Genomic DNA, 42,587 nt, shown 5'->3' on the forward strand with positions numbered 1-42,587 from the left:
GCCACGTCTTCCTGCGCGCCGGGATCATCGCCCTCCAGCACGAATACCGGCAGGGGCGCGCCGTATTGACCGGGGCTCCAGTCCGCGAAAAGGTGAACGTCCGTCTAATGAGCGGGCGCAACATGCGCCAGCGTCTGCGCCGGCCGCAAGAGCGGCCGCAGGCGCGCGTCCAGCTCGTTCAGGCCGGCCAGGAAGTGCAGCACGCGTTCGTCGATGCGCAGCCGCGCGGTGCTGAGGTCGGCGGTGTCGTCGACGTCCAGCAGCCGCCACCGGCGCAGGGGACGCTGCGGCGACAGCGCGCTCCAGTGAGGGCCTTCCAGCGCGCCCAGCGCCAGCGAGAAGCTGGCGTGGCGCAGGCCGCCGCCGCGGCCGTGCGCCAGGGCGCACAGCTCCGCCAGGCCGGCGTCCATGTCGACGCCCGCGCACAGCAGCAGCAGGTCGCGCTCGAATGCAGACAGGCCGAACGCCGCGCTCAACTGGTCGATGGCGCCGTCTCCGTCCAGCGCGGCGCGGGCCTGCGCGAGCTGCTGCGCCTCCTGGCGCGCCGGACGGCCGCCGGGCTTTTCCAGGCGCGCGCGCAGCCGCGCGAACTCCGCGGCCAGCAGCTGCTGGTTCGCGTCGGTCCAGGGCAGGGGCGCGCGCGCGTTCATGGCAGCTCGATCAGGCGGTTCAGGTAACGGGCCGGGACCGCTTCGCGGTCGACCAGCGGGCTTTCGATGCCGTCCACGCGCAGGCGCGCGAGGAATGCGGCGCCCGCCGCCGGCGCGTCGCGCCAGATGAACGCCAGCTGGCTGGCGGGCGCCGTGTAGGGTTCGGCTGGCAGTTCGCGGTCGCCCAGCAGCAGGCTGGCGGATTGGCCCGCCAGCAGCGGCGGGGATACGCCCAGTTCGAGACGCACCGCGCCGGCGGCGCGCGTGGCGGACGCGGGCGGCAGCACGGGTTCGGGCGCCAGCACCAGGGCCAGCTGGTTGCTGTCGCGCTTGCGTCCCGTATCGGCCGCCTGCACGGTGGCATGCACCCGATACACGCCGACGGGCAGGTCCGTCGGCATGGTCAGGCGCAGCCACGCGTCCGTGCCGGCTTCGACCGGCACGCTGCGCTCGGCCTGCAGCGCGGAGTGCCGCAGCACGACCTGGCGCGCCAGGCCGTCCAGGTGGTGGCCCTGCAGCGTAACGGCGCCGCCGGCCACCGCCACCGGCTGTTTGCCGGCCGGTTGCACCGACAGCAGGGTGGGCAGCGGCGGCGTCAGGCCGGGGAACACCAGCACGCCGCGGTCGCGCGGGCTGCCGGGTATCGCTTCGCCGCGCGTCAGCACGGGCAGCGCGCCGCGCGCGGGGCGCCGCGATTCGATCAGCACGACCGACACCTGGAAGGCCGCCGTCGGACGATAGTTGGCCTTCAGCGCGGACCACAGGCGCGACATTTCTTCGGCGCCCAGCGCCGACGGGGTGACTTTCAGCAGCTCGATCTGGCTGGCCAGGTCCGCGCCGCGCAGGCTCTGGTAGACCGTGGGCAGGATGGCCCCGTCGACCACGTCCGGGTCCAGCGCGCGGCGCACGGCTTCGCGCGGCAGGACGGCCGATTCGTGCAGCAGCTGCAGCGCATAGCCCAGCAGGACCTCGGCCTGCAGCTCCGCGCGGCCGTAGGCGGTCAGCAGATAGTGCAGGTCCAGCGCGAGCGGCGGGTTGGAGATGCGATCGCCCGCCGCGCCGCGCGATGGCAGGTCCGCATTGCGCCAGGCCGCGTTGTGCGTGACCTGATGCAGGAAGAGGTTGAGCTGCGGGTCTTCCTGGTTGTCCAGCGACACGGCATCCGGCGCCAGCGCCGACACCTTCACGCCGGCGCCCAGCGCATCCGTCACAGCATGGTCGATCATGCCCGAGTCGAGCAGATCCTTGAGGACGGCCGTGACCGCCGCGATGGCCAGCGCGTTGCTCATGGCAGCCCCGACCGCCTGGCGGCGAGATAGGCGCGCAGCGACAGCGCGGCCGAGCGTGCGGGCGGCGTGGCGCGCGGAACCGGCGCGGGCGGCACAACCTCGAGGCGGTCGATGGTGATGTGCACGTCGGGCAGGGCGTTGCGCTCCGCCAGGGGCCGGCGGGCGGGCGTGTCCCACGAGCGGGGCTGCGCGTCGGGCGGCGCGTGCGTGGCCCTTGCCGCGCGCTCGCCGCGATCTGCTTGCGTGGCCACGGACTCCGGCATCGTCGTCGCAGGCTCGACGACTTGCGTCTGCAGCGCGCGCAAGGCGGCCTGCGCGCCGACATGCGCAACGGGCGTGTCCGCCTGGAAGGCAAGCGGCTCGGCGCGCGGTGGGACCGTGCGCGGTAGCAGTCCTTCCCGCAGGGCCGGGGCCGGCGTGGAAGGCAGCTGCGACTCCTCGCGTTGTCGCGCCGCGCGTTGCGCAGGGGCAGGGGAGGCAGCCGCCGCGTCTGCATCGCGTTCCTGGCTGCGGGCCATCGCCTGGCCTCGCGGCGCCAGGCTGGATTGCGCGCGTGCCCACCGGTCCAGCGCTTCCAGGCCCGCCGCCGGCGCCGGGGCGCCCACGCCGGCGCGCGAAGTCGCATCGGCAGGGCTGAGTTCCAGCGGCGTGTCGTGGTTCGCGAACCCGCCCTGCGCGAGCGCCTGCGGCGACGGCGCGGCGCTGCGCAGGCGCGGGGCCAGGCCCAGGCTGCGGTCGGCAAGCTGGCGCAGGAATCCGCTCATGGCGCGGGCTCCCTGTCCGTCAGGTCCAGGTAGGCGGCGCGCCGGCCCGGTCCCAGCGCCAGCACCTGCGTTTCGGTCCAGCCGTAGGCGCGGGCCAGGCGATGTACGTCCAGCAGCAGGCCCCGGGCGCGCGCACTGATGTCATCCCACAGGCAGGCGTCGGCGTCCAGCGCGACCATCCAGGCGTGCGCGCAGTCGACGCAGCGCAGCGACAGTTCGATGTTCGCTGCGGGGTCCAGCGCTTCCATGCGCGACTCGATGTCGTCCAGCGCCGCGCCCTGCGGCAGGACCGCGTGGTCCGCGACGCCCTGGCGGCAGGCGCGCAGCAGGATGGCAAGGGCTTGCGCGCTGTCGGCGGCGTGGGCCGCCAGCGCCTGGTCGCGGCTGCTGGGCAGGCGCCAGTTTGCGCCGTGGGCCTCGAACGCGGGGGCCAAGGAGGCGTCGTCGGGCGGCGCGGGCAGGGCGTCGAGCAGCGCCGCGAGGTCGACATCGAACGCCATGGCCGAACCGCAGGCGGGGCAGTCGGCGCAGGCGGCGAACCGCTGGCCGAACGTGGCGCGGCGCAGGCGCAGCAGCGCCAGCGTGCGCCATCCCACGGGCCGCGCCGCGAGTGCCTGCGGGGCCGTGTCCGGCATCGCCATGGCGAGGGCGCGCAGGCCGCGGTCTATCGGGTGGCTGTCACGGCCCGCTTCCCACAGCGCGAGAATCTGCGATTCGATCAGGGCGTCCATCGAGGCGCTCCATCAGGCCGGCTCGACGAAACTGGGCTCGGAAGGCTCGGCGACCTCGTAGTCGCGTTCCCATCCTTCGTTTTCAAGCTTGATGTTCTGGATCGCGACCGCGTTGGCGTTGGCGTCCAGGTCGGGCACGGCCTGGTACTCCGACACCCAGCAGCGGAACACCTTGTAGGCCAGCACGAGCTGCCCCGCCTCGTTGTAGACCTCGATGATGATGTCCTTGCGGAAGTCTTTCAGCGACACCTCGCTGCCCAGGCCCGACCCGAAGTTCCACACCTTGTTGGCCCACTGCTCGAACTCGCGGTCGTGCGTGACGCCGCGCTCCAGCGTGACGGCTTCGTACTTGTTGCGGCCGGGAGACTTGCGGCCGCTGGACGGGTCGCCGCCTTCGCGGTGCTCCACCACTTCGGTGGTGCGCTTGAGCGCGGACACCTTGCTCACGCCAGCCACGTAGCGGCCGTCCCATTTCACGCGGAATTTGAAGTTCTTGTACGGATCGAAGCGCTGCGGATTGACGGTGAACTGCGCCATGGCGATCTCCTGGTAACCGTGGTCGGCGAGTCCCGGGCCGGGGCGGCCCGGGACGGCGCCGGGCTCAAGCCTGAATCTGGCCGGCCAGTTGCTGGATGCTGATGACGACGAACTCGGCGGGCTTGAGGGGCGCGAATCCCACCAGGATGTTGACGACGCCGCGGTTGATGTCGTCCTGCGTGGTGGTCTCGCGGTCGCACTTGACGAGGTAGGCCTCGCGCGGCGAGCTGCCCTGGAATGCGCCCTGGCGGAACAGGGTGTTCATGAACGCGCCGATGTTCAGCCGTATCTGCGCCCAGAGCGGCTCGTCGTTGGGTTCGAACACCACCCACTGCGTGCCGCGGTAGAGCGATTCCTCCAGGTAGAGGGCCAGACGGCGCACCGGCACGTACTTGTACTCGGACGTGAGCTGGTCCGCGCCCCGCAGCGTCCTGGCGCCCCAGCTCACCGCGCCGTAGACCGGGAACGTGCGCAGGCAGTTGACGCCCAGCGGATTCAGGCTGCCGTTCTCGCCGTCGGTGAGCGTGGCGGCCAGCGAGATGACGCCGGTCAGGTTGGCGTCGGTGCCCGCCGGCGCCTTCCAGACGCCGCGGTTGCCGTCGGTGCGGGCATACAGCCCCGCCACCGTGCCGCAAGGCGGGGCCAGGCGCGGCTTGCCGTTCTTGAGCGGATCGGACACGTAGGTCCAGGGGTAGTACACCGCGGCATGGTCGGACTTGGGCAGCGCGGCGCCGGTCGCCACCGCCACCATCGATGCGGGATCGGCCGCCGTGGGCGGCGCGTCGACGATCATGAAGGCGCGCCGCTCCTCGCAGTAGGACACGGCGTCGGCCAGCACGCCGCTGTGGGTGATGGCCGGCAGGCACAGCAGGTTGAAGATGTCGGCGTCTTCCAGCGCGTACAGGCCCTGGCGCAGCGCGCGGTTGCCGATGAACGCCGCGTACACGTCGTCCGGGCCGTAGGGCGTTTCGGTGCCGCCTTCGAGCAGGGCGTCGACGGGCGGTGGCGAGACCACGGCGCCGGCAAGCAGGTGCAGCGAGCCGGCCAGGTCATTGGCCGGCGCCGCCGCCACCGAGATCGTCGAGCCCAGTCCGCGCGAGCCGCTCGCCAGCACCAGCGTGCTGCCTTGCGCGCGGGCGGTGAAGTCGCGAAACGCCGGCGTGCCCGGCCGCAGCGCGCGCACGGCCGCCTGCAGGCGCGCGGCCACGTCTTCCAGCTTGGCCGCCAGCGAGCCGCCCGCGGCTGCCGCATCGCCCACGCTGACCAGGTCCGGACCCAGGCCGTCCAGCGTGATGCGCAGGCTGTTGTGCGTCGCGTCGGGCAGCGCGTCCAGGTCGGTCGCGCCGAAGGCGTCGCTGGTCAGCGTGGCGGGATCGGGCGTGGGCGCGGGCCTGATGATGGCCGCGCCATCCGTTTCCGTGCCGCCCGCCAGCGACCCCAGCATCAGCACGCCGGCCGCGTTGTTGCGCGTGCCGGGCAGCACGCGGACGCTGGCGCTTTCGCCGCCCGCGCCCGAGGTCAGCACGATGGTGCTGCCGCTGCGTGCCGCCGTGAAGTTGGCCAGCGCCGGCCGGCCCTGGGCCTGCGCCCGCACTTTGGCCTGGATCGCCGCGCACAGCGACGTCAGGCGCTGCGTCGCCGTCCCGCCCGAGATGTCCGCGGGCAGCGCGATGCTGACGCCCACGGGTTCCAGCCCGTTCACCGCCACGCGGAAATCGGTGTGGGTGGCGGCCAGCAGCGTCTGCACGTCGCCCAGCGCGCCGCTGACGCTGGTGCCCGCGGGCAGCGCGTCCAGCGCGCCCTGCGACAGCGGGCGCTCCAGCGTGACCAGTTGCGAGACGCCGCGCACCAGGTCCAGCAGGTAGCGCGCGTCGCGCGAGTTCATGGACACGTTGGCGTAGCTTTCGGCCCGGCCGTCGCTGCCGCGGATGAACTGGATGTTGAAGGTGCTGGATGGCACGGCGGTGGCGTAGTCGACGCGGACCTGGATGCTGTTGCCCGACAGGCCCGGATCCAGCGCCGCCACCGCCAGCACGTCCACGGCCGTCGCGCTGCGCAGCATGCGCTGCGCGGGAGAAGCTTCCTTGACCACCCGCACGACCCACGCGTCCGTGCCGCCGTTCATGAAGAACTGGCGCACCGCGTAGCCAAGCTCGGCGTCGTCGGACAGTCCGCCGAACGCGCGCTCGTAGTCGGAAAAGCTGAAGATCCGCACCGCCTTGTTGACGGGGCCGCGAGGGGCCGCGCCCAGGAACGCCGCGACCGAGGTCGAGACGCCGGCGATGGTGCGCACGCCGCTGGGAATTTCCTGGATATACACCCCGGGATGGGTCAGGGTAAGGGCCATGAGCTGCTCCTTCACACGACTTCTTGGATGAAGTGTTCTTGCCGTAGGAGAGTCTTACTGCGCCGCCAGCGCGCCGCACGGGATGGGGCAGGGGCTGGCGATTCGCGCGAGGCTGCGCGTCGTGTGGCGGGCGTTGCGCCGCTCTAGTTGGATTGCAGCGGAAAGGCAATCGGGCAAAAGCAGCAAGCCCTGGTAGGAACGAGTTATAGAAGTTCTGCCGGAAGCGATCAATAGCTTTTCGACGGCATTAACGTTCTGTTGCTTATTCAGGGCGTGGTCAGCTTGGGACATACTGCGGATTGAACAGCGGGCCCCGCTGGCGTATAACCCGTAGCGGCGGCGTCCCGGAATGATCCGGACGGCGGAGCGTCGCGGCCGGCTGCCCGGGCGGCCCGAGTCCTCAAGGAGCGTGACATGATTGGCTTGTCCCGATTGCTGCGTTTGCATGACTCGTCTTCGCGCCTGTCCACGCATGCAGTGGCGTCTCGACGACCCTCGCGCCTGGCCCGCGCCATGGTGCACGCCGCGGCGGCGAGCGGCCTCGCGTTCGGCGCCGCGCAGGTCCACGCCCAGGCTCAGAATCCGCCCGTCGCGGGCTCTGCCGTGCAGCCCGACGCCGCGCAGGCCGATGGCGCGGTGCGCGCCCTGCAATGGCCGCGCAGCTTCACCGCGCCCGACGGCACAAAGGTCGAGCTCTACCAGCCGCAGATCGACACCTGGACGGCAGACCGCATCACCGGCCGCATGGCGGTGGCGGTCGGCGCGGCCAAGGGCAATCCGACCTACGGCGTGGCGGACTTCTCCGCGCGGGCCGAGGTCAACAAGCCGGCCGGACTGGTGCACCTGTCGGACATCCGGGTCGAGCGCGTGCAGGTGCCCACGGCGCCGCAGCAGGCCGACCGGCTGCGCAGCCAGCTCGAAGCGCGCCTGCCCGCGAAGGGCGTGGTCACGCCGCTGGACTCGCTGCAACTGAGCTACGCGCTGTCGCAGGACAATCCCGCCACGAAGACGGTGCCGGTCGACAACGCGCCGCCGCGCATCATCTACCGGACCGTGCCGGCCGTGCTGGTGCTGGTGGACGGACCGCCCGCGTGGGCCGCGCTGCCGCAGGGCTGGCGCCGCGTGGTCAACACCCGCGCACTGATGCTGGGCGACAGCGCCGGCCGCCTGTACCTGCAGGCGGCCGGGCATTGGTACGAGGCCGGCGGCATCAATGGCCCCTGGAAGACCATAGCGCAGCCGTCGTCCGCGCTGCTTGCCGCCGCGGAGGCGGCGCGGCGCCAGGCCGCCCCGGACCCCCTGATGCCCCACGGCGGCAAGCCGCCGCAGCGGGCGCCGGACATCGAAGTGTCCACCGTCCCGGCCGAACTGCTCATCACCATCGGGCAGGCCGAACTGCGGCCGGTGACGGGCACCTCGCTGCTGTCGGTGACCAACGCCGATCACGCCGTGTTCATGAACCCGGGCGACAACCGCTACTACCTCCTCGTGTCCGGCCGTTGGTTCCGCGCCGCCAGGCTCGAAGGCCCGTGGGCCTATGTGCCGGGCAGGGACCTGCCGCGCGATTTCGCGAGGATTCCGCCGCGCGATCCGCAGGGCGGCGTGCTGGTGTCGGTGCCGGGCACGCCCCAGGCCAGGGAGGCCGTCATCGCGTCCACCATTCCGCAGACCGCGACCGTGTCGCGCAAGGGGGCGACGCTGCAGGTCGTGTATGCCGGGGGCGCACCGATGATGCGGCCCATCGAGGGCACCTCGCTGCGTTACGCAGCCAATTCCCAGGTGCCGGTGATCCAGGCCGAGGGGCGCTATTACGCCCTGTCGCACGCCGTGTGGTTCGTGTCGGAGTCGCCCACTGGTCCGTGGCGCGTTACCGACCATGTGCCGGCCGCCATCTACGCGATTCCCGCCAATTCGCCCCTGCATTACGTGACCTACGTGCAGGTCTACGGCTCGACCCCGCAGAGCGTGGTGTTCGGCTATACGCCCGGCTACATGGGCGTGGTGGTCGCGCCCGACGGCACGGTCGTCTATGGCACGGGCTATGCGTATCCGCCGGTGATCGTGCAGGATACCTGGGTGGGCTACCCGCCCAGCTACGGCTACAACGCAGCCTTCGATTCCGCGGCGGGCTTTGCCTTCGGATTTGCCGCCGCCGAGGCCTGGGGCGGCGCGGCGCCGTATTGGGGCCCCTACTGGGGCGCGCCGTACTGGGGTGGCGTCGATGTGAACCACGTGGACGTCTACGGCGCCTGGGGCGGCTCCGGCACGGTCACGCATGCGGCCGGCTGGAACGGCTGGACGGGCACCGAATGGCAGGGCACCCACGCCGAAGGCTACAACCCGCAGACTGGCGCCGCCTTTGAAGGCACGCGCGGCGCGGCCTACAACGAGTACACGGGCAACGCGGCCGCGGGACGGCGCGGCGCCTACACCGATCCGGTCACGGGCGCGTCTGGCGCGGGCCGCGCGGGCGTGGTCGAGAACGACGATGGCCAATGGGCCGCGGGGCGGCAGGATGTGCGCACCAATCCGAACACGGGCCGCACCACCGCGTCGTCCGCGACAGCGACGGGCACGGCGGGGCAGGGGCCGGACAGCGTGGACCGGCGCGGCGCCAGCTACAACCGCAACACGGACAGCGGCGTGGCCTGGAACAACGGCAACGTGTACGCCGACCATAACGGCAATGTCTACCAGCACAACGACAATGGCTGGCAGCAGCACACGTCGTCGGGCTGGCAGCCGGTCCAGCCGAACACGCAGTCGACCGGAAACTACCTGAACTCCCAGCGCCAGGCGCGCGACTATTCAAACGATCGCATGGGCGGGACGGAAGGCGGCTGGCAGGGCCGAAGCATGGAAGGCGGCTGGCAAGGCCGCAGCATGGAGGGCGGCTGGCAGGGCCGGGACATGGGCGGCCGCAGCTTCGGCGGCGGTGGTTTTGGCGGATTCAGGGGCGGGGGTTTCCGGCGCTGACGGCAGGGCGTCCCGGGCAGGCATCCAGTTATAAAATAATGCCGAGGCCTGCATCGGGGCCTGCCGCTGGGAATTTCCATGTCCAAAGTCAATCACACGGATACCGTTCGCGAAGTCCTGATCGCCAAGCTCACGTACGGCGAATACATGCCTGGCCACACCTTCAAGCTGCGCGAGCTGATGGAGGACGAGGCCTTCCAGGGCATGAGCCAGACTCCGATCCGCGAAGCCCTGCTGCAGCTGGTGGCCAAGGACATCCTGATCGGCCAGCGCGGGTTCAGCGTGCGGGTACCCATTCCGTCCGTCGAGCACCTGACAGAGGTGCGCGCCATCCGCACCAAGCTGGAGGTCATGGCGGCGCTGCAGACGGTCGACGACTGGGCGCCGAAGCAGATCGCCCAACTGGAAAAGCTGCACCAGGCCTTCGTCAAGGCCAAGTCCCGCGGCGACGTGCGCAACCAGCTCAAGCAGAATGCGCTGTTCCACATGGCCTTGTGCCGCATGGAAGAAAAGTCCTACCTGAAGACGATGATCCAGACGCTGTGGGCCATCACGGGCCCCAGTGTCGGCTTCCTGTACGAAAAGGGCGCGCCCTCCGTCTTCAGCGGCACGCATCCGCACGAAGACATCCTTGAAGCCTTGCGGACCGGCGACGCCCTGTTGCTCGAGACCGCGCTGATCCGCGACCTCTCCAGCTCGGGCACGAAGATCATGGAGGTGCTGCGCCAGAAGCTCAGCCCGGAAGCGCTGACGGTGCAGCCTTTCAAGAAGATGGAGCTGGTCCGCGAGCGCCAGCGCGCGGGCCGTCAACTGCAGCAGGTTGAATAGCGGCAAGCGGCAGGCGACGCGCGGCCAGCGCCGCCGCCAGCCGCGCCCGCGCTATTGATTGGTGGGGATGTTGGCTGCCTTGATGGCCTGGCCCATGAACTCGCGCCCTTCGATCAGCATTTTGCGATACTCCGCGCCGTTCACCGCCACGGGCTCCATGCCGCCCAGGACAAACACCTTGGACGTTTCGGGCGACTTGAGCGCCTGCATGGCGACCTGTTCGAGCCTGTCGCGCACGCCCTTGTCCACGCCCTTCGGAAAGGCGAGCCCCAGCCACGAATCCACTTCCACGTCGTAGCCCTGTTCCTTCATGGTGGGGATGTCGGGCATTTCGGTCCAGCGCATGGGGCTGGCGCTGGCCAGCATGCGCATCTTGCCGGAATTGACGTGGGGAATGATGTCGGACGGGTTCTGAACGATGACGTCGACCTGGCCGCCCAGCAGGGCCGATACGGTTTCGGCGCCCGACTTGTAGCTGACCTGCTCGAACTTGCCGCCCGTCTTGCGGCCCAGCTCATACATCGCGATATTGTTGGGCGCCGACGGCGCGCCGAAGAACACGCCCTTGCCTTGCCTGCTGGCTTTCACCAGGTCGTCCAGCGTCTTGTACGGCGAATCCGCGCGCACGGCCACGCCGTACTTGAAGCGTCCCACGCCCGCGACGAAGTCGAAGCTGTCGGCCGTGTAGTCCACCTTCATCAGGTGCGGGGTGATGGAGATGGTGGAGTAGGTCACGATGCCGAAGGTGTAGCCGTCCGCCTTCTGCTTGGCCAGCTGCGACACGCCCAGCGTTCCCTGCGCGCCCGCGCGGTTCTGGACGACGACGGGCTTGTTCAGGATGGATTCCATGCCCCTGGCCAGGCCCCGCGCCGCGACGTCGGTGTTGCCGCCCGCGCCGTAGTTCACATACATGTTCAGCTCCCGCTCGGGATAGTTGGCGGCCTGCTGCGCGTGGGCGGCAAGCGGCGCCAATGCGGCGGATGCCGCGGCGGTGAGCGCAAGGATGATGCGTTTCGTAGTCATGGTTGTCTCCTCATTGGTCGGGGCGTCCGTTCATGAAGACGCCGCCGTTGATATCCAGGCATGAGCCCGTCGTTCAGGGCGCGTCGGCGCAGGCAACCTCTTCGGGTTGTCCTGTTCACCGGGCGGGGATGGCCCCTGCGATGCGCGCGTTGATCGCAGCGCCGTCCCGCCTCGCGCGCGCCGGTTCAGTTCAGCATCGGGATGTTCATTTCTTTGATGAACGCGCCCATGCTCACGTAGCCATCGCGCAGCTTCTGGTGGAAGGCGGGGCCATCGACCAGGTTCACGTACATGTGCTGGGTCTTCATGAATTCCACGTACTGGGGGTTCTGCAGCACCTTCAGCGTCGCCGCCTGCAGCTTGTTGCGCACGTCCTCCGGGATGCCCTTGGGGGCGGCCAGTCCCAGGCTGCTGTAGACCTGCACGTCATAGCCTTGCTCGCGCGCGGTGGGCACGCTTTCCTGGCCCATGATGCGCTGTCCGGTCATGGACGCGATCAGCCGCACCTGGCCTGACTGCACCAGCGGCAGGATGTCCTGCGGATTCTGCAGCGCCGATTCCACGTGATTGCCGGCCGCGGCGGTGGCGGCCTCCAGTCCGGACTTGTAGTTGACCTCCTCGAACTTGCCGCCGGTGGTCTTCTTGAGCGTCGCGTAGGGGATGTTGTTGGGCGCGCCCGTCACGCCATAGGTGATTCCCTGAGGCTGCTTGCTGGCGGCGATGTAGTCGTCCATGTTCTTGATGCCGGACTGGCTGGGCACCACCAGGCCATACGAGAACGTGCCGATCTCCCCGAAGTAGGTGAAGTCGTCGACCGTGAACGGCGGCTTGGACATGCGCTGCGCGGTATAGGTCAGCGCGTTGTAGCCGGCGACCCCGAGCGAATAGCCGTCCGGCCTGGCCTTGGCCAGCTGGCCCATCTGCAGCGTGCCCTGGGCGCCCGGCCGGTTCAGGACCACGATGGTCTGACCCAACTCCTTTTCCAGAAAGGTCGCGAACTTGCGCGCCATGACATCCGTCGCGCCGCCCGCGCCGTACGGCACGCTCAGCTCGATGGGACGGCTGGGGTAGGTGTCCTGGGCCTGCGCCTGCATGGCGGCGCAGGAAAGCATGGCCACCGCAATGGCTGGGCCCATGGCTTTGAGTTTCATGCTTGTCTCCTTTTTTGTAGTCGTGCGGGGTAGGCCCCGAATGCGTCACTGCATGAACAGGCCTCCGTTGACGTCCAGCACCGCGCCGGATACGAAATCGCCCGACGGCGCGCAGAAGAACGCGATGGCGCGGGCAACTTCCTGGGCGGTTCCCATGCGCCGCAGCGGCGTATTGCCGTTGAGCCGTTCGGTGACCTCCGCGCCGGCGGTCGCGGTCATGGGCGATGCAATGCGCCCCGGCGTCACCGCGTTGCAGGTGATGCCATGCGGACCGAGCTCGTCGGCCGCGTAGCGGGTCAGGCCCAGCACCGCGGTCTTGGTGCAGACATAGGCGACGCCGGGCACGGTGGAACGTGTGCGCGCGGCCTGCGAGGACAGGTTGACGATCCTGCCCCATTCCTGGGCCATCATGTCCGGCGCCGTCTTCTGGATCAGCGTCAGCAGCGAGGTCAGGTTGATGTCCAGGACCTTCTGCCATTCCTGCGGGGATACGGCCAGGATGCCGCGGCCTTTGCCGTCCGGCGTCTTCGGGGATATGCCGGCGTTATTGATGAGGATGGATACGCCGCCCCATTTTTGGCGCACGGCCGACAGCGCGCGGTCCACCTGGGCGGCATCGGCGACATCCACGATCTGCGTCAGCACGCGGTCCGTGTCGCCGGCCAATTCCGCCGGAAAGGAGCCGGCCACGTCCCAAAGCACCAGCCGCAAACCCGCGGCGTGCAGCTCCCTGGCCGTCGCGGCGCCGATGCCGCCGGCGGCGCCCGTCACCAGCGCAACGTTCAATCTGTCTTGACCCATCATGACTCCTGGATTCGGCCCGCCGGCGCGCGGGCGGCGGGCGTTGGAACGGCGGTGAGCGCATCGGGGCGCGCGGCGGCGCCCCGATGCATCAGCTCATGAAGAAGCCGCCGTTGATGTCGATGACCGCGCCGTTGGTGAAGCCGGCGTGTTCGCTGCACAGGTAGGCGATCCCGCTGGCCACCTCGATGGGGTCGCCGATGCGGCGCACGGGAATCTGCGCCGCATAGCCGTCGTTGACGCCGGGCGCCGCGTTCTCGGTCATCGCGGACAGGATGCGGCCGGGCGCCACCGCGTTGCAGGTGATGCCGTGCGGTCCCATTTCCGCCGCCGTGGCGCGCGTCAGGCCCAGCACCGACGATTTGCTCATCATGTACAGGGGCCCGGACACGATGGATTTACTGCGGCCCGCCAGCGACGCGACGTTGACGATCCGGCCCCAGCGCTTTTGCATCATGCCGGGCAGCACCAGCTGCGTCATCTGCATCAGCGCAAGCGAATTGACGCGCATGATCTCGAAGAACTGCTCTTCCGTGGCGTCCAGCATGCCCTGCGGCTTGCCATCGGCGCCCTTGATGGTGATGCCGGCGTTGTTGACCAGGATGTCGATGCCGCCATGCCGGGCCAGGATGATTTCGGTCTCCCGGCGCATGTCGGCGGGGTTCTTCAGGTCCAGGATCACGGCATGGGCGCGTTCACGCAGCGGGGCGTCGATCCGCGCGAGATCCGTGGGATTGCGGTCGGTGAAATAGACGGTGTGCCCCGCCTTGAGCAGCTCGACCCCGGCGGCGAAGCCGATGCCGCTGGCGGCGCCTGTGACCAATGCGACTTTTGTCATGCTTTGTCCTCACACATTGGGAGCGGGCCGTCAGACGGCGGCTTCGGGGTTGTAGAAGGTGATCGGCGGATAGGCCTGGTCCGTGCAGATCACTTCGATCAGGCTGCCCTGGTCGCTTTGGGCGGCCTGCTGCAGGGCTTCGCGGATCTTTGCGGGGTCGGTCACGCGCACGCCGTTCAGTCCGGCCGCGCGCGCCACGGCCGCGTGGTCCACGGGGGCGAAATGCACCGCGCTCGTGTGGGAGCCGTACTTCAGGCATTCGGCGTGCTTCTGGTAGCCGAGGATGCCGTTGTTGATCAGGATGGTGACCACCTTGATGCCCATGCGCGCGGCGGTTTCCATTTCGGACCATACATGGCCGAAGCCGCCGTCGCCGACCAGGCAGTACGTCGTGCCGCCTTCATTGGCGACGCGCGCGCCCATGGCCATGGGCATGCCCCAGCCCAGGCCCGCCAGCCCGCGCGGCGTGAGAAAGCGCTGGCCGCTCTTGCGCACCTTGAGATAGTTGGTCACCCACAGCGTGGAGTAGCTGGCGTCCGCCACCACGGTGTCGTCGGCGCCCAGCAGCGCGTCCAGTTCGGCCATGATGCGCTCGGGGCGGATCGGCGCCTCGTTGCTCTGCAGCAGGGGCGCGACTTCGCTCTGGTGCCTGTCGCGGCCGCGCGCGATGGCGGCGACCACATCCTTGCGCGCCGCCTTGCGGGCGCTGGTGTCGGCCGCCTTGGCCAGCTGCAGCATGGCTTGCAGCGTGGCCTTGGCGTCGCCCACCAGCCGCACCTGGGCCTCGTAGTTGCGGCCGATCTCCTGGGGATCGATATCCAGGTGGATGTAGACGGCGTCCTTGGGATACAGGGCCCAGCTGTCGGTGCCGTTCTGGTTGGTGCGATTGCCCACCAGCAGCACGACGTCCGCGTCGCTGATGAAGGGTTTCAGATACCGGCCCGAGCCGTTGGGTCCAAGGCAGTTGGCGATGACGCCGAGCGCCAGTTCGTGGCTGTCGGCGATGGCGCCCTTGCCCATGTTGGTGGTGGCCAGGGGAATGCTCATGGCGTCGGCGAAGTCCGCCAGCTCCTGAGAGGCCTGAGATACGTGCACGCCGCCGCCGCCCACGATCACCGGGCGACTGGCCGATGCAAGCAGCGCCACGGCCTGCGCCATGGCCTGCGGGTTGGCCACGGGACGGTCCAGCGGGAAGCGGCCCAGGGACACCGTGCGCGGGAAGGGCGCCGGCACGGCCGGCTCTTGCAGCAGGTCGGCCGGCAGCAGCAGCGCCACGGGACCGGGACGGCCGGACGTGGCGGCGACGAACGCCTGGTCGATGTAGTCTTCGACGCGCGAGGCCTGGCCGATGCGGCGCACCCATTTGCACACCGATTCCAGCATGGCGATGTGGTTCAGGTCCTGGAACGCGTTCTTGTCGTGCTGGTCCCGGTTGACGTCCTGGATCAGCGCGATCACGGGGATCGATACCTTTTGCGCTTCGGCCAGGGGGGCGACCAGCAGGGCGGCGGCCGGGCCGTTCTGCGCGGTCACGATGGCCGGCGTGTTGCTCATGCGGGCATAGGCGTCGGCCATGTAGCCCCCCGCGTTTTCCGTGCGGTAGGACACCTGTTTGATGCCGGCCTGCTCGGCGGCCAGCACGAACATGCTGGGTAGGCTCTGGCCGAAGAAATGGGTGATGCCGTGCTTTTTCAGCGCATCGGCAAGCACGTGCGCCACCGTGCCCTGCTTGGTGAAGCCCGTGTCCGTCAGGGGACTGGTCATGAAAATGCCTCCGGTGTTGTTCTGGGTACCGGAGGCAGTTTAAGTGAATTATTTTATAAATTAATACTGGTTAGCCCTAGTCCGGCCCCATCAGTCGGAAACCAGATACGCCTGTCCCCCCGGCTTCAGGTAGGGCCCCAGGTCCTGGAACGGCACTTGCGCCTGCGTGCCCAGGCACACGCCCGACGCGTGGCCCACGCCGGACACCGACAGGCTCAGCGCCCCGGGCGTGGCGGCGCCCAGCGCCAGATATCCAGGCCACAGCTCCCAGCATCCTTCCTGCGAGCGGTTTTCGGTCAATCCCGCCTCGTCCCGCGCGGCGAGCGATTTCTGGACCCGGCCCACCAGGTCGCGCAGGGCCGCGCTGGGCGTGCGCGTGGGCGCGGCGCCCGGCGCGTAGGCGTCGAAGACCCGGTTCCAGTCCAGGTATTCGCCGCGCAGCAGGTCCAGCGTGTAGGGATCGAAATGGTTGTCGGGGTGGGCCCCGCCGCAATCCAGGCTGCCGGATTCGGTCACCGTCATCAGCGCGCTGGACAGCCAGGGAACGGCGACGACTTCTTCGTCGTAGTTGCCCAGCGTGCCCGCGGAGGGCGAACCGCTGGTGTAGGCCGATGCCAGGCATGCCAGCGCCGCGTGGCTCATGCGCCAATGGCGCTGCTCGAGCAGGTGGTTGACGCGCGCCAGGACCCGCGCGTCGGGGTGGCGGCTCAGGCGCGGGTAGCTGAATTTGGTGCGCGGGTCTTGCCACATGCGATAGGCCACCGTTGCGCTGCCGACATCCGGGCCGACGGGAACCGCGTGTCCGGCCAGCTTCAGGGCTTCGTAGGGGGCGTGCGCGGCGTCGATATCGGCGTCGCCGTCGATGCCGCCATCGTTCGCCTGCGATCCCGCCTCGTACTGCGCCACGCGCTTCAGGGTGAAGCTGCGCTGCTTGCCTGTGCGGGCGTCGATCCACGTGCCGCGGTAGCCCTGTTCGTCGCGCGTGCCCTGCCAGGTTGCGGCGGCGTCCGCTTCCGCGCCTGCCGCCTTGCCGGACCTGGCGGCCTCCCAGTAGGGCGTGGGTTCCAGCAGCGCCTTGTCGGTGCCTGTCAGGGGAATGTCGACGCCGTGCTTCGCATAGAAGTAGCGTCCGCGCAGGACGCCGTTCTGCGCCGCGGCGCTGTCCAGTTCCATCACGACTTCGCCCGCGCCTTGCAGTTCGCCGGCGTACACCGTGCGCTGGGCGGCGCTGGCGGCGCCGGGAATCTGCGACAGTCCGGCAAGCGCCAGCGCGCCCAGCCATGAAAGAGGAATGCGCGCGGGATACGTGGGCATGTGCATTGAGCGTCCATAGGCTTCACAGGGGAGCCCAATATACCCGAGGGGTACGGACGGATCCGATGCCGTGCGCACGGTCCGCCGTGCGCCTGCGCGCTCAGTCCGCCGGTTGCCAGCGGCCGGATGCCGGGTCGACCGCCGCACGCGCGCCATCCGCCCAGACCTGCTCGCCTTCCAGCTCCCGAGCCGTCTCGGGATCGACATCGAACGCGATCCCCAGCGCCCGCGCGACGGCGGGATCTTCGATCGGAAGCTCCCAGGTCAGGAACAGCTGCGTGAGGTCCGCATCCGATGCGAAATCGGCTTCATCAAACCCGCTGGCATGGCGCGCAATGACGGCGTGGGGCTGGCAGGTGTCGAAGACCATGGCGACGCCAGGCTTGAGGGCAATGCGGTGCCCGGTGCCGGGAAAGTGCACGTCCAGTCCCTTGTCGTCGCTGAGGAACAGGTTGCAGAAGGCGGCGGCGCCATACTGGCCGCCGTCATGGTGGTAGCGCGCGCCGCGGCAGGCCATGAGCGCCATGTCGCTGGCGTCCAGCACGTCGGCCAGGCCCAGCGCGTGCGTCCACGCGCGCATGGCTTGCAGGCACAGGCTGAACTCGGGCCAGCGCGCGCGCGTCCGGGCCAGGGGCATCTGTTCCACGTCGCCGGGTTCCAGGAACAGCCGGGTGCGGATCTCGCGGTCCCAGTCTGCCAGCAGGCGCGCGGGCGGGGCCGGCACGTCGACCTGCCCGGCAAGCAGGCGGCCGCTGACGCTGCGGCTGCGCAGGGTGTCCGCGCTCCAGAAAAAGGAACGCAGGCGGCCGTGGGGAGTGTGATTCATCTGATGCAAAGCGGAAAGCCTAGCCCCCGCGTCCTTCGTAGGCGCCTTCGTCGCCCTGTTCGTCTTCCATCGCGGCCTGGGCCCGTTCCAGCAGATACCGCTTCAGGTCCGCCAGGGCGTCGGGCGACCAGTCATTGACGCCGGTCACCGCGACCCACGCGTCCACGTAATGCTGCGGCGCGTATACGTGGCCGTAGCCCATCGGCGTGTTGGTGCCCACGGCCATGTCCAGCGCAAGCTGCAGCATGGTGACCACGGGATACCAGCGCAGCTCGGGCGAGACGTCCGGCCCCATGGGTTCGTTCATCCAGGCCGGGCGGCGGTACAGGTCGCGGTAGTCGAAGAACGTGACCGGGTCGCTGGCGTATTGCAGGTAAATGACGCGCATCGGCCCCCAGGGCGCATCGTCGGGCACGGGGGATCCGTACTGGTTCATGAAGCGCACGAAGGCCCCGTTGCGCAGTTCGGGCAGCCAGGCGGGCGATCCGGGGTTGCGGGCGTCGGTGATCGTGCGCCAGACGCGGCTTTCGAAGGGCGGGCCGCTCCACAGCGCGCCCTGGATGGGGTCGCCGATCATCTCGAAGAGCTCGGCCGACCCGGCGGAGTTCTTCGCGCCCAGGCTCAGGCCATGCAGGTACAGCCGCGGCCGCCGCTCCCGGGGCAGGCCGTTCCAGTATTCGTACACGGCCAGGAACAGGGCGCGCGCGGCCTCCGCGCCGTACTCGGGCTGGGCCAGCAGCGACAGCGGACTGGAAAGATAGGAGTACTGCATGGCTACGCTCGCGACGTCGCCATGCTGCAGGTATTCCAGCGAATCCACGGCCGCGGGATCGATCCAGCCCGTGCCGGTGGGGGTGATCACCACCAGCACGGCGCGCTCGAATGCGCCCACGCGCTTCATCTCTTCCAGCGCGAGCCGCGCGCGCGCTTCGGGCGTGGCCGCGCCGCGCAGCCCGACATAGACGCGGATGGGCTCCTTGGCGTCGCGGCCCGACTGCCGCGCGATCTCGCTGGCGGTCGGCCCCGATGCGATGTATTCGCGGCCGGCCCGGCCCAGTTCGTTCCAGCGGACCAGCGATTGCGGCCCGCCCGTCTTCAGTTCCGCGGTGGGTTGCGGGCGTTCGGGTTCGAGCAGCGCGTCGAACTCGCGGAACGAGGCGTCCAGCACGTGCAGCGCGCCGCGGAAGAACACGTCGGTGGCCAGCAGCCAGAAGATCAGGATCGCGATCGCCGCGCCCGTCACGTTGGCCACGCGCCGCGGCACCACGCGGCGCACCTGCCGGGCCAGGAAGCGGGCAATCAGCTTGAACAGCCGCGCCAGGGCGAGCAGCGCGACGAACGTCAGCAGGGCGATGGCGCTGACTTTCACGGGATGGGCGCTGGTTACCGGCTCCATCTGCATCAGGGCCCGGATCGTGTTCTGCCATTCCGCGGCGCGGCCAAGGAACACCACGGCCACCGACAGGCACAGCAGGCCGATGACGGCGTTGATGATCCGCGCCGCGCGGCCCCGGGGCTCGGGCAGTTCCATGTAGGCCCACAGCCAATGCCACAGCACACCCAGTCCGTAGCCCGCGGCGAAGCAGGCGCCCGCAAGCACGCCCTGTGTGACATGGGTGCGGGGGATCAGGGTGGGAGTCAGCGCCGCGGCGAAGAACAGCGTGCCGAGCATGAGGCCGACGCCGGACAGGGATTCCAGGTGCGACCGAAAGAATGAAGGCAGGTGTCGATGCAGGATTTGCTGCACGGTGGTCTTCCTCATGCGCGGGGGGTGGCTTGGATTCTCGCACGTTGCTGCCGGAATGCGCGCCGCGTCAGTCCCGGTCGGGCGCTCCCAGGGGAAAGAGCGGGCGGTAGGGGCGGGCTTCTTCAACCGCGCGGGCAAACGACGGGCGCGCCAGCAGGCGCGCGCGGTAGGCGCGCAGATGGGGGTAGGCGTCGGAAATCCGGTGGGTCCAGTCCGCATAGAACAGCGACGGGGCGGCGGCGCAGTCGGCCAGGGTGAAGTCCGCGCCCGCGGCCCAGGTTCTCGCGGCCAGGTGCGGGTCCAGCCAGGCGTAGGCCAGCTCCAGCTTTTCCGAGGCCAGCGCCAGGGCTTCCTGGCGCTTGGCGGCGTCGCCGGTCAGCGCGCCATTCACGGCGTGCTGCATCCAGTTCATGACGTGCAGGTCGAAGAAGCGGTCGAGGAAGCGCACGTCCAGCGCGGCCATCGCATCGGCGGGCAGCAGGCGGACCGGGCCGGGATGCGCAAGCTGCAGGTATTCGATGATGATGCTGGTTTCGGCGACGTCGCGTTCGCCGTCCACCAGCAGCGGGAATTTACGCAGCGGCCAGCGCCGCAGCCACGCCTGCGCATGCGCCGGCGTGTCCGGTCCGATCGGCCGGAACTCGAAGGGGGTGCCGTTCTCGTACAGCGCAATGAGCACCTTCTGCGTGTACGAGGAAAAGGAATGACCGTAGAGCGCGAGCGGCATTGCGGATTCTCCTGGGGCAGGCGCACAGGTTAATGGGTCTGGGGCTGTTTCACCAGACGGACGGCGAACGAGTCCCGCCGTGCGACGCCCGCGCGAAAGGAATAAAGTGCGCGGTGGAACCCGCGGCGCAGAGGCTGCGGGATCACGGCAGAAAACACGGAGACATGATGGATACGGCAAGCAAGCAGGGCGCCAGCGTGCGCGAACAGGTCAGCCCGACGGAATGGCAGGTGCGCAAGGACCTGGCGGCGCTGTACAGGCTGGTGGCGCTGTTCGGCTGGGATGACCTGATCTTTACGCACATCACGGCCAAGGTGCCGGGAACCGAGCACTTCCTGATCAATCCCTACGGCATGATGTTCGACGAGATCACCGCGTCCAGCCTGGTCAAGATCGACCTGCACGGCAACAAGGTCATGGAGTCCGAATACGACATCAACCCGGCCGGCTTCACCATCCACAGCTGTATCCACGCGGCCCGCAAGGACGCCATGTGCGTGCTGCACACGCACTCCATCAACGGGGTGGCGGTGTCGGCGCAGAAGGCGGGCCTGCTGCCGCTGTCGCAGTTTGCGTTCATCGTGCTGCGCTCGCTCAGCTACCACGACTACGAAGGCCTGGCGCTCAATCCCGAGGAACAACCGCGCCTGGTGCGCGACCTGGGCAGCAACAACTACCTGATCCTGCGCAACCATGGCCTCTTGACCGTGGGCCAGAGCATGGCCGAGGCGTTCCAGGCCATGCACCGGCTTGAAGCCGCGTGCATGGTGCAGGTGCGGGCGCAGGCGGGCGGGGAACTGACCCACATCCCGCCGGAAGTCCTGGCGCGCGCCGCGGTGGAGTCGCCGGCGGACCGGGCGCGCAAGGCCGAACTGGCCTGGCCCGGCCTGCTGCGCCGCCTGGACCGCCGCAACCCCGGTTACGCGGACTAGGCCGGCGCGGCGCCGGTCCGGGCTACTTCTTGCGGGCTGGCGCCGCTTCCAGGAATTCGGCGCAATCCGGCACCGGGGATGCGGGCTCATAGACCGAGCCGCTTTCCTGCCACTTGTACGTGACGGTGTAGCTGCACTGCTTGTCGGCCTGGGGCGCGAGCTGTTCCTTGGTCAGCGGGGGCTGCGCGCTGGAGTCGGCATGGCGGCTGGCGCCGGCGGGCGAGCGCGTCGCCCGGGTGGTGACCTGCAGATCCGGATAGTTCTTGCCCGGCAGGGCCTTCAGGCTTGCCTTGAAGCTGTAGACATCGCTGCACTGGCCCGCGCGCTTTTGCGGGTCCGCTTCGTTGAAGCAGGCGCGGATGGACGCGTCCGCGGTGTAGGGCATGATGAACACCAGGTTGGCGCTGGTCTGCTCGCCCAGGCTGACGTCGTACAGATACAGATCGCGGCGCGAAAAGCCGCCGCCCGAAAACGGCGTCTCGGCCTTGAAATCCGGCTGTTCGGGGCCGATCACGCCCACCAGGGCGCGCTCCTCGCTCAGGCGGATCAATTCGGGCCAGACCGTAAAGTGCTTGAAGTCCGGAATCTCGGGCGAGTCCCAGATGTTTCTTTCGGCGCGCAGGGTGCGGCTGGTGGCGAACGGGCCGTTTTCCCCGAACTTGCCGTCCGTCTTGATGCCCACGCACCAGTCGGTCTGTTCGTTGCAGTACAGCTTGTTGTCCGGATTGAGCTTGAGGGGTTCGACGTCGGGCTGCGCCAGGGCGGCGGCGGGCAGGACGGCCGAGAGGAGCAAGGCGAACACTTTTGACACGATTCTTCCTTTTATTGTGTGCAGCGCGCGCCAGAATATGACGAGTTGGGCGGCGTGCGTAACGCGCGCCACATTTTGGAGGCAGTTTCCCCGCTTCAGCGGTAATCCTGGTATCAAAAATTGAACAAAAGTATCGCTTTCGATTTTCAGCGGAGATCGGCGTGACCATGAAAGACACCAAGGCTGAGGGCAATGAGGGCGCCGGCGAGGGCGCCGGCGCGTCCGATCTGATCGATGCGCGAATCAAAGAACTGGACGACTGGCGCGGCCAGGCGCTGGCCGGCGTGCGGGCGCTGATCCGCCAGGCCGATCCCGGCGTGGTCGAGGAATGGAAGTGGCGGGGCGTCCCCGTCTGGTCGCACGGGGGCATCGTGTGCACGGGCGAAACCTACAAGAACGCCGTGAAGCTCACGTTCGCCAAAGGCGCGTCGCTGGACGACCCGACCGGCCTCTTCAACGCCAGCCTGGACGGAAATACCCGCCGGGCCATCGATCTGCACGAAGGCGACGTCCTGGACGACAAGGCGTTCAAGGCGCTCTTTCTTGCCGCCGTGACCCTCAACCAGTCCTCGAAAAAGGCGCGCGGCTGAGGGGCGGCGCCAACCCGGCTCAGTTGGCGGGGATATCGCTCTCGACCAGCCTGGCCAGCTGCAGCAGGGATTCCTGCCAGCCCAGGTAGCACATCTCGGGCGGGATGACCTCGGGGATGCCTTCCTGCACGATGGTCACCTCGGTGCCGCAGGAGACTTCGCGCAGGGACACGGTGGTCGTCATCTGGCCGGGCAGGTTGGGGTCGTCGAAGTTGTCCGAATAGCGCAGCTTTTCGAATTCGACCAGTTCCAGGTATTCGCCGCCGAAGAATTCGTTGTGGCCGGTGGCGAAGTTGCGGAAAGACATCCTGTGGCGGCCGCCCGGCCTGGCGTCCAGTTCGTGGACCGAGCAGGTGTAGCCATAGGGAGGTAGCCACTTGGCGATGGCATCGGGCTCCAGGAAAGCGCGATAGACGCGCTCGGGGGTGGTGCGCAGGACGCGCAGGTGTCGTACGGTTCCGGTGGTCATGGTGTGTTCGCCTCTGTTCAGGGTGGATGTATGACTACGACGAACCGCCGGCACCGGATTCGACAGGATTTTCCTAGGGCTTACCCTTACTCATGCCGGGCTGGCCGGATTCGAACGCAACAGCGCGATATAGGCCGACAGGGATTCGGCGTGGCGCCGTTCCGCGCGCAGGCCGACATGGCCGTCGGCGCGGATCACCAGCAGGACGACGTCGCGCACGCCCAGCCGTTCGGCGGTGGCGGGCTCCAGGTAGCCGTCCACGTCCGACACGCCGCTGTTGGCCGTGACCGCGACGACCACTTCGATGATGGCCCCGTCCGAAAACGGCTCGATATCGCGGCGCAGTTCGGCCAGCGATTCTTCTGGCGCGCCGGGGCCGCCGATCAGCAGGGCCGTGTGGCCGCGCCGCTTGGCGTAGTCGTGCAGCTTGCCCGTGCCGCCTGCGGCGAACCTGACGTCGATGTGGTCCGGCAGCCGCTGGCCGGGCCAGATGGCGTCGTGCCGGTCGCCCATGACGATGGGCGAGCCGGCGTAGTCGATGTCGAGCTCGGCCTCCGACACGGCTTCGCGGTGCCGGGCGTCCGGGTTGCCGAAGGCGGCCCGGATCGCCAGGTCGCGTTCATGCCGTTCGATCTGCCCGTGCACCATCTGCGCGCTTTCGGCGGCCTCGCCCGAGGCCATCACCATGTCCGCGACGGGCCGGCGTTCGGCGTGATAGCTGTCGAGCAGCGCGTCCGAGCAATGCCCATGGCAGACCAGGGCGAGCTTCCAGCCCAGGTTGAAGGCGTCCTGCAGGCCGGTGTTCATGCCGTGGCCCTGCGCGGGGCTGCAGGTGTGGGCGGCGTCGCCCGCCAGCAGCACGCGGCCCGCGCGGAACCGCCGCGCGACCTTCGTGTGGCACTCGAAGCGGGCGGGATGGGAGACGTCGTCGAACCCGCCCTCGGGCAGGTAGCGCCGCAGCGTGGACATCGCGTCGACGACGAGGTCCGATTCGGCGGAGCTCGGACGCAGGTACACGCGCCAGCGCTCGTCGGGCAGCGCCGTCAGGATGACCGGGATTTCGTCCAGGTAGGCGTAGTTGGCCTCGAAGGAATGCGGCCAGTTCCGGATGCCGGCGTCGAACACGGCCCAGGGCTGGTTGATGTCGTGGCCGTCCTGTTCGATGCCCGTGAGCATGCGGACCGTGCTGTGGTGGCCGTCGCAGCCGACGACCCATTGGGCCAGCACCTGCGTGCTGGCGCCGGCACGCTCGATCGTCGCCAGGATGCCGTCTTCCTGTTCCTGCAGCCCGACAAGCCGGGCGGCGCGGGTCACTTTGCCGCCCAGCCGCTCCAGGTGGTCGGCAAGGACGGTTTCCGTGACTTCTTCCGAGATGCCGATGTTGTACGGGTAGCGGCTGCCGCACAGTTCCAGGTCGATGACGCCGAGGACGTTGCCGGCAGCATGGATGCGCGCCCGCCGCTGCTTGACGCCCGCGGCCAGCAGGGGTTCGCTGATGCCCAGCGTATCCAGTATTTCCAGGGAGCGCGGATGCACAACGGTGGCGCGGTCCCAGTCCAGCGGACGTTCATGCGCATCGATGAGCAGACAATCAACGCCGCGGCGCTGCAGCTCCGCGGCGGTCAAGAGGCCGGCGGGGCCGGCGCCCACCACCAGAACGGTTGTCGAGATCGCCATGTCTTGCCCTCGGGGTTGGGGGTCGTCAGGGGCTGCCGCGCGCACGACAAAGGCGGCGCCATGCGCCGCCTCTGCCGATCCGCGTGTCTGGAAATTAATGCAGCGCCCGGCCCTCGTCAACGGCATTGCGCCGTCAGAGGCTTTGGGACGCGTGCGGATGCGTCGCCTGGTATGCGCTCATCGGAGCATCCGGCATCGCCCGATCGGATGGGGCGGCGCGAGCCGGGCCGAATGGATTACGACTTCAGTAGGCGCCCATGTAGTCGCGCTTGCCGACTTCGATGCCGTTGTGGCGCAGGATGGCGTAGGACGTCGTTACGTGGAAGAAGAACTGCGGCAGGCCATAGTGCAGCAGGTAGGCGCTGCCCGACAGCTTCTTTTCCTTCGGCGTGCCGGGACGCAGCACGATTTCGCGCGACTCGCCCTGGTCGAACTGTTCCGGCTTGAGGGAATCCAGGTGCGCGAGCGTCTTGGCGATCAGCGCCTGCAGGTCGGCGAAGGTCGTTTCGGTGTTTTCCCACGACGGAACCTCTACGCCCGCCAGGCGCGATGCGATGCCCTTGGCGAAGTCGGCGGCAATCTGCACCTGGCGCGTCAGCGGGAACATGTCGGGGAAGAGGCGGGCGCCCAGATAGGCCTGCGCATCGATGTTCTTGGCGGTGGCGTGGTCTTCGGCCTTCTTGAGCACGTCGGACAAGGCGGACAGCATCTGCTTGAGGACGGGTACCGAGGCGGTGTACATGGGGCTGGTCATGAGGGATCTCGCTGGAAGAGGGGACGGGCGCGGCAGAGGCCGCGCGGGATCGAAAGACTAACAGCAAATCCTGTCAGTCAGATCCGGCCCCGGCCAGGCGCCGTGGAACCGGCTGCGCGCGCCAGGCTGCGTCGTCGCGCTGCGCCGGTTGCGGCTCCATGCGTGCAACGAGCCGCGTGCGTCCGGGTTCGGACGTGACCTGCAGCGTGCCGCCCGCCCGGGCGATGCGGGTATGCATGCTGCGCATGCCGACACTGATGCCCGCCTGCTGGACCGCCGCCACATCGAAACCGATCCCGTCGTCCTCGATGCGCAGTTCCAGCGCGCCCGTTTCGAATTGCAGCACCTGCAGCAGGATGCGCCGCGCCCGGCTGTGCTTGATCACGTTCGTCAGCGATTCCTCCACCAGCCGCGTCAGCGCCAGGCATTGCAACGCGCTGGGCGCGGGCTGCCAGTGGGGTGGAAAGCGCCACTCCGCATCGATGCCCAGTTCATCGAACAGCTGCACGAAGCGGTGGCGCAGGGGCGCGATCCATTCCTGCGGCGTGGCCGGCACCTTGACGCCCGCGCTGGAGCCGCTGTCGATGGTCTGGCGCAGGTCGTCGCGCAGCAGCTTGAGCATCGACAGGAACTGCCGGCTCTGCAGCGGCGCGTCGGATTGCTCCACCATCGCCATCATGCGCACCAGGGAACCGCCCAGTCCGTCGTGCAGGTCATGCGCGATCTGCAGCCGGTCCTGCAGCCGGGTGTTGGCCAGCGCCAGCGCGTGCTCCCGGTCCAGCGTCGTGGCCAGTTCGGCGCGGGCCAGCGCGACGGCGTCGGCCAGTTCGTGGTTGAAGCGTTCGATGCGCCGCACATTGCGGGCATGGCGCAGGCCCAGGATGGCGGACATGCACAGGGTCACGACCAGGCTGCTGAACGGGGTGTAGGCGTGCCCGGGTGCGATGAGCTTGAGAATCAGCAAAAGGTCGTGGGCGCTGACGAACAGGAAGATCACCAGGCAGGCGGCAAGCATGCCGTGCTCGGGCTTGCGGGTGCGCCATGCGTGCAGCGGAAACTGCAGGCAATTGGCGAAGAACACGGCGGCGGCCGTCAAGAAGACGGCAAGGTTCGTCCAAGGCTGCACCGCGACCGGCGCCAGCGCGGCCACGGCGAGCAGCACGGCCGACAGCGCCCACAGGGCCTTTTCCAGCCGGGCAAAGGCCTGGCCGCCAAAGCGCCAGGTGAAGATGCAGAAGCAGGCCACGTACAGCACCAGGACCATGGCGTTGGCGCGCGCGGCGGTCAGCGAGTCGGGGAAGGGCCAGGGGCTGGTGACCAGCACGTTGGCGATGAACAGCACCCAGAACAGGGCCATCAGCGCGTACCAGCCATAGGTGCGCTGTTCGCGGCGCACGATCCAGATGCAGAAGAACAGCCCGCCCAGCACGGCCGAGACGATCAGGTTCACCTGGAAGAGGGTGCGGTTGTTCCACACCAGGTCTTCGTGCCAGCGCCGCACGGCTTGCGGCTCGCCCAGCCGCACGGGCCCCAGGCCCGGCGTCTGGCCGGCGACGCCGACCACCCGGATCCATAGCGTGTTCACGCCATCGCGCATCAGCGCCTGGGGGACGAGCCAGTAGCGCGGCATGTTCCAGCTGCGCGAAAGCGGTTCGGCCAGTTGCGGGTCGCGCCAGATCAGCGCGTCGTTGACATAGACCTCTCCGGCCATGACCACGGATTCCAGCGCCAGGGCGACCGGTCCGGGCTGCGCGTCCGGGCATTGCGGGCGCCATTCGATCCGGTACCAGGCCGTGCCGCCATAGCCGGGCCAGCGGCGGCTCCAGTCGTCGGGCAGCGTGGCGGGGGTCCAGGCGACCGCGCCGGGGCGGGCGCCGTCGTCGTCGCCCTTGGCGACATCGATGGACAGGATCTGCGCCGAGCAGGCGGCGGGTTCAGCGGCGGGCGCCTGCGCCCAGGCCGGCAGGAACAGCAGCGCCAGCCACAGGCCCAGCAGCCATTTCAGTCCAGCAATCCCCGCGAACGCGCCGCGTGGATCGCCCGCGTGCGCGACGATACGGCCAGTTTGCGGTAGATATGCTTGATGTGGCATTCGACGGTGTAGCGCGACAGGAAGAGTTGTTCGGCGATCTCGCGGTTGCCCAGCCCTTCTGCCACCAGGCGCAGGATCTGGCTTTCGCGGGGGCTAAGTATCTCACCTGTCTCCGGCGAGGCCTGTTCGGCGGGCCGGGGGCGCAGTTCTTCGATGATGCGGCGCGCGACGAAGGGGTCGATGGGCGCGCCGCCGCGCAGCACGCTGCGGATGGACAGCGCGACCTCCATGTCGTCGCGCTCCTTCAGGACATAGCCGGTCGCGCCGGCGCGCAGCGCCGACAGGATCGCATCCTCGGTGCTCCAGGCGGAAATGACCAGGATGGCCAGGGCCGGATCGGCGGCGTGCATCTCGGCGATCAGGTCGATGCCGCTGCCGTCGGGCAGGCCCAGGTCCACCAGCGCCAGGGCGACCGGCTGGCCCGCCAGGCAGGCGCGGGCCTCGGCAAGCGAGGCGGCGTGGACCAGCGCGTCCGTCTGGTAGCCCAACTGGAGCAGCAAGCTTTCGATGCGCCGGCGCACCAGCGGTTCGTCCTCCACCAGGAGCACCGGGGCGGGCAGGGCAAGCTCGGAAGTCAGCATTGAGGGCGGGGACATGGGTTGGGGCTTGAGGAAGCGGAGGCGCCGCAGGCGCGATTGTGACGCGTCCGGGCGCTGCCGGACATCCCTTGAACTTGGTATTTTGCAGGCGGCCGCGGGGGCCGGTCCATTACTATTCCAGCCATGAGCCAGCGCAAGACACCTCCCGACAGCCGTCCCGATGCCAGCATCCGCGTGCGGGGCGCGCGTGAACACAATCTCAAGAACGTCGATGTGAGCATCCCGCGCGACGCGCTGGTGGTGTTTTCCGGCGTGTCCGGCTCGGGGAAATCCTCGCTGGCCTTTGGCACCCTGTACGCCGAAGCGCAGCGCCGGTACCTGGAATCCCTGTCGCCCTACGCGCGGCGGCTGATCGACCAGGTGGGCGTGCCCGACGTCGATGCCATCGACGGCCTGCCGCCGGCGGTGGCCTTGCAGCAGCAGCGCGGCACGCCCAACGTGCGCTCCACGGTGGGCAGCGTGACCACCCTGTCCAGCATGCTGCGCATGCTGTATTCGCGCGCCGGCTCCTATCCGGCGCGGCAGCCCATGCTGTATGCGGAGGACTTCTCGCCCAACACTCCGCAGGGCGCCTGCCCGAACTGCCACGGCCTGGGCTATGTGTATGACGTGACCGAGCAGTCCATGGTGCCGGACCCGTCGCTCAGCATCCGCGAGCGCGCCATCGCCTCGTGGCCGCCGGCCTGGCACGGGCAGAACCTGCGCGACATCCTGGTGACGCTGGGCTACGACGTGGACAAGCCGTGGCGCGACCTGCCCAAAAAAGACCGCGACTGGATCCTGTACACCGACGAGCAGCCGACCGTGCCGGTCTATGCGGGCTTCACCCCCGCCGAGACGCGCGCCGCGCTGCGCCGCAAGGCCGAGCCCAGCTACATGGGCACCTACACCGGCGCGCGCCGCTACGTGATGCACACGTTTGCGACCACCCAGAGCGCCATGATGAAAAAGCGGGTGGCACGCTTCATGACCGGCGCGCCGTGTCCCGAGTGCGGTGGGCGGCGCCTCAAGCGCGAGGCCTTGTCCGTGACCTTCGCGGGCCTGGATATCGGTACCCTTTCCCAGCTGCCGCTCAGCCGCATCGCCGAGGTGCTGGCGCCCGCGGCAGCGGGCCGTTTCGACGATCCGGCGCCGGCCGCGGCCGGCTCGACGCGCACCAAGGCCGCGGGCCTGCGCGACAACGCGCGGCGGGTGGCGGCGGGCGGCCTGGCGCACGCGGGCAGCACAGATGTGCGCCGCACGCCGGATTCGTCACCTGAGAAGCGCATCGCCGCGCAGCGTATCGCGCACGACCTGGTGGAGCGCATCGGCACGCTGCAGGCGCTGGGCCTGGGCTACCTGGCGATGGACCGGTCCACGCCGACGCTGTCGCCCGGCGAGCTGCAGCGGCTGAGACTCGCGACGCAGATCCGTTCCAACCTCTTCGGCGTGGTGTACGTGCTGGACGAGCCCTCGGCCGGCCTGCACCCCGCGGACGGCCAGGCGCTGCACCGGGCGCTGGACCAGCTCAAGGCGGCGGGCAACACGCTGTTCGTCGTCGAGCACGACCTGGACACCTTGCGGCGGGCCGACTGGATCGTGGACGTGGGCCCCGGCGCCGGCCAGCATGGCGGCCAGGTGCTGTACAGCGGCCCGCCCGACGGGCTGCGCAAGGTGAAGCAATCGCTCACCGCGCAGTATCTCTTCGGCGCCCGTCCCGCCAGCCGCCGCGCGCCGCGCGAGCCGGCGGGATGGCTGGAGCTGCGCGGCGTCCACCGCAACAACCTGCACGGCGTGGACGCGCGTTTTCCGCTGGGCGCATTCACGGCGGTCACCGGCGTGTCGGGCTCGGGCAAGTCCAGCCTGGTCAGCCAGGCGCTGGTGGAACTGGTCGGCGAGCACTTGGGACAGGAACCGCCCCTCGAGGAAACCGAGGGCGATCTGCCGCAGCCCGGCAACCTGCCCCGCACGACGGGGCGCCTGCATGCCGGCGCGCAAGCCATCAAGCGCTTGGTCAATGTGGACCAGAAGCCCATCGGGCGCACGCCGCGCTCCAACCTGGCCACCTACACCGGCCTGTTCGACCACGTGCGCAAGCTGTACGCCGACACCAAGGCCGCCAAGTCGCGGCGCTATGGCGCCGGCCGCTTTTCCTTCAACGTGGCCCAGGGCCGCTGCGAGACCTGCGAGGGAGAAGGCTTCGTCCATGTTGAACTGCTGTTCATGCCCAGCGTGTACGCGCCTTGTCCCACCTGCCATGGCAGCCGCTACAACGCCAAGACGCTGGAAATCGAATGGAACGGCCGCAACATCGCCCAGGTGCTGGCGATGACGGTCGACGAGGCGCTGGCCTTCTTCGAAAGCGAGCCATCGGTGCTGCGCCCCTTGGCGCTGCTGCATGAAATCGGCCTGGGCTACCTGCGCCTGGGCCAGCCGGCGACCGAGCTGTCCGGCGGCGAAGCCCAGCGCATCAAGCTGGCCACCGAACTGCAGCGCAGCCAGCGCGGCAACACGCTCTACGTGCTGGACGAACCCACGACCGGCCTGCACGCGGCGGATGTGGACAAGCTGATGGCGCAATTGCACGGCCTGGTCGACGCCGGCAACACCGTGGTCGTCGTGGAGCACGACCTGCGCGTGGTGGCGGGCAGCGACTGGATGATGGACGTCGGCCCGGGGGCGGGCGAAGAGGGCGGGACGATCGTCGCCGCGGGCACGCCCGAGGAAGTCAGCCGGGGCAAGGCCGGCGTCACCGCGCCCTTCCTGCGGCGCCTGTTTGAATGAGACACGGCGTCATGTTCCGTGGGGCGGGCGCGCAGTCCCGCTATGGCTTCATTTCCTCCGCCAGCGTCGCCCGCATGCGCTCCATGCTCTCCTGGCCGACCATGATCAGTCCTGTGCCGGGCTGGTCGATGTCCAGGATGAAGGTCAGCACCAACGCGATCAGTGCGGCGAACACCCCGGTCGACAGGGGGCGGCGACGCCCGTGCAGGCCGGTGCCATAGGCGATATAGGCCATGGAACCGGCCGCCACGATGAACAGCAGGTAATACACCGGTTCGGGCACGTGGTTCTCCAGCGCGACCCGGCGCTTCTCGTTGATCTGCGCCATTTCGTTGATGGCCTGGATGAACATGATGGTGGAGATCGAGGGCGGATTCTCGGCGCGGGCGGCGACCGCCGCCCGAATCTGGCGCTCGATGCGCCGCGCGGTCGCGTTCGCGGCGTTGAAGCGCGGGGAGTCCTGGTCGGCCAGGTGGTAGTCCAGCGACGCCGAGGTGTATTCGTGCAGCATGCCCGCAACCACGGGACGGTGTTCGGCGGGAATGAGCTGCGAACGCCAGTAGGCGTTGCCGATGGCGTTGGCTTCTTCCAGCACCAGGTTCTTGCGCGTTTCGAAGCGCGTGACCGACATGGCGAAGGTGAAGCCCAGCAGCAGGGCCAGCAGGCCGAGCAGGGCGGTCTGCAGCGCCGTGATGTGCGTCTTGGCGGCTTCGTCGGCCGGCTTGCGCAGCCGGCGCCCCAGCCGGTAGCCGAGCTCGATCACCCCGAGGAAGATGATGCTCACGACGAAGAAGATATAGATTTCGTCAATTTCCCTCAGCATTCGGCTCACCCCAAAGTGATTTTGCGGATCAGCGTATGACGATTGGATGGCGGCGGCAAGTTTGTGCTGAAAACGGGCCGCCGGGGGGGCAATCCTGTCAGCGAAACGCCAACATCTTGGAGTAAGGTGTCGCTTCCCTTCCCAGAGACCCCGCACGGAGCAGAACTTGAAATACCGCAAACTCGGCCGCACCGACCTGGACGTCAGCCTGATCGGGCTGGGCACCATGACCTGGGGCGAGCAGAACACCGAAGGCGAAGCGCATCAGCAGCTGGACTACGCGCTGGAGCGCGGCGTCAACCTGGTCGACGTGGCCGAAATGTACCCGGTGCCGCCCAAGCCCGAAACGCAGGGCCTGACGGAAACCTACATCGGCACCTGGCTGGCCAAGAGCAAGCGTCGCCAGGACATCGTGCTGGCCAGCAAGGTGGCCGGCCCCGTGCGCGATCCCAAGCGTCCCGGCCACATCCGCGACGGCAAGACCTTCCTGGACCGCAAGAACCTGACGGCGGCGCTGGACGCCAGCCTCAAGCGCCTGCAGACGGATTACCTGGACCTGTACCAGCTGCATTGGCCCGACCGCACCACGGCGACGTTCGGCCAGCTGAACTATCCCTGGGTCGAGGACGAACACACCGTGCCGATCGAGGAAACCCTGGCCGTGCTGCAGGATTTCGTGAGTGCAGGCAAGGTGCGCCACGTCGGCGTGTCGAATGAAACGCCGTGGGGCGTCAGCCAGTTCCTGCGCCATGCCGAAAACCAGGACCTGCCGCGCATCGCGTCGATCCAGAACGCCTACAGCCTGCTGAACCGCGTGTACGAGATCGGCCTGTCGGAGTTCACCCACCACGAAGGCGTGGGCCTTTTGGCCTATTCGCCGCTGGCGATGGGCATGCTCTGCGGCAAGTACCTGGACGGCGCCAAGCCGGCCGGAGCCCGCCTGACGGTGTATTCGCGCTTCACCCGCTACAGCAACGCACAGGCAGAAGCCGCCACGCGCGACTACGTGGAACTGGCCCGCGCGCACGGCATTTCGCCCACCCACCTGGCCCTGGCCTGGGTGAACCAGCGTCCGTTCGTCACCAGCAACCTGATCGGCGCGACCTCGCTGGAACAGCTCAAGGAAAACATCGACAGCGTCGACGTGACCTTGTCGTCCGACGTGCTGAACGCCATCGAGCAGATCCACGTGCGCCATCCGAATCCGGCGCCCTGAGGGGGGCACGCAAAGGTCCCTGCGGCGGAGCCTCTCGGCCCCGCCGCTGTCCGCGCTCAAGCCTAGTCCGGCAATCCCGAAGGATATTCCGATGATCAAAGCGGTTGCATTCGACGTGTTCGGCACCCTGGTCGAAATCGGCGCACCCAGGCGCCCGTTCCGAGAACTGGTGCGCCTGCTATCGGCCGCCGGCCGCGCGCCGCAGCGCGGCGACGGCGCGCTCATCATGAGCCGAGACGTCGACCTGGCGCAGGCCGCGCGGTTGCTGGGCGGGGACGTCAGCGGGGCGGACCTGGCGCGGCTGGAATCGGCGCTGCGGGATGAGGTGGCCAGCATCCGCCTATTTCCCGATGCGGTGGACACACTGGGTTCGCTGCGCGAAAGCGGCTATCGGATCGCGCTGTGCTCGAACCTGGCGGCGCCCTATGGTCCGCCCGTGAGCGCGCTGCTGCCGTTCGAGCCGGATTTCTGCGCCTGGTCGTATGCGGCGGGCGCGGTCAAGCCCGAGCCTGAAATCTATCAATACCTGTGCTCGGGATTGGACTGCCTGCCGGATGAAGTCCTGATGGTGGGCGATACGGTCGATGCCGATCACACGGGTCCGCGCGGCTTTGGCATCGCGGGTTTCCACCTGGCCCGCAAGGGCCGCACGCGGGTGCCGCAGGCGGAATCGGTCGCAAGCCTGACCGAGCTGATTCCGTTGTTGGCACGCAACCGTCGGGATGCGGCGCAGCGGGCCTAACCAGGCTTGCGCGGGGCAGGCCGGGACGTGGGCCGGCGGCGCCAAGTCCCTGATCGTGCAGAGATTTCCGGCGCGACGCAGGCCATGTCAGGGCGGATGTCGGGCCATGTAACTTCAATCAATGCGGTTGCGAATCAGTCGTATTCACCAGAGAATGCGCATCTTTGCCCTCCCGCTCTGGAGATTTCAACGTGGTTCGTCCGACTTCCATGCGGAAGTGCCGTGCGCGCAAGCCCGCACGGTTCGCTGTTTCGCCCTCCCTTATCGCCCTGGCCCTGGGCATTCCTTTTCCCGCTGCCGCGCAGGGCGTCGCGCAGCTACCCGCCGTCACGGTCAACGCCAGCGCCATCGACGACACGCTGGAGCACCTGTCGGCGCCGGTGAACACCGGCGCGCTGGGCAACCGCAGCCAGCTCGAAACCCCGTTTTCGACCACGGTCGTGACGGCCGCGGATATGCAGGAGCGCCAGGTGACGAAGCTGGGCGACGTGTTCGCGCTGGACGCTTCGGTCAGCGACAACAGCGCGTCGTTCGGCGCGTGGGCCAGCTACATGAGCGTGCGCGGCCTGCCGCTGGACTGGCAGAACTCATACCGCATCGACGGCAAGCCGTTCCTCAGCTACGTGACGGTGCTGCCCTACGAGCATTTCGAGCAGATCGACCTGCTCAAGGGCGCCTCCGGCTTCATGTACGGATTCGGATCGCCGGGCGGCCTGGTCAACTACGTGACCAAGCGTCCCACCGACGAACCGGTGCGCAGCATCGAACTGGGCTATATCTCCAACGGCCTGCTGCGCCAGCACCTGGACCTGGGCGGGCGCGTGGGCGAGAGCGGGACGTTCGGCTACCGGCTCAACGCGACGCACGAAGAGGGCAATACCTTCAACAATGGCTCGCTGTACCGCGATTCCGTGTCGCTTGCGCTCGATGCCCGCCTGACCGACAAGCTGACGTGGGACTTTCAGTCGATCTACCAGGACCGCAAGGCGATCGGCCAGGAGCCGACCATCTATGCCGGCGCCATGGCGGGCACGGAATTGCCGTCGCCGGTTCGCAACGACGGCAAGCTGGTGGGCGAGGGCCCCTACGCCGACAACAAGTTCCGCTTCTATTCGACGGGCCTGAAGTATCAGGTGGCGCAGGACTGGACGCTGCGCACGGACTACACCTACAACTCCACGCGCACGCGCCGCAATGAGTCGGTGCTGTTCCTGCAGGACCAGTCCGGCGACTACGACGACTATCGCTCGGACTATGCCGAGGCCTATGCCTTCAACCAGTGGCAGGCCATGCTGGAAGGCAAGTTCGCCACCGGCCCGTTGAAGCATCAGGTGGTGGCGGGCGCGTCGTGGCAAAAGCAGAAGAACGATTACAGCGCAGACGGCGTCTATCAGCTGCAGGGCACGGGCAATCTGCGCCGGCAGAACACGAACCGCTATTACAGCGAAGGCAGCCTGGACCTGTACCGCGCGGCGGAGATCACGCAGAAGGCGCTGTTCGCCAGCGACACGATCGACCTGACCGGCGGCTGGTCGCTCCTGGGCGGATTGCGCTATACGAACTACGAGCAGAAGGGCTTCGATCCGGCTGGCGCGCAGACATCGAGCTACGACAAGAACGGCGTGCTGACGCCGACGGTGGCGCTGATGTACAACATCACGCCGCAGACGATGGCCTACGCCAGCTATATCGAGTCGCTGGAGCCGGGCTCCTCGGTGGGCAACGTCTATACGAACTTCGGCGAGCTGCTCGATCCGCTCAAGAGCAAGCAGTACGAACTGGGCATCAAGACGAACCAGGACGGCTGGGCGGCCACCGCGGCACTCTTCCGCATCGAGAAAAAGGCGGAATACGCCAACGCCAGCAATGAACTCGTCCAGGACGGCAAGTCCGTGTTCCAGGGGCTGGAGCTGGGCGCATCGACCCGTATCGCGACCAACTGGAATGTCGGCGGCAGCCTGATGTTCCTGGATTCGGAATACAAGAAGGGCAGCGCGTTCACGGGCAACCGGGTGGCGGGCGCGCCGAAGTTCGTCGCCGCCGCGCAGGTGTCCTATGCCGTGCCGCAGCTTCCCGGCCTGAAACTGCGCGCCGACGTGAAATACACGGGCAGCACCATGCTGGGGGCGTCGAACGAGGTCAAGGTGGACGATTTCGCTATCGTCAACATCGGCGCAACCTACGACACCCGCATCTACGGCTACGAGACCACGTTTCGCGCGGGCATCAATAACGTGACCAACAAGCGCTACTGGCTCTACCAGTCGTCCGACTACGTCAAGGCAGGCGACCCGCGCACGTATGGCTTGAGCGCAAGCCTGAAGTTCTAGGCGGCGCGGCTCCCGGCGGGATCGGATGGCGGGACCGCCACGTCCCACAGCCTGCCGGGGTCGAAGTCTTCCTGTTCACCCTTCTTCGCGTAGCCCAGCGGGTTGGCGATGATGCGGCAGCCGTCCTTCACGTAGTCCTGGGCGCAGTGCAGGTGGCCATGCAGCCAGTAGTCGGCCCGCGGCAGCAGGCCGTCGAGGGCATTGCAGAAGCCGGCGGTGCCGGCCGTGACGCCGTAGCGCGGATCGGCGCTGGCGAGCGTCGGGGCGAAATGGGTGACCGCCACGGTCGGGCCGGCGAACGGGACGCCCAGCGCGGCGTCCAGCCATTGCTGGCAGACCAGGCCCTGCTCGCGCATCTGCTCGGCCATGAACGGCGCGCCGTGGCGGCGCATCTCGGCCTTTTCCAGGTAGAAGTCCGCGGCGCGGAAGGCCTTGGCGCGCTTTTTCATGACGTCGCCGATCGTGTCGCCGGGGATGGCCAGCGCATCGAAGTCCGTCCACAGTGTCGTGCCCACGAAGCGGACGCCGCCGATGACGAGGGTCTCGCGTTCCAGCCATTGGATGTCCAGTGCGTCGCACAGGTCGCGCAGGCGCGCGTGCGTCTCGTCGAAGTCCACGTTGTCGTATTCGTGGTTGCCGGGCACGTACAGCACGGGCGTGGGCCAGCCGTGGCGCGGCGAATAGGTGGTAAGGCCGAAGTCCGTTCCGTTCAGCCTGGAGCCCTGCCGATACGAGCCGATGTCGCCCGCCAGCACCAGCAGGTCGGCGCCCGGCGCGGGTTGCGCGACGAAAGTGGGATCGGTTTCAAGATGCAGGTCGGAAAGCAGTTGGATCTTCATGGGCATTATCTTAGGCGACGCGGGCGCAAGAACCGGCGCTGCGCCGGCAAACCATCCATGCGACACTTTCCCCAAGAATCCCCCCACCCTTGCATATAGGAGGAACTCCCATGCGTATCGTCATTACCGCTGCCGCGCTCCTGCTGGCATCGGGCGTCCAGGCGCAAACGCTCAAGTGCGACCAGGCTTCCACGCAGACGGACATGAGCCTTTGCGCCGACCAGGCCTACCGCAAGTCGGATGCGGCGCTGAACGCCGCCTACAAGGACGTGACGGCGCGCCTGAAGGACGACAAGGAGGCCGCCACGAAACTGCAGGCGGCCCAGAAGGCCTGGCTGTTTTTCCGCGACGCCGAATGCGCGTTTTCGTCCGGCGGCGTCGCGGGCGGCACCGCTTATCCCATGGTGCTGAGCCAGTGCCTGGACAAGCTGACCCAGGCGCGCACGAAAGCGCTCGCTGCCTACTTGAAATGCGAGGAAGGCGACATGAGCTGCCCGGTGCCCGGGAAACCATGAGCGCGATTGACCAGGCGGACGACGGCGCGAAGGGGCAGGCGGCCGGTCTGATCCTGGACGGCCAGGGCCTGCCGCGTTGCTTCTGGCAGCCTTCCATGCCCGACTACCACGACCATGAGTGGGGCCGGCCGGTGGGGGACGACCGCCGGCTGTACGAAAAGATCTGCCTGGAAGGCTTCCAGGCCGGGATGGCGTGGATCACCATCCTGCGCAAGCGCGAGGCCTTCCGCGAGGCCTTCGACGACTTCGATTTCGATCGCGTGGCGCGCTACACCGACGCCGACGTCGAGCGCCTGATGGGCAACGCGGGCATCGTGCGCAATCGCGCCAAAATCCTGTCCGCCGTCAACAACGCCAGGCGCGCCCGCGAACTGGCCGATGAAACCGGTTCGCTTGCCGGCTGGCTGTGGAAGCACGAGCCCGCGCCGCACGCCCGGCCGGCGGCAGTGGACCGCGGCTACTGGGACAACAATCCCACCTCGCAGGCTTCCGTCGAACTCTCACGGGCCCTGAAGCGGCGCGGCTGGACCTTCGTGGGCCCCACGACGATCCATGCGTTCATGCAGGCCGTGGGCATGGTCAACGAGCACATGAGCGGCTGCGTCTGCCACGGGGAAATCGAGGCCGCGCGCGCAGCCTTCCGGCGGCCGGGCTAGCGGGACGTTTGGCGGGGCTTGAGTTGGTTGCGGTTCGCAAGTATATTGGTTGCGACCCGCAACTTAAGGCGACCGCCATGGATCTCATCGATTTTCCGTCCCAGTCCCGGGAAAAAACCGTCCAGGACCTGCGGGAGTTCTCGCGCAAGCTGGTCCGAGAGCTGGGCTTCATGCGCACCTCGCTGGCCGGCAGCGACCTGGCGCCCTCGGCCGTCCACGCCATCATCGAGATCGGCCTTGCGCCGGGCATCCAGGCGCGCGACCTGGCGGCCATCCTCCGCCTGGACAAATCCAACACCAGCCGCCAGGTGGCCAAGCTGGAGTCGGCCGGCCTGCTGGCGCGCGAGGCCTCGGCCGACGACGCGCGCTCGTCCCGGCTCTACCTGACCGAGGCCGGGAACGCGCTGCGCGCGCGGATCGACCAGTTCGCCACGGATCAGGTCTCGCACGCGCTGCGCCGCCTGGCGCCGGCCGACCAGGAATCGCTGATCCGCTTCCTGTCGCTGTACGCCGACGCGCTGTCCAGCGAAAACCCCAACGATGCCGCGGCGGGCGCCGGCGGCGCCATCGACGACCAGATCGTCGAAGGCTACCTGCCCGGCTGCATCGGCGACATCGCCAGCCTGCACGCGCGCTATTACGCGCAAGCGTCGGGCTTCGGCGTGTACTTCGAGCGCAAGGTCGCGACCGAACTGGCCGAATTCGCGGAAGGCCTGCCCGCGCCGGGCAGGAATATGTGGCTGTACGTGGACAACGGCAGGACGCTGGCGTCCATCGTCATCGATGGCGACCTGGCCGCGCGCCAGGCGCACCTGCGCTGGTTCATCGTCGACGAATCGTTGCGCGGCATGGGCGTGGGCCGGGCCCTGCTGGCGCGGGCCATGGCGTACGTGGACGAACGGTACGACGAAACCTACCTGTGGACGTTCAAGGGCCTGGACGCCGCCCGGCACCTGTACGAAGCGGCGGGCTTCGCGCTGACCCAGGCGTCCGAGGGACGCCAGTGGGGCAGCGTGGTGGTGGAGCAGCGTTTCAGCCGGGTCAGACCACGCTGATGCGCAGTTCCGCCAGCAGGGCCGCCGCCTGCGTCTTGGAGATGGTGGCGCCCGCCAGCCGCGCCGCCGCCGTGAGGTCCAGCCCGCCCAGGTCCGCCTCGCGCAGGTCCGCGCCTTCGAAGCGGACGTTCTTGAGCGTGGCGTTGCGCAGGCTGCCGCCGTGGAACACGGTGTCGCGGAAATCGCTGCCGGACAGGTCCGCGTCCGAGAAGTCGAGCTGAAGGATGTCGGTCTTGCGGAACGACACGCCCCGCAGCAGCGCGCCGACCAGCAGGCATTCCTCCAGCGACCAGCCCAGGCAGGCGATGCCGTCGAAATCCGAACCCGTCAGCTTGCAGCCCTGCAGGCGGGCCGAGGCCAGCCGCGCGCGGCGCCAGTTGGCGTTGTTCAGGTCGCAGTTCTGGAACACGGCGTCGCTGGCGTCCGCCGAGGCAAAACTGGCCTGCCCGCCGCGGCAGCGCAGCCACCGGGTGTCGGCCAGGTTGGCGCCCTGAAAGGACGCGTCCGCGATCGCGCAGGCCGTGAACTGGAAGCCGCGCAAATCCAGCCGGGAAAAGTCCGCGTCCTGGAAATCGCAGTCCTCGAATGCCAGCGCGGCGCCGGCGGCCTGTTCGATCAGGGCTTGCATGGTCTTGCGGTCCACCTCCAGTCCGGCGTGAGGCGGGATGCTTGCCTGCGTCATGCGGATTACGCCGCGTCGGATTGCAGGCGGCCCAGGATGAAGCCGTCCACCGCGCTGGTGCGTCCGCGCCACAGGGTGGGCTCGCCGGCGATGGGGGTGCCGTCCGCCGTGAAGAAAAGGGCGTCCGCAAGATGGATGTAGTTGGGCAGCGGATCGACCGGCTGGGGCAGGCGGAACACGTCGCCCAGTTCCGCCAGCGAGGCGTGCACCGTCTTGCGCGTGTCGTCGTCCAGGGTCTGCAGCGAGCTGGTGAAATTGGCGGCGAAGCTGTCGAAATAGTCCGCGCCCGAAATGATCGACCCGGACACCAGCATGCCGCCCATCTGCAGGGTCACGCCGATGCTTTCGATCTGGCTGCCGTTGTTCACCAGGTTGACCAGGAACTGCAGGAAGGCGTCCGCGCCGGGCGTGGCGGCAGGCAGGCCGGGGGTGGGTTCGATGCTCATGGAAGCGGTCTCGGGAATGTTTGCAAGAGCCACAAGATACTCGAAAGGCGCGACGAATACATGCGCCGCAATCGCGGAATAAGCGGCCGCTTCGGGCGGGTGACCGGGTCATCCGCCTGCCCGCTTGCGGGGTAATTTGGCAGCCTGAAGGCCAATCCCGCGACGGGCGGCCACCGGCTTCGCGCCGGATTCCTTTGGAGGCATTCCATGAGCATCGTCAATTCCCTGGGCATCGGGTCCGGCGCCGATCAGCGCGCGTCCGCGTCGCGGGCCGCGTCCGCCGATGGCGATTTCCGCGCGGCGTTCGCCAGCGCGACCGAGCGCAGCCGCTCGGCTATGGGCGGGGGCGTCTCCGGCGCCACCCAGGCAGCGCCGTCCGCGGCGGAAAAGGAATTCCTGGACTACGCGTCCATGTCCCTGGACGACAAGATGTTCTACGCCGCCCTGGCCAGCCTGGGCATCTCCAAGGAAGAGTACGACGCCATGTCGGCCGCCGAGCGCCTGGAAGTCGCCGCGAAGGTGTCGCTGGCCATGCAGCAATTGGCCGAGGCGGAGAACACCCAGGAAGTGCTCTAGCGTGCTGTCCCGCAGATACGCCGGCACGTGTCGTCATGCCGACGCATCTATGGGAAAGCACGCTGGCCGGCGCCGCCCCACCGCGCCAGGCTGCGCGCCAGCCGGTCCTGCGCGCGGCGCAGGTGGTCCCTGAGTTCGGCGGGCGCCAGCACTTCGAATTCCACGTCCAGCGCCATCAGCCAATACGTCATCGCGTCCAGCGAATGCGTGCCGCTGAGCAGCAGGCAGCGTCCGTCGTCCAGCGCCTCGAGCCGCCCGGCTGAAGCGGGGATGCGCGCGGCCATGGCGGCGATGGGGGCGTGCAGAATGATCCGTGGCGGTTCGGAATAGGGCGGTGCGCTGACCGACCGCGCCACGAAAGCGCTCAGGTCTCCGCCTTCCGGCGAGGACCGGGGCGCGAAATGCGCGCCGGTGCGCGGAGCCCCCGCGATGCGGTCGATGCGGAAAGTGCGCCAGTCGTCGCGCGCGGGATCCCAGGCCACCAGATACCAGCGATAGCCCGTGTACGCCAGGCCCTGAGGCTCGACCAGCCGGGTGCTGGCCCGCCCGCGCCCGTCCGTGTAGTCGAACCCGACGCGCAATTGGTCGCGGCAGGCGGCGGCCAGCGTGGCAAGCACGGCCGCATCCACGTTGGGGCCGCCGCGCTCCATGGGCACGATGGCGGCGCGCAGCGCATCGACCCGGCCGCGCAGCCGCGCGGGCATCACCTGCTCAAGCTTGACCAGCGCACGCAGCGCGGATTCTTCGATGCCGCCCACCGCGCCTGTCGCGGCCGTGCGCAGGGTGATCGCAACGGCCAGGGCCTCGTCGTCGTCCAGCAGCAGGGGAGGCAGGGCATGTCCTGCCCGGAATGCGTAGCCGCCCGCGACGCCGCTGCTCGCGTGGATGGGGTAGCCCAGTTCGCGCAGCCGGTCGATGTCGCGGCGCAGGGTTCGTGGGTGGACGTCCAGCGCCGCCGCCAGGTCCGGACCCGCCCAGTGGCGGCGGGTCTGCAGCAGCGAGAGCAGGCGCAGTAGGCGGTTGCTGGAAGTGAGCATGGCGGCACGATAGGGCGAATCGAGGGCGGAATCTGTCCGCAATGGATTCTACAGTGGCCCCCGTTGTCAGCGGCATGCGCCGCGACGTCCCCCCCTCTTGAAACTGGAGAACCGCAAATGTCCCTCGTCCTGTATTGGCACCCCATGTCCAGCGCGTCGCCCGTCGCCAGCGCGCTGGCGGAACTGGCCGTGCCCCACGAACGCATCAAGGTGGACATCAGGGCGGGCGAACAGCGCCGACCCGAATTCCTGGCCCTGAATCCGAACGGCAAGGTGCCGACGCTGACCGTGGACGGCGCGCCGATGTTCGAAACGCTGGCGATCCAGCTCTGGCTGGGTGAACGCTTCGGCGTGGCGCGCGGACTGTGGCCCGCCGCCGATGCGCCCGAACGCCTGTCGGCGATGTCGTGGTGCGCGTGGGCCTATGTCAGCTATGGCGCGGCGGTGTCGCGCCTGTACCTGGCCGGCCACGGCGAGCCGCCGCGCCGCGATCCCGTTCAGGCGCAGGCGGTCCTTGACGACCTGGACGTGCTGCTCGCCGTGCTGGACGGCCATCTGGCCGCGCGCGCATGGGTGCTTGGGGATGAGTACTCGCTGGCCGACCTGGTGGTCGGGTCCGTGGTCGGCTACAGCGCCTACCTGGGCACGCGCATCGCCTCCCATCCGCATG

General features: G+C 68.6%; 39 protein-coding genes. 13 read left to right on the plus strand and 26 right to left on the minus strand.

Annotated features, from left to right (window positions below):
* Positions 1–104 precede the first annotated feature (104 nt).
* The 6 genes from ABE485_RS24750 to ABE485_RS24775 form a co-directional block, all read right to left on the minus strand.
* A complete protein-coding gene (locus tag ABE485_RS24750; RefSeq protein WP_346517888.1) occupies positions 105–650 on the minus strand; it encodes a hypothetical protein in 546 nt (181 codons plus the stop codon).
* A complete protein-coding gene (locus ABE485_RS24755) occupies positions 647–1,939 on the minus strand; it encodes a DUF4255 domain-containing protein (RefSeq protein ID WP_346517889.1) in 1,293 nt (430 codons plus the stop codon). Before ABE485_RS24755 ends, ABE485_RS24750 begins: the two co-directional genes overlap by 4 nt.
* Positions 1,936–2,703 carry a hypothetical protein gene (locus tag ABE485_RS24760; protein ID WP_346517890.1) on the minus strand — a complete coding sequence of 256 codons (768 nt, stop codon included), beginning with the start codon at positions 2,701–2,703 and terminating at the stop codon, positions 1,936–1,938. The genes ABE485_RS24755 and ABE485_RS24760 overlap by 4 nt, the downstream gene beginning before the upstream one ends.
* Positions 2,700–3,434 (minus strand): hypothetical protein, encoded by a 735-nt coding sequence (locus ABE485_RS24765; protein WP_346517891.1) that lies wholly within the window; start codon positions 3,432–3,434, stop codon positions 2,700–2,702. The genes ABE485_RS24760 and ABE485_RS24765 overlap by 4 nt, the downstream gene beginning before the upstream one ends.
* A gap of 12 nt (positions 3,435–3,446) precedes the next feature.
* Positions 3,447–3,971 (minus strand): phage tail protein, encoded by a 525-nt coding sequence (locus ABE485_RS24770; RefSeq protein WP_346517892.1) that lies wholly within the window; start codon positions 3,969–3,971, stop codon positions 3,447–3,449.
* 64 nt (positions 3,972–4,035) lie between these two features.
* A complete protein-coding gene (locus tag ABE485_RS24775) occupies positions 4,036–6,318 on the minus strand; it encodes a phage tail sheath subtilisin-like domain-containing protein (RefSeq protein WP_346517893.1) in 2,283 nt (760 codons plus the stop codon).
* 414 nt (positions 6,319–6,732) lie between these two features.
* On the opposite strand from ABE485_RS24775, the gene ABE485_RS24780 reads away from it, so the two are divergent.
* Both ABE485_RS24780 and ABE485_RS24785 read left to right on the plus strand, forming a co-directional pair.
* Complete coding sequence (locus ABE485_RS24780) at positions 6,733–9,294, plus strand: carbohydrate-binding family V/XII (RefSeq protein WP_346517894.1); 2,562 nt, start codon at positions 6,733–6,735, stop codon at positions 9,292–9,294.
* A gap of 78 nt (positions 9,295–9,372) precedes the next feature.
* Positions 9,373–10,122, plus strand: coding sequence for a GntR family transcriptional regulator (locus tag ABE485_RS24785; RefSeq protein WP_346517895.1), 750 nt, complete (start codon positions 9,373–9,375; stop codon positions 10,120–10,122).
* A gap of 51 nt (positions 10,123–10,173) precedes the next feature.
* Here ABE485_RS24785 and ABE485_RS24790 read toward each other — a convergent pair whose 3' ends face one another.
* The 9 genes from ABE485_RS24790 to ABE485_RS24830 form a co-directional block, all read right to left on the minus strand.
* Entirely contained in the window at positions 10,174–11,145 is a 972-nt protein-coding gene (locus ABE485_RS24790; RefSeq protein WP_346517896.1) for a tripartite tricarboxylate transporter substrate binding protein, read from the minus strand.
* 185 nt (positions 11,146–11,330) lie between these two features.
* The gene (locus ABE485_RS24795; RefSeq protein WP_346517897.1) at positions 11,331–12,296 is read right to left on the minus strand and encodes a tripartite tricarboxylate transporter substrate binding protein; all 966 of its coding nucleotides are present in this window, start codon (positions 12,294–12,296) and stop codon (positions 11,331–11,333) included.
* Positions 12,297–12,341: 45 nt separating this feature from the next.
* Positions 12,342–13,100: an SDR family NAD(P)-dependent oxidoreductase gene (locus tag ABE485_RS24800; protein WP_346517898.1), complete on the minus strand. Its 759-nt coding sequence runs from the start codon at positions 13,098–13,100 to the stop codon at positions 12,342–12,344.
* An 88-nt stretch (positions 13,101–13,188) separates the two neighbouring features.
* Positions 13,189–13,935, minus strand: coding sequence for an SDR family oxidoreductase (locus ABE485_RS24805; protein WP_346517899.1), 747 nt, complete (start codon positions 13,933–13,935; stop codon positions 13,189–13,191).
* Between the two features lie 30 nt (positions 13,936–13,965).
* Positions 13,966–15,699, minus strand: coding sequence for an acetolactate synthase catalytic subunit (locus ABE485_RS24810; RefSeq protein WP_346517900.1), 1,734 nt, complete (start codon positions 15,697–15,699; stop codon positions 13,966–13,968).
* A gap of 90 nt (positions 15,700–15,789) precedes the next feature.
* The gene (locus ABE485_RS24815) at positions 15,790–17,013 is read right to left on the minus strand and encodes a hypothetical protein (RefSeq protein WP_346517901.1); all 1,224 of its coding nucleotides are present in this window, start codon (positions 17,011–17,013) and stop codon (positions 15,790–15,792) included.
* A 100-nt stretch (positions 17,014–17,113) separates the two neighbouring features.
* Positions 17,114–17,839 (minus strand): hypothetical protein, encoded by a 726-nt coding sequence (locus ABE485_RS24820; protein WP_346517902.1) that lies wholly within the window; start codon positions 17,837–17,839, stop codon positions 17,114–17,116.
* Positions 17,840–17,858: 19 nt separating this feature from the next.
* Positions 17,859–19,586, minus strand: a complete 1,728-nt coding sequence (locus ABE485_RS24825) for an alpha/beta hydrolase (protein WP_346517903.1) — start codon at positions 19,584–19,586, stop codon at positions 17,859–17,861.
* Between the two features lie 67 nt (positions 19,587–19,653).
* Complete coding sequence (locus tag ABE485_RS24830) at positions 19,654–20,313, minus strand: glutathione S-transferase family protein (protein WP_346517904.1); 660 nt, start codon at positions 20,311–20,313, stop codon at positions 19,654–19,656.
* Positions 20,314–20,480: 167 nt separating this feature from the next.
* Between ABE485_RS24830 and ABE485_RS24835 the strand changes: the two genes are divergently transcribed.
* Entirely contained in the window at positions 20,481–21,245 is a 765-nt protein-coding gene (locus ABE485_RS24835) for a class II aldolase/adducin family protein (RefSeq protein ID WP_346517925.1), read from the plus strand.
* Between the two features lie 22 nt (positions 21,246–21,267).
* On the opposite strand, the gene ABE485_RS24840 is transcribed toward ABE485_RS24835, so the two are convergent.
* On the minus strand, positions 21,268–22,056 hold the full coding sequence (locus ABE485_RS24840; protein ID WP_346517905.1) for a hypothetical protein: 789 nt from the start codon (positions 22,054–22,056) through the stop codon (positions 21,268–21,270).
* A 167-nt stretch (positions 22,057–22,223) separates the two neighbouring features.
* On the opposite strand from ABE485_RS24840, the gene ABE485_RS24845 reads away from it, so the two are divergent.
* Positions 22,224–22,646: a DUF1801 domain-containing protein gene (locus ABE485_RS24845; protein WP_346517926.1), complete on the plus strand. Its 423-nt coding sequence runs from the start codon at positions 22,224–22,226 to the stop codon at positions 22,644–22,646.
* A 19-nt stretch (positions 22,647–22,665) separates the two neighbouring features.
* Here the strand turns inward: ABE485_RS24845 and ABE485_RS24850 are convergent, their stop codons facing one another.
* The 5 genes from ABE485_RS24850 to ABE485_RS24870 form a co-directional block, all read right to left on the minus strand.
* Positions 22,666–23,115 carry an SRPBCC family protein gene (locus ABE485_RS24850; protein WP_346517906.1) on the minus strand — a complete coding sequence of 150 codons (450 nt, stop codon included), beginning with the start codon at positions 23,113–23,115 and terminating at the stop codon, positions 22,666–22,668.
* A gap of 90 nt (positions 23,116–23,205) precedes the next feature.
* Complete coding sequence (locus tag ABE485_RS24855; protein ID WP_346517907.1) at positions 23,206–24,792, minus strand: FAD-dependent monooxygenase; 1,587 nt, start codon at positions 24,790–24,792, stop codon at positions 23,206–23,208.
* 244 nt (positions 24,793–25,036) lie between these two features.
* Positions 25,037–25,546 (minus strand): DUF1993 domain-containing protein, encoded by a 510-nt coding sequence (locus ABE485_RS24860; RefSeq protein WP_346517908.1) that lies wholly within the window; start codon positions 25,544–25,546, stop codon positions 25,037–25,039.
* Between the two features lie 73 nt (positions 25,547–25,619).
* Positions 25,620–27,638, minus strand: a complete 2,019-nt coding sequence (locus ABE485_RS24865; protein WP_346517909.1) for a sensor histidine kinase — start codon at positions 27,636–27,638, stop codon at positions 25,620–25,622.
* On the minus strand, positions 27,548–28,234 hold the full coding sequence (locus ABE485_RS24870) for a response regulator transcription factor (protein ID WP_346517910.1): 687 nt from the start codon (positions 28,232–28,234) through the stop codon (positions 27,548–27,550). The genes ABE485_RS24865 and ABE485_RS24870 overlap by 91 nt, the downstream gene beginning before the upstream one ends.
* A gap of 126 nt (positions 28,235–28,360) precedes the next feature.
* Here ABE485_RS24870 and uvrA point away from each other — a divergent pair, with 126 nt between their 5' ends.
* Complete coding sequence (gene uvrA / locus ABE485_RS24875; protein WP_346517911.1) at positions 28,361–31,000, plus strand: excinuclease ABC subunit UvrA; 2,640 nt, start codon at positions 28,361–28,363, stop codon at positions 30,998–31,000.
* A 40-nt stretch (positions 31,001–31,040) separates the two neighbouring features.
* Here uvrA and ABE485_RS24880 read toward each other — a convergent pair whose 3' ends face one another.
* Complete coding sequence (locus ABE485_RS24880) at positions 31,041–31,823, minus strand: hypothetical protein (protein ID WP_346517912.1); 783 nt, start codon at positions 31,821–31,823, stop codon at positions 31,041–31,043.
* Between the two features lie 166 nt (positions 31,824–31,989).
* On the opposite strand from ABE485_RS24880, the gene ABE485_RS24885 reads away from it, so the two are divergent.
* The 3 genes from ABE485_RS24885 (at position 31,990) to ABE485_RS24895 (ending at position 36,111) form a co-directional block, all read left to right on the plus strand.
* Entirely contained in the window at positions 31,990–33,039 is a 1,050-nt protein-coding gene (locus tag ABE485_RS24885) for an NADP(H)-dependent aldo-keto reductase (RefSeq protein WP_346517913.1), read from the plus strand.
* 91 nt (positions 33,040–33,130) lie between these two features.
* A complete protein-coding gene (locus tag ABE485_RS24890; RefSeq protein ID WP_346517914.1) occupies positions 33,131–33,781 on the plus strand; it encodes an HAD family hydrolase in 651 nt (216 codons plus the stop codon).
* A gap of 191 nt (positions 33,782–33,972) precedes the next feature.
* Positions 33,973–36,111 carry a TonB-dependent siderophore receptor gene (locus tag ABE485_RS24895; RefSeq protein ID WP_346517915.1) on the plus strand — a complete coding sequence of 713 codons (2,139 nt, stop codon included), beginning with the start codon at positions 33,973–33,975 and terminating at the stop codon, positions 36,109–36,111.
* Here ABE485_RS24895 and ABE485_RS24900 read toward each other — a convergent pair.
* Complete coding sequence (locus tag ABE485_RS24900) at positions 36,108–36,950, minus strand: metallophosphoesterase (RefSeq protein ID WP_346517916.1); 843 nt, start codon at positions 36,948–36,950, stop codon at positions 36,108–36,110. The two genes, ABE485_RS24895 and ABE485_RS24900, sit on opposite strands and share 4 nt — an antisense overlap.
* Positions 36,951–37,060: 110 nt before the next feature.
* On the opposite strand from ABE485_RS24900, the gene ABE485_RS24905 reads away from it, so the two are divergent.
* The 3 genes from ABE485_RS24905 to ABE485_RS24915 all read left to right on the plus strand — a co-directional run bounded on the left by ABE485_RS24905 (position 37,061) and on the right by ABE485_RS24915 (position 39,176).
* Positions 37,061–37,465: a lysozyme inhibitor LprI family protein gene (locus ABE485_RS24905; protein ID WP_346517917.1), complete on the plus strand. Its 405-nt coding sequence runs from the start codon at positions 37,061–37,063 to the stop codon at positions 37,463–37,465.
* Positions 37,462–38,121: a DNA-3-methyladenine glycosylase I gene (locus tag ABE485_RS24910; protein WP_346517918.1), complete on the plus strand. Its 660-nt coding sequence runs from the start codon at positions 37,462–37,464 to the stop codon at positions 38,119–38,121. The genes ABE485_RS24905 and ABE485_RS24910 overlap by 4 nt, the downstream gene beginning before the upstream one ends.
* 77 nt (positions 38,122–38,198) lie before the next feature.
* Positions 38,199–39,176 (plus strand): bifunctional helix-turn-helix transcriptional regulator/GNAT family N-acetyltransferase, encoded by a 978-nt coding sequence (locus ABE485_RS24915; RefSeq protein ID WP_346517919.1) that lies wholly within the window; start codon positions 38,199–38,201, stop codon positions 39,174–39,176.
* Here the strand turns inward: ABE485_RS24915 and ABE485_RS24920 are convergent.
* Both ABE485_RS24920 and gvpU read right to left on the minus strand, forming a co-directional pair.
* Positions 39,163–39,858 carry a pentapeptide repeat-containing protein gene (locus tag ABE485_RS24920; RefSeq protein ID WP_346517920.1) on the minus strand — a complete coding sequence of 232 codons (696 nt, stop codon included), beginning with the start codon at positions 39,856–39,858 and terminating at the stop codon, positions 39,163–39,165. The genes ABE485_RS24915 and ABE485_RS24920 overlap by 14 nt on opposite strands.
* A 5-nt stretch (positions 39,859–39,863) precedes the next feature.
* Entirely contained in the window at positions 39,864–40,304 is a 441-nt protein-coding gene (gene gvpU / locus ABE485_RS24925; protein ID WP_346517921.1) for a gas vesicle accessory protein GvpU, read from the minus strand.
* A gap of 207 nt (positions 40,305–40,511) precedes the next feature.
* Here gvpU and ABE485_RS24930 point away from each other — a divergent pair, with 207 nt between their 5' ends.
* Positions 40,512–40,880 (plus strand): hypothetical protein, encoded by a 369-nt coding sequence (locus ABE485_RS24930; RefSeq protein WP_346517922.1) that lies wholly within the window; start codon positions 40,512–40,514, stop codon positions 40,878–40,880.
* A 47-nt stretch (positions 40,881–40,927) separates the two neighbouring features.
* On the opposite strand, the gene ABE485_RS24935 is transcribed toward ABE485_RS24930, so the two are convergent.
* On the minus strand, positions 40,928–41,917 hold the full coding sequence (locus tag ABE485_RS24935) for a helix-turn-helix transcriptional regulator (RefSeq protein WP_346517923.1): 990 nt from the start codon (positions 41,915–41,917) through the stop codon (positions 40,928–40,930).
* A gap of 117 nt (positions 41,918–42,034) precedes the next feature.
* Here ABE485_RS24935 and ABE485_RS24940 point away from each other — a divergent pair.
* Positions 42,035–42,587: glutathione S-transferase family protein (locus ABE485_RS24940; protein WP_346517924.1), on the plus strand; the 553-nt coding region annotated here is incomplete at its 3' end.

The organism is Achromobacter spanius, from assembly GCF_039673305.1.
In the GTDB taxonomy this organism is placed as follows: domain Bacteria; phylum Pseudomonadota; class Gammaproteobacteria; order Burkholderiales; family Burkholderiaceae_B; genus Achromobacter; species Achromobacter spanius_F.

Excerpts from the sequence above, each read along its gene's own strand:
- ABE485_RS24750 (WP_346517888.1), bottom strand. The coding sequence starts at position 650 with ATGAACGCGCGCGCGCCCCTGCCCTGGACCGACGCGAACCAGCAGCTG.
- ABE485_RS24755 (WP_346517889.1), bottom strand. The coding sequence starts at position 1,939 with ATGAGCAACGCGCTGGCCATCGCGGCGGTCACGGCCGTCCTCAAGGAT.
- ABE485_RS24760 (WP_346517890.1), bottom strand. The coding sequence starts at position 2,703 with ATGAGCGGATTCCTGCGCCAGCTTGCCGACCGCAGCCTGGGCCTGGCC.
- ABE485_RS24765 (WP_346517891.1), bottom strand. The coding sequence starts at position 3,434 with ATGGACGCCCTGATCGAATCGCAGATTCTCGCGCTGTGGGAAGCGGGC.
- ABE485_RS24770 (WP_346517892.1), bottom strand. The coding sequence starts at position 3,971 with ATGGCGCAGTTCACCGTCAATCCGCAGCGCTTCGATCCGTACAAGAAC.
- ABE485_RS24775 (WP_346517893.1), bottom strand. The coding sequence starts at position 6,318 with ATGGCCCTTACCCTGACCCATCCCGGGGTGTATATCCAGGAAATTCCC.
- ABE485_RS24780 (WP_346517894.1), top strand. The coding sequence starts at position 6,733 with ATGATTGGCTTGTCCCGATTGCTGCGTTTGCATGACTCGTCTTCGCGC.
- ABE485_RS24785 (WP_346517895.1), top strand. The coding sequence starts at position 9,373 with ATGTCCAAAGTCAATCACACGGATACCGTTCGCGAAGTCCTGATCGCC.
- ABE485_RS24790 (WP_346517896.1), bottom strand. The coding sequence starts at position 11,145 with ATGACTACGAAACGCATCATCCTTGCGCTCACCGCCGCGGCATCCGCC.
- ABE485_RS24795 (WP_346517897.1), bottom strand. The coding sequence starts at position 12,296 with ATGAAACTCAAAGCCATGGGCCCAGCCATTGCGGTGGCCATGCTTTCC.
- ABE485_RS24800 (WP_346517898.1), bottom strand. The coding sequence starts at position 13,100 with ATGATGGGTCAAGACAGATTGAACGTTGCGCTGGTGACGGGCGCCGCC.
- ABE485_RS24805 (WP_346517899.1), bottom strand. The coding sequence starts at position 13,935 with ATGACAAAAGTCGCATTGGTCACAGGCGCCGCCAGCGGCATCGGCTTC.
- ABE485_RS24810 (WP_346517900.1), bottom strand. The coding sequence starts at position 15,699 with ATGACCAGTCCCCTGACGGACACGGGCTTCACCAAGCAGGGCACGGTG.
- ABE485_RS24815 (WP_346517901.1), bottom strand. The coding sequence starts at position 17,013 with ATGCCCACGTATCCCGCGCGCATTCCTCTTTCATGGCTGGGCGCGCTG.
- ABE485_RS24820 (WP_346517902.1), bottom strand. The coding sequence starts at position 17,839 with ATGAATCACACTCCCCACGGCCGCCTGCGTTCCTTTTTCTGGAGCGCG.
- ABE485_RS24830 (WP_346517904.1), bottom strand. The coding sequence starts at position 20,313 with ATGCCGCTCGCGCTCTACGGTCATTCCTTTTCCTCGTACACGCAGAAG.
- ABE485_RS24835 (WP_346517925.1), top strand. The coding sequence starts at position 20,481 with ATGGATACGGCAAGCAAGCAGGGCGCCAGCGTGCGCGAACAGGTCAGC.
- ABE485_RS24845 (WP_346517926.1), top strand. The coding sequence starts at position 22,224 with ATGAAAGACACCAAGGCTGAGGGCAATGAGGGCGCCGGCGAGGGCGCC.
- ABE485_RS24850 (WP_346517906.1), bottom strand. The coding sequence starts at position 23,115 with ATGACCACCGGAACCGTACGACACCTGCGCGTCCTGCGCACCACCCCC.
- ABE485_RS24855 (WP_346517907.1), bottom strand. The coding sequence starts at position 24,792 with ATGGCGATCTCGACAACCGTTCTGGTGGTGGGCGCCGGCCCCGCCGGC.
- ABE485_RS24860 (WP_346517908.1), bottom strand. The coding sequence starts at position 25,546 with ATGACCAGCCCCATGTACACCGCCTCGGTACCCGTCCTCAAGCAGATG.
- ABE485_RS24865 (WP_346517909.1), bottom strand. The coding sequence starts at position 27,638 with ATGCCACATCAAGCATATCTACCGCAAACTGGCCGTATCGTCGCGCAC.
- ABE485_RS24870 (WP_346517910.1), bottom strand. The coding sequence starts at position 28,234 with ATGTCCCCGCCCTCAATGCTGACTTCCGAGCTTGCCCTGCCCGCCCCG.
- uvrA (WP_346517911.1), top strand. The coding sequence starts at position 28,361 with ATGAGCCAGCGCAAGACACCTCCCGACAGCCGTCCCGATGCCAGCATC.
- ABE485_RS24880 (WP_346517912.1), bottom strand. The coding sequence starts at position 31,823 with ATGCTGAGGGAAATTGACGAAATCTATATCTTCTTCGTCGTGAGCATC.
- ABE485_RS24890 (WP_346517914.1), top strand. The coding sequence starts at position 33,131 with ATGATCAAAGCGGTTGCATTCGACGTGTTCGGCACCCTGGTCGAAATC.
- ABE485_RS24900 (WP_346517916.1), bottom strand. The coding sequence starts at position 36,950 with ATGAAGATCCAACTGCTTTCCGACCTGCATCTTGAAACCGATCCCACT.
- ABE485_RS24905 (WP_346517917.1), top strand. The coding sequence starts at position 37,061 with ATGCGTATCGTCATTACCGCTGCCGCGCTCCTGCTGGCATCGGGCGTC.
- ABE485_RS24910 (WP_346517918.1), top strand. The coding sequence starts at position 37,462 with ATGAGCGCGATTGACCAGGCGGACGACGGCGCGAAGGGGCAGGCGGCC.
- ABE485_RS24915 (WP_346517919.1), top strand. The coding sequence starts at position 38,199 with ATGGATCTCATCGATTTTCCGTCCCAGTCCCGGGAAAAAACCGTCCAG.
- ABE485_RS24920 (WP_346517920.1), bottom strand. The coding sequence starts at position 39,858 with ATGACGCAGGCAAGCATCCCGCCTCACGCCGGACTGGAGGTGGACCGC.
- gvpU (WP_346517921.1), bottom strand. The coding sequence starts at position 40,304 with ATGAGCATCGAACCCACCCCCGGCCTGCCTGCCGCCACGCCCGGCGCG.
- ABE485_RS24930 (WP_346517922.1), top strand. The coding sequence starts at position 40,512 with ATGAGCATCGTCAATTCCCTGGGCATCGGGTCCGGCGCCGATCAGCGC.
- ABE485_RS24935 (WP_346517923.1), bottom strand. The coding sequence starts at position 41,917 with ATGCTCACTTCCAGCAACCGCCTACTGCGCCTGCTCTCGCTGCTGCAG.